The sequence below is a fragment of the Micromonospora sp. ATLC20 genome, from assembly GCF_057196585.1.
Genome location: NZ_JBXUOV010000007.1, coordinates 1 through 57232, shown reverse-complemented (window position 1 = coordinate 57232; position 57232 = coordinate 1). Strand labels below are relative to the sequence as shown.

At 72.3% G+C, this 57232-nt stretch carries 53 protein-coding genes and 1 tRNA gene (1 of these 54 cut by a window edge); 35 read left to right on the top strand and 19 right to left on the bottom strand.

Going from position 1 to position 57232, the window contains the following annotated elements:
• The 3 genes from AC2CHG_RS03420 to AC2CHG_RS03410 all read right to left on the bottom strand — a co-directional run.
• Window positions 1-1142, bottom strand: partial view of an MMPL family transporter gene (locus AC2CHG_RS03420; RefSeq protein WP_366622438.1) — the 5' portion only. The gene continues 1039 nt to the left of window position 1, outside the view; 1142 of the gene's 2181 nt are visible here — the first part of the coding sequence; the start codon lies at window positions 1140-1142; its stop codon lies beyond the left edge, outside the window.
• Window positions 1143-1170: 28 nt separating this feature from the next.
• Window positions 1171-1716, bottom strand: a complete 546-nt coding sequence (locus AC2CHG_RS03415; RefSeq protein WP_366622440.1) for a TetR/AcrR family transcriptional regulator — start codon at window positions 1714-1716, stop codon at window positions 1171-1173.
• 91 nt (window positions 1717-1807) lie between these two features.
• Entirely contained in the window at window positions 1808-2398 is a 591-nt protein-coding gene (locus AC2CHG_RS03410; protein ID WP_262013886.1) for a PadR family transcriptional regulator, read from the bottom strand.
• A 56-nt stretch (window positions 2399-2454) separates the two neighbouring features.
• Between AC2CHG_RS03410 and AC2CHG_RS03405 the strand changes: the two genes are divergently transcribed.
• A complete protein-coding gene (locus tag AC2CHG_RS03405; protein WP_484524129.1) occupies window positions 2455-3633 on the top strand; it encodes an FAD-dependent oxidoreductase in 1179 nt (392 codons plus the stop codon).
• Window position 3634: 1 nt separating this feature from the next.
• On the opposite strand, the gene AC2CHG_RS03400 is transcribed toward AC2CHG_RS03405, so the two are convergent.
• A complete protein-coding gene (locus AC2CHG_RS03400) occupies window positions 3635-4036 on the bottom strand; it encodes a winged helix-turn-helix transcriptional regulator (protein ID WP_262013884.1) in 402 nt (133 codons plus the stop codon).
• 89 nt (window positions 4037-4125) lie between these two features.
• Here AC2CHG_RS03400 and ligD point away from each other — a divergent pair, with 89 nt between their 5' ends.
• Entirely contained in the window at window positions 4126-5085 is a 960-nt protein-coding gene (ligD, locus tag AC2CHG_RS03395; protein WP_484524128.1) for a non-homologous end-joining DNA ligase, read from the top strand.
• 12 nt (window positions 5086-5097) lie between these two features.
• On the opposite strand, the gene AC2CHG_RS03390 is transcribed toward ligD, so the two are convergent.
• The 9 genes from AC2CHG_RS03390 to AC2CHG_RS03350 form a co-directional block, all read right to left on the bottom strand.
• On the bottom strand, window positions 5098-5532 hold the full coding sequence (locus AC2CHG_RS03390) for a DUF1275 family protein (RefSeq protein ID WP_484524127.1): 435 nt from the start codon (window positions 5530-5532) through the stop codon (window positions 5098-5100).
• The gene (locus AC2CHG_RS03385; RefSeq protein ID WP_484524126.1) at window positions 5459-5890 is read right to left on the bottom strand and encodes a hypothetical protein; all 432 of its coding nucleotides are present in this window, start codon (window positions 5888-5890) and stop codon (window positions 5459-5461) included. Before AC2CHG_RS03385 ends, AC2CHG_RS03390 begins: the two co-directional genes overlap by 74 nt.
• A 117-nt stretch (window positions 5891-6007) precedes the next feature.
• Entirely contained in the window at window positions 6008-6979 is a 972-nt protein-coding gene (locus AC2CHG_RS03380) for an ABC transporter permease subunit (protein ID WP_366622454.1), read from the bottom strand.
• Entirely contained in the window at window positions 6976-7875 is a 900-nt protein-coding gene (locus AC2CHG_RS03375) for an ABC transporter ATP-binding protein (protein WP_484524125.1), read from the bottom strand. The genes AC2CHG_RS03380 and AC2CHG_RS03375 overlap by 4 nt, the downstream gene beginning before the upstream one ends.
• On the bottom strand, window positions 7872-8267 hold the full coding sequence (locus AC2CHG_RS03370; RefSeq protein ID WP_366622517.1) for a GntR family transcriptional regulator: 396 nt from the start codon (window positions 8265-8267) through the stop codon (window positions 7872-7874). Before AC2CHG_RS03370 ends, AC2CHG_RS03375 begins: the two co-directional genes overlap by 4 nt.
• Before the next feature lie 146 nt (window positions 8268-8413).
• Window positions 8414-8485: transfer RNA gene (locus AC2CHG_RS03365), tRNA-Arg, on the bottom strand.
• A 76-nt stretch (window positions 8486-8561) separates the two neighbouring features.
• The gene (locus AC2CHG_RS03360; protein ID WP_135241822.1) at window positions 8562-9257 is read right to left on the bottom strand and encodes a winged helix-turn-helix domain-containing protein; all 696 of its coding nucleotides are present in this window, start codon (window positions 9255-9257) and stop codon (window positions 8562-8564) included.
• Between the two features lie 569 nt (window positions 9258-9826).
• Complete coding sequence (locus AC2CHG_RS03355) at window positions 9827-10501, bottom strand: DUF305 domain-containing protein (protein WP_402807288.1); 675 nt, start codon at window positions 10499-10501, stop codon at window positions 9827-9829.
• A gap of 10 nt (window positions 10502-10511) precedes the next feature.
• Window positions 10512-11348 carry a thioredoxin-like domain-containing protein gene (locus AC2CHG_RS03350; protein WP_402807285.1) on the bottom strand — a complete coding sequence of 279 codons (837 nt, stop codon included), beginning with the start codon at window positions 11346-11348 and terminating at the stop codon, window positions 10512-10514.
• Window positions 11349-11446: 98 nt separating this feature from the next.
• Here AC2CHG_RS03350 and argS point away from each other — a divergent pair, with 98 nt between their 5' ends.
• The 12 genes from argS to prfA all read left to right on the top strand — a co-directional run bounded on the left by argS (window position 11447) and on the right by prfA (window position 31251).
• A complete protein-coding gene (argS, locus tag AC2CHG_RS03345; protein ID WP_366622462.1) occupies window positions 11447-13114 on the top strand; it encodes an arginine--tRNA ligase in 1668 nt (555 codons plus the stop codon).
• Window positions 13115-13174: 60 nt separating this feature from the next.
• Window positions 13175-14560, top strand: a complete 1386-nt coding sequence (gene lysA / locus AC2CHG_RS03340) for a diaminopimelate decarboxylase (RefSeq protein ID WP_402807283.1) — start codon at window positions 13175-13177, stop codon at window positions 14558-14560.
• Window positions 14557-15861: a homoserine dehydrogenase gene (locus tag AC2CHG_RS03335; protein WP_402807280.1), complete on the top strand. Its 1305-nt coding sequence runs from the start codon at window positions 14557-14559 to the stop codon at window positions 15859-15861. Before lysA ends, AC2CHG_RS03335 begins: the two co-directional genes overlap by 4 nt.
• Window positions 15862-15973: 112 nt before the next feature.
• Window positions 15974-17023: a threonine synthase gene (gene thrC, locus AC2CHG_RS03330; RefSeq protein ID WP_262013873.1), complete on the top strand. Its 1050-nt coding sequence runs from the start codon at window positions 15974-15976 to the stop codon at window positions 17021-17023.
• A 116-nt stretch (window positions 17024-17139) separates the two neighbouring features.
• Window positions 17140-20382, top strand: coding sequence for an efflux RND transporter permease subunit (locus tag AC2CHG_RS03325; RefSeq protein WP_484524124.1), 3243 nt, complete (start codon window positions 17140-17142; stop codon window positions 20380-20382).
• 117 nt (window positions 20383-20499) lie between these two features.
• Window positions 20500-21321: a polysaccharide deacetylase family protein gene (locus AC2CHG_RS03320; protein ID WP_262013871.1), complete on the top strand. Its 822-nt coding sequence runs from the start codon at window positions 20500-20502 to the stop codon at window positions 21319-21321.
• Between the two features lie 9 nt (window positions 21322-21330).
• A complete protein-coding gene (locus AC2CHG_RS03315; protein WP_262013870.1) occupies window positions 21331-22575 on the top strand; it encodes an MFS transporter in 1245 nt (414 codons plus the stop codon).
• 64 nt (window positions 22576-22639) lie between these two features.
• Entirely contained in the window at window positions 22640-23542 is a 903-nt protein-coding gene (thrB, locus tag AC2CHG_RS03310) for a homoserine kinase (protein ID WP_355512460.1), read from the top strand.
• A 336-nt stretch (window positions 23543-23878) separates the two neighbouring features.
• Complete coding sequence (gene rho, locus AC2CHG_RS03305) at window positions 23879-25981, top strand: transcription termination factor Rho (protein ID WP_484524123.1); 2103 nt, start codon at window positions 23879-23881, stop codon at window positions 25979-25981.
• Window positions 25982-26120: 139 nt separating this feature from the next.
• On the top strand, window positions 26121-29549 hold the full coding sequence (locus AC2CHG_RS03300; protein WP_484524122.1) for a phosphodiester glycosidase family protein: 3429 nt from the start codon (window positions 26121-26123) through the stop codon (window positions 29547-29549).
• 300 nt (window positions 29550-29849) lie between these two features.
• Window positions 29850-30074 (top strand): 50S ribosomal protein L31, encoded by a 225-nt coding sequence (rpmE, locus tag AC2CHG_RS03295; protein WP_184688060.1) that lies wholly within the window; start codon window positions 29850-29852, stop codon window positions 30072-30074.
• 88 nt (window positions 30075-30162) lie between these two features.
• Window positions 30163-31251: a peptide chain release factor 1 gene (prfA, locus tag AC2CHG_RS03290; protein WP_366622476.1), complete on the top strand. Its 1089-nt coding sequence runs from the start codon at window positions 30163-30165 to the stop codon at window positions 31249-31251.
• A 68-nt stretch (window positions 31252-31319) separates the two neighbouring features.
• Here the strand turns inward: prfA and AC2CHG_RS03285 are convergent, their stop codons facing one another.
• Window positions 31320-32873 (bottom strand): GGDEF domain-containing protein, encoded by a 1554-nt coding sequence (locus tag AC2CHG_RS03285; protein WP_484524121.1) that lies wholly within the window; start codon window positions 32871-32873, stop codon window positions 31320-31322.
• Window positions 32874-33003: 130 nt separating this feature from the next.
• Here AC2CHG_RS03285 and prmC point away from each other — a divergent pair, with 130 nt between their 5' ends.
• The 4 genes from prmC to AC2CHG_RS03265 all read left to right on the top strand — a co-directional run bounded on the left by prmC (window position 33004) and on the right by AC2CHG_RS03265 (window position 37375).
• A complete protein-coding gene (gene prmC, locus AC2CHG_RS03280) occupies window positions 33004-33894 on the top strand; it encodes a peptide chain release factor N(5)-glutamine methyltransferase (RefSeq protein WP_410054928.1) in 891 nt (296 codons plus the stop codon).
• Entirely contained in the window at window positions 33894-34538 is a 645-nt protein-coding gene (locus AC2CHG_RS03275) for an L-threonylcarbamoyladenylate synthase (protein WP_262013863.1), read from the top strand. Before prmC ends, AC2CHG_RS03275 begins: the two co-directional genes overlap by 1 nt.
• Window positions 34539-35150, top strand: coding sequence for an arsenate reductase/protein-tyrosine-phosphatase family protein (locus tag AC2CHG_RS03270; RefSeq protein WP_366622480.1), 612 nt, complete (start codon window positions 34539-34541; stop codon window positions 35148-35150). It abuts the gene before it with no gap.
• A 116-nt stretch (window positions 35151-35266) separates the two neighbouring features.
• A complete protein-coding gene (locus tag AC2CHG_RS03265) occupies window positions 35267-37375 on the top strand; it encodes a transglycosylase domain-containing protein (RefSeq protein ID WP_484524120.1) in 2109 nt (702 codons plus the stop codon).
• A gap of 3 nt (window positions 37376-37378) precedes the next feature.
• On the opposite strand, the gene AC2CHG_RS03260 is transcribed toward AC2CHG_RS03265, so the two are convergent.
• Window positions 37379-38005 (bottom strand): TetR/AcrR family transcriptional regulator, encoded by a 627-nt coding sequence (locus AC2CHG_RS03260; protein WP_484524119.1) that lies wholly within the window; start codon window positions 38003-38005, stop codon window positions 37379-37381.
• Between the two features lie 61 nt (window positions 38006-38066).
• Here AC2CHG_RS03260 and AC2CHG_RS03255 point away from each other — a divergent pair, with 61 nt between their 5' ends.
• Window positions 38067-38909, top strand: coding sequence for an SDR family NAD(P)-dependent oxidoreductase (locus AC2CHG_RS03255; protein ID WP_484524118.1), 843 nt, complete (start codon window positions 38067-38069; stop codon window positions 38907-38909).
• Here the strand turns inward: AC2CHG_RS03255 and AC2CHG_RS03250 are convergent.
• On the bottom strand, window positions 38906-40372 hold the full coding sequence (locus tag AC2CHG_RS03250; RefSeq protein WP_484524117.1) for an SDR family oxidoreductase: 1467 nt from the start codon (window positions 40370-40372) through the stop codon (window positions 38906-38908). The genes AC2CHG_RS03255 and AC2CHG_RS03250 overlap by 4 nt on opposite strands.
• Before the next feature lie 35 nt (window positions 40373-40407).
• Between AC2CHG_RS03250 and AC2CHG_RS03245 the strand changes: the two genes are divergently transcribed.
• The 14 genes from AC2CHG_RS03245 to AC2CHG_RS03180 all read left to right on the top strand — a co-directional run bounded on the left by AC2CHG_RS03245 (window position 40408) and on the right by AC2CHG_RS03180 (window position 52844).
• A complete protein-coding gene (locus AC2CHG_RS03245; RefSeq protein ID WP_484524116.1) occupies window positions 40408-41697 on the top strand; it encodes a serine hydroxymethyltransferase in 1290 nt (429 codons plus the stop codon).
• Window positions 41690-42121 carry a hypothetical protein gene (locus tag AC2CHG_RS03240; protein WP_484524115.1) on the top strand — a complete coding sequence of 144 codons (432 nt, stop codon included), beginning with the start codon at window positions 41690-41692 and terminating at the stop codon, window positions 42119-42121. Before AC2CHG_RS03245 ends, AC2CHG_RS03240 begins: the two co-directional genes overlap by 8 nt.
• A 174-nt stretch (window positions 42122-42295) precedes the next feature.
• Window positions 42296-42532 (top strand): AtpZ/AtpI family protein, encoded by a 237-nt coding sequence (locus AC2CHG_RS03235; RefSeq protein ID WP_194800586.1) that lies wholly within the window; start codon window positions 42296-42298, stop codon window positions 42530-42532.
• Between the two features lie 11 nt (window positions 42533-42543).
• On the top strand, window positions 42544-43341 hold the full coding sequence (gene atpB / locus AC2CHG_RS03230) for a F0F1 ATP synthase subunit A (protein ID WP_091422597.1): 798 nt from the start codon (window positions 42544-42546) through the stop codon (window positions 43339-43341).
• A 70-nt stretch (window positions 43342-43411) separates the two neighbouring features.
• Complete coding sequence (locus AC2CHG_RS03225; protein ID WP_091422600.1) at window positions 43412-43639, top strand: ATP synthase F0 subunit C; 228 nt, start codon at window positions 43412-43414, stop codon at window positions 43637-43639.
• A 29-nt stretch (window positions 43640-43668) separates the two neighbouring features.
• Window positions 43669-44208 carry a F0F1 ATP synthase subunit B gene (locus AC2CHG_RS03220; protein WP_366622489.1) on the top strand — a complete coding sequence of 180 codons (540 nt, stop codon included), beginning with the start codon at window positions 43669-43671 and terminating at the stop codon, window positions 44206-44208.
• Window positions 44208-45029 carry a F0F1 ATP synthase subunit delta gene (locus AC2CHG_RS03215; RefSeq protein WP_484524114.1) on the top strand — a complete coding sequence of 274 codons (822 nt, stop codon included), beginning with the start codon at window positions 44208-44210 and terminating at the stop codon, window positions 45027-45029. Before AC2CHG_RS03220 ends, AC2CHG_RS03215 begins: the two co-directional genes overlap by 1 nt.
• Window positions 45030-45114: 85 nt before the next feature.
• Window positions 45115-46767 carry a F0F1 ATP synthase subunit alpha gene (gene atpA / locus AC2CHG_RS03210; protein ID WP_262013857.1) on the top strand — a complete coding sequence of 551 codons (1653 nt, stop codon included), beginning with the start codon at window positions 45115-45117 and terminating at the stop codon, window positions 46765-46767.
• 4 nt (window positions 46768-46771) lie between these two features.
• Window positions 46772-47701, top strand: coding sequence for a F0F1 ATP synthase subunit gamma (locus tag AC2CHG_RS03205; protein ID WP_366622495.1), 930 nt, complete (start codon window positions 46772-46774; stop codon window positions 47699-47701).
• Entirely contained in the window at window positions 47701-49146 is a 1446-nt protein-coding gene (gene atpD, locus AC2CHG_RS03200) for a F0F1 ATP synthase subunit beta (protein WP_013288253.1), read from the top strand. The genes AC2CHG_RS03205 and atpD overlap by 1 nt, the downstream gene beginning before the upstream one ends.
• A gap of 215 nt (window positions 49147-49361) precedes the next feature.
• Window positions 49362-50507 (top strand): LCP family protein, encoded by a 1146-nt coding sequence (locus AC2CHG_RS03195; protein ID WP_366622497.1) that lies wholly within the window; start codon window positions 49362-49364, stop codon window positions 50505-50507.
• 109 nt (window positions 50508-50616) lie between these two features.
• Window positions 50617-50895: a F0F1 ATP synthase subunit epsilon gene (locus AC2CHG_RS03190; protein ID WP_366622499.1), complete on the top strand. Its 279-nt coding sequence runs from the start codon at window positions 50617-50619 to the stop codon at window positions 50893-50895.
• Window positions 50896-50907: 12 nt separating this feature from the next.
• Entirely contained in the window at window positions 50908-51363 is a 456-nt protein-coding gene (locus tag AC2CHG_RS03185; protein ID WP_120573385.1) for a DUF2550 domain-containing protein, read from the top strand.
• Window positions 51364-52268: 905 nt separating this feature from the next.
• Window positions 52269-52844 (top strand): hypothetical protein, encoded by a 576-nt coding sequence (locus tag AC2CHG_RS03180; RefSeq protein WP_484524113.1) that lies wholly within the window; start codon window positions 52269-52271, stop codon window positions 52842-52844.
• Between the two features lie 63 nt (window positions 52845-52907).
• Here the strand turns inward: AC2CHG_RS03180 and AC2CHG_RS03175 are convergent, their stop codons facing one another.
• Together AC2CHG_RS03175 and AC2CHG_RS03170 are read right to left on the bottom strand one after the other, a co-directional pair.
• Window positions 52908-53324, bottom strand: coding sequence for a VOC family protein (locus AC2CHG_RS03175; protein WP_366623314.1), 417 nt, complete (start codon window positions 53322-53324; stop codon window positions 52908-52910).
• Window positions 53300-53872, bottom strand: coding sequence for a cob(I)yrinic acid a,c-diamide adenosyltransferase (locus AC2CHG_RS03170; RefSeq protein ID WP_013475364.1), 573 nt, complete (start codon window positions 53870-53872; stop codon window positions 53300-53302). The genes AC2CHG_RS03175 and AC2CHG_RS03170 overlap by 25 nt, the downstream gene beginning before the upstream one ends.
• Here AC2CHG_RS03170 and murA point away from each other — a divergent pair.
• Both murA and AC2CHG_RS03160 read left to right on the top strand, forming a co-directional pair.
• Window positions 53871-55292 carry a UDP-N-acetylglucosamine 1-carboxyvinyltransferase gene (murA, locus tag AC2CHG_RS03165; RefSeq protein WP_484524112.1) on the top strand — a complete coding sequence of 474 codons (1422 nt, stop codon included), beginning with the start codon at window positions 53871-53873 and terminating at the stop codon, window positions 55290-55292. The genes AC2CHG_RS03170 and murA overlap by 2 nt on opposite strands.
• A gap of 69 nt (window positions 55293-55361) precedes the next feature.
• The gene (locus AC2CHG_RS03160) at window positions 55362-56210 is read left to right on the top strand and encodes a 3-hydroxyacyl-CoA dehydrogenase family protein (protein WP_194800597.1); all 849 of its coding nucleotides are present in this window, start codon (window positions 55362-55364) and stop codon (window positions 56208-56210) included.
• 57 nt (window positions 56211-56267) lie between these two features.
• Here the strand turns inward: AC2CHG_RS03160 and AC2CHG_RS03155 are convergent, their stop codons facing one another.
• Window positions 56268-57077, bottom strand: coding sequence for an alpha/beta hydrolase (locus AC2CHG_RS03155; RefSeq protein WP_262014012.1), 810 nt, complete (start codon window positions 57075-57077; stop codon window positions 56268-56270).
• Window positions 57078-57232: the final 155 nt, after the last annotated feature.

The window sequence follows — 57232 nt, the reverse complement described above, 5'->3', positions numbered from 1 at the left end:
AGCAGGCCGAGGCCGAGCAGGCCGACCAGGATCACCGGGATGCGCAGCTTGGTCACCCACCGCGCCCAGCGGAAGCCGAAGCCGGAGCGGTCCTCCGAGCCGGTGGTCGGGTCCTCGACCGCCTTGCGGTCGCGCAGCTTGCGCGGCAGCACCTTGTGGCCGGCGAAGCCGAGCAGCGCCGGGGCCAGCGTGATCGCCACCAGCACGGCGACGGTGACGGTGCCGGCGGCGGCCAGACCCATCACGGTGAGGAACGGGATGCCCACCACGGCCAGGCCGGCGAGCGCCACCACGACGGTCGCGCCGGCGAAGACCACCGCCGAGCCGGCGGTGCCGACCGCGCGGCCGACCGCCTCCTCGGGGGAGAGCCCGTCGAGCAGGTTCTGCCGGTGCCGGGAGGTGATGAACAGCGAGTAGTCGATGCCGACCGCGAGGCCGAGCATCAGCGCCAGGATCGGCGCGGTGCTGGTCAGTTCGACCGCGCCGCTGAGCGCGAACAGACCGGCCATGCCGACGCCGACACCGATCAGCGCGTTCAGCATGGTCATCCCGGCTGCCACGAGCGAGCCGAACGTGATCACCAGGACGATCGCCGCGACCAGCACGCCGATCGCCTCGGTCGAGCCGACCTCCGGCTCACCGTTCAGCACCTCGCCGCCGGGGGCGATCTGCCAGCCCTGCGCCTCGGCCTGCGCGCCGACCTTCTCGTACGCGTCGCGCTGCTCGTCGGTGACCTCGTCCGCGCCGCCGGCGAACTGCACCTGGATCAGCGCGTACCGGCCGTCCGGGGTGAGCGCCTGCGCCTGGTACGGGTCGACCGCGCCGACCACGCCGGGCAGCGTGGCCGCCTCCTCGGTGACCTGCTTGACCACCGCCTGTCCGGCGGGTGAGGTCAGCGCGCCGTCCTGCGGCGCCTTGATCGCGATGGTGCCGGTCGCGCCGCTGGCCGCCGGGAAGCGGTCGGCGAGCAGGTCGATCGCCTTCTGCGACTCGGTGCCCGGCATGGTGAAGTTGCTCGCCGTCGGGCCCTTCAGCGTGGCCGCGGCCAGGCCGAGTCCGACGAGTACGACGAGCCAGACGACGGCGACGAGTCGCCGCCGGCGCAGGGATGCCCGGCCGAGCCGGTACAGCAGGGTCGCCATGGACCTTCCTTGTCCTCGCAGGAACGGATCAGGTGGTGACTTCGAGCGCGCGGTACGCCACGGCGAGCAGCGCGGGTCGCAGCTGTTCGTCGGGGATGTCCAGGAACTCGCCGCAGGTCTCGGCGATGCCGGCGAGCACGACGAGCGCCGCGACGCGTGCCTCCGGACGGTCGGAGAAGCCGGAGAACGCGGCGATGAGCTGCTCGGAGATCTGCTGGATGTGGGCGAACGCGGGCTGCTGGAGCAGGTCGGGGAACTCTCCCCGGAGCAGCGCGATCTCCCGGCGGAAGCGGACCGCCAGGTCGACGAAGCCGTCTGCGGCGACGCGCTGGGCCTCGGCGCCGGTGTGCGCGGCGATCCGGGCGTCCAGCTCCTCCAGCACCGTGATGGCCGGGGCCATCAGCTCGCAGAGCAGGGCGTCCTTGCTGGCGAAGTGGTAGAGCACCGTGGCCTTGGAGCAGCCCACGTCGCGGGCGATGTCCTGGAGAGAGGTGCCCTTGTACCCGGTGACGGCGAACCGGCGAGCGGCAGCGGCCAGCAGCTCGTCGTGGGTGGCGGTGGTGGGTCGCGCCATGTCCTCCAGCATGCCTGACCGATCGGTCAGGTGCTGACCGATCGGTCAGATCCGCCGCGTGGCGTTCGCCACAGCGGCCTGTTTTCGCAGCTCAGGCCGGTGTTCCGGTCCAGTCGGCCAGCCATTCGCCGGACCAGGTGAGCGCGCCGGAGCGCAGGTCGGCGACGAGTCCGCGTACCCAGTCCAGCTCGGCGCGGAGCACTGTCAGCTGGTACTCGTCCTCGACCAGGAAGAGGCGGGGCAACTCCACGGCGCTCAGCGCCGCCTCACGCTCGCGCAGCCGTGCCTCGATGGCGCCGGCCCGCTCGTCGAGCCGCCGGGCCGCCTCCTCGGGCGGCAGGATCGGCAGGAACGACAGGGCGGCGGGGAACTCCGGGAACTCCCGGGCGGGGGTGGCGAGCGCGTCGGCGAGCCACCCGTCGAGCGTGCGGCGGCCGGCCGGCGTGAGCGCGTACACGGTGCGCTCCGGCCGCCCCTCCTCGCGCCTGGTCTCGGCCACCCGGATCAGCTCGTCGCGGCGCAGCCGCTCGATGGTCTGGTAGATGCTGTTGCGCTGCGCGACGTTCACCACGTCCTGCTTCTCGCGCTCCCGGATGAGCTGCTGCATCCGGTACGCGTGCATCGGCTCCTCGACCAGGAGGGCCAGCACCATCATCGCCAGCGGCGAGCGACGAACCGTCATGGCCCCACCCTAGGTGCCCCCTGTCGCGCCATAGTCATTTTATGTATAGTCATGACATGACTAAAGCTCTCGTCGTCGGTGCCGGACTGGCCGGCCCGGTCGCCGCCATGGCCTTGCAGCGCGCCGGCATCGACGCTGCGGTGTACGAGGCGTACCCGCGGGACGCGGTCGGGGTGGGCGCCTTCCTGACGCTCTCCGCCAACGGGCTCGACGCGCTGCGCGCGATCGACCTCGACGACCTGGTGGCCGGGCTCGGACACCCGACACCCCGGATGCTTATGCACAACCACAGAGGGCGCCGGCTCGCCGAGTTCGGGGCCCCCGGCAGTCGTACCGTCGGTCGTTCCGACCTCTACCGGGCGCTGCGCGACGAGGCGCTGCGCCGGGGCGTCGAGTTCGTCCACGGCGCCCGGCTGGCCGGCGCCGACCCGACCGACGGCGGTGTGACCGCCCGGTTCGCCGACGGCCGCACCGCAGACGGCGACCTGCTGGTCGGCGCCGACGGGCTGCGCTCCCGGGTCCGCACGCTGATCGACCCGGCCGCCCCCGCGCCGCGCTACGTACCGCTGCTGAACGCCGGTGGCTTCGCCCGCGGGCTGCGCCTGCCCGACGAGCGCGGCGTGATGCAGATGATGTTCGGCCGGCGCTGCTTCTTCTGCTGGATCGTGGTGGGGGAGGACGAGGTCTGGTGGTTCGCCAACCCGCCGCAGCCGGTCGAGCCGAGCCGGGAACAGCTCGCCGCGATCGGCCCGGACGAGGCCCGGACCCGGCTGCGCGCTCTGCTCGCCGACGATCCGGGACCGGCGACGCGGATCCTCGACCACACCGCGCGGATCGAGTACGGCTGGCCCACGTACGACCTGCCCTCCGTGCCGGTCTGGCACCGCGACCGGATGATCGTGATCGGCGACGCGGCCCACACCGCCGCCCCCTCCTCCGGGCAGGGCGCGGCGATGGCCTTCGAGGACGCCGTCCAGCTCGCCCGCTGCCTGCGCGACCTGCCGGACGTACCGGCCGCGTTCCGGGCCTACGAGCGGCTGCGCCGCGACCGGGTGGAGCGGGTGGTGGCGCAGGGGCGGCGGACCAGCACCACGAAGGTCGCCGGCCCGGTCGGGCGGCTGGTCCGGGACCTGGGCATGCCACTCGCCGCCCGCTACCTGGCGCGCGACGGCGGCGCCGCCCAGGCCTGGCTGTTCGACCACCACATCGACTGGACCGAGCGGGTACGGGACTGAGTCAGGCCGGTGGGCCGCCGTGCCGGCGGTCGTACTCGGCCCGGGCCGCGCTGATCGCCTCGCGGTGCCGCTCGGCCCAGCTCGTCAGCGCCACCAGCGACTCGTACAGCTCCCGGGCCATCGGCGTGGCGGTGTACTCCACCTTCGGCGGCACCGTGGGATGCACGTGCCGGTGCAGCAGCCCGTCCCGCTCCAGGTTGCGCAGCGTCAGCGTGAGCATCCGGCGGCTGATCCCCTCCACCCGGCGCTCCAGCTCGGTGAAGCGGATCGGGCCGGCCGAGGCGGCGATCAGGATGCCGATGGCCCACTTGCCGCCGACCCGGTCCAGCGCCTCCCGCACGGTGCAGGCGCTCGCCTGCTCCGCCGCGTCCGGTCCGCACCGCTCCGACTCCGCCTCACCCACGCCCCGATCGTCGCAGGTGCGGGACGGCGAGGCGCGCCGGGCACCGTGTCGGGGTTGCCGAGCCGGGCCCGGCCCGGGATGGTGGTCCGATGGGCGCCGCCGACGAGACCCGGGCCGGAGTGTCGCTGACCAACCTCGACCAGCCGCTGTTCGACGGCGCCGGGGCGACCAAACGCGACCTGGTCGACTACCTCGACGCGATGAGTGACCGCATCCTGCCGGAACTGCGGGACCGGCCGCTGTCGGTGCTGCGGGTGCGGCCCGGCCAGGAACCGTTCATGCAGAAGAACCTGCCGAAGTACACGCCCGACTGGGTGCGCCGCACCGAGGTGTGGGCGGAGGCGTCGCACCGCCGGATCTCGTACGCGCTCTGCGACGACCGGCGGACGCTGCTCTGGTTCGCCAACCAGCGTGCGGTGGAGTACCACCCGACGCTGGCCCGCGCCCGTGCGCCCGAGCACCCGTCCCACCTCGTGCTCGACCTGGATCCGCCGGAGGGGGACGCGTTCGGCGCCGTGGTGCGGGTCGCGCTGCTGGTGCGGCAGGCGCTCGCCGACGCTGGGCTCGCAGGCGCGGTGAAGACGAGCGGCGCCAAGGGGCTGCACGTGATCGTGCCGGTGGATCCGGCCACCACGGCGGAGGAGGCCGCCGCCGCGACCCGGGCGCTCGCCGCCCGTACCGAACGGCTCGACCCGGCGGCCGCGACCACCGCGTTCATCGTCGCCGACCGCGGCGGCCGTGTCTTCGTCGACTCCACCCGGGCGTACGGCGCGACAGTGGTGGCCGCCTACAGCCCTCGGATCCGGCCCGGCGCCCCGGTGTCGTACCCGGTGGGCTGGACCGATCTGGAGAGCGCGAGCCCGGCCGACTTCACCGTGCTCACCGTGCCGGGCCTGCTGGGGGACCGGGATCCGTGGGCGGAGGCGCTGCCCGCGCCGCAGCGCCTGCCGGCGGACCTGGTCGAGCAGGGGCGGACCATCCCGGTGGCCCGGGTGCAGGCGATGCACGAGGGCAAGCGCCGCGCGAAGGCCCGCCGCGAGGCCGGGTGACTCCGCTCCGCGTCAGCGACGCCGGGTCGCCGTCGCCGGTGGGCGCTTGCCCCAGGAGAACGCGATGAGCACCACGGCCAGCGCCCAGGTGACGATCATCGTCGAGATGGGGCGGGTCTCGGTGGCCGCGCCGACGAACCCGCCGATCGCGTAGCTGACCAGGCAGAGCAGGCCGGTCGCGGCGAGGCGCCCGGCGGCGCTGCGGCCCTCCGGCTCGAACACCCAGTCGGCGATGCCCTTCGTGGTGCGCAGCACGGTGCCGGTCTGGTACGACGTGGCGGTCCGAACGCCGAACGTGCGGACGACGAGCCCGCCGAGGATGCCGACCGGGAACGCCAGCAGCGCGGTCAGGATCGTGCGCTCGGTCAGCGAGTCACGCCCCGAGTCGAGGGACCGGTCCACCAGCCCCCAGAGCACGAGCAGCGCCAGCATGGCGAGCAGTTCCATGCCCGGTGGCGTGAGCGGGCCGGCCGGCCGGCGAGCACCTCGGCTGCCGCTTCGCGCAGGCCTGACGCACCGAGGGCGGCGTGTCCCGCAGGACCTCGTCGCGCAGCGCGATCGAGGCCAGCCGCAGGCCGGCGGCGGTGTCGACGAGGAACCCGCGTGCGATCAGCTCCTCAACCGTCGCGTCGATGGGCTCGTCCGGCGTGCTGCCGGTGCGTTCGGCCACCGCTTCGAGGAACCACAGGCCGCAGGGGGCGTCCGCGACGGCGACGCCGCGCAGGACCCACCGCTGCGCGGTGGTGAGCGACGAGGGTACGCCGGTGTGCATCTTGGGGCGGTTGGTCAACGGCGTCTCGGGCAACTGGCTCACCTTCGCAGGTGCTGGGTTCGGACCCGTTCACCGCGAGGTTAGCCAGCTCGCGAACTGCCCATCCGTGAATCGGGGACAAAGGTGAAAGTGGTTCGCCCGGCGCCGGAGCTAGATCATCCGGCGCCGTACCCGCCAGACCACCACGCCGATCAGGATCGCCGCGACGGCGACGAACACCGCCGCCTCGATGAGCTGGAACGTCCAGAACCGGTCGGCCGGGTGGTAGACCCCGAACTGCTGGACGCCGCGCGCGTGCAGGAACCGGTTGAGGTTGGTGCCGGCCCGGTCGGCAGCGTCCGTCAGCTCGGCGTACTCGGCCCCACTGAGCCGGCGTCCGGTGGCGTCGGCGTAGCCGCGTTCGATCACCCAGTCGGCGACGCCGGGCAGGTGCTCCGCCCGGTCCGTCGAACCACCGGCGGGAACCGGAGTCATGGTGGTGAGCGGGGTGGCGTACGCGGGACGGGCCAGCAGCGCCACAGACATCCGGGCGGCGAGGAACGCCCCGAACGCGACGCCGAACGCGGGCAGGCTGCGCCGCAGGATCGCCCCCGCGGCGGTGGCGACGCCGAACGCGAACAGCGCGTACGCCACCGGGACGAGCCCTTCCAGGTCGAAGGCGTCGTACTGGAACCGCCCCTCCCACGCGTCGAACGGCTGACGGAACCAGGTGAGCACCGCGGTGAACATCCCGGTGAGCGCGACTGTGACGCCGGCCAACGCCACGAGCTTGGTCGCCAGCCAGCGCATCCGTGGCACGGCCTGCGTCCACGCGAGCTGCCAGGTGCCGTCCTCCAGTTCGCGCGCGAGCAGCGGCGCGCCGAGGAACGCACCGATGAGCACGGGGACCAGGTAGAAGGCCGCCAGGAGGTTCTCGACGTACCCGTACTCGTCGTCGAGTCGGCGGAAGGAGGCGGCGCAGGCATCGCCTACACCCGCTTCTCCCGCACAGCGGGCGGGACCGCCCGGGAACAGGTCGTGGGCCTGCGTCCCGAGCACGAGCAGGGCGATGCCGAACGCGCCGACGAGCAGACCCAGGACGCAGACCTCGGTCCGGTGCTGGCGCCAGATCAACCAGGTCATGCCGGCACCCCCGACGTGACCGCGGCGTCCGGCTCGGACGGGCGGCGCAGGTACGCCAGCACCAGGTCCTCCAGCGCGACCGGCTGGGCCTGCCATCCGGGCGCGGCCGGAAGCCCGCCGTCGCGTACCAGCAGGGTCGTGTGCCTGTCGCTGTGGACGGCCTCCACGACGGCGCCGGCCCGGTCGACGTCGTGTGCCGTACGCGGGCCGACGAGCAGCCGGTGCTCGGCGAGGAGGGTGTCGATGTCGCCGGTGAGCGTGACCCGGCCCTGGTTGAGCACGACCAGGTGGTCGCAGACGCGCTCCAGCTCGTGCACGACGTGGGAGGAGAACAGGACTGTCACCCCGCCCTCGGCCACCGCGCCCATGAGGACCTGGAGGAACTCGTGCCGGGCAAGCGGGTCGAGGCTGGCCACCGGCTCGTCGAGGACGAGCAGGTCCGGCCGCTTCGCCAGGGCCAGAGCCAATGCGACCTGGGCCTGCTGCCCGCCGGAGAGCGTGCCGGTCCTGCGGTCGAGCGGGATGCCCAGCTTCGCCAGCCGGCGCTCGGCCAGTGCCTGGTCGAACCGCCTGTTGCAGGCCCGGCCGAAGCGGAGCATCTCGGCGACGGTGAAGCGCTTGTACAGCGGGTGGTCCTGGGCCAGGAACCCGATCCGGGACAGCGTCTGCGGGGTGCTCGCAGTGACGTCCCGGCCGAGGACCTCCACCGTGCCGGTGCTCGGTGCCAGCAACCCGACGACCAGGCGCAGCAGCGTGGTCTTGCCCGCGCCGTTCGGCCCGACCAGGGCGATCACGCCGCCCGCCGGCAGGGCGAGGGTGCAGTCGCGCAACGCCCAGCCCTTCCGGTACCGCTTGCCCACACCGTCGGTGCGCAACGCGAACCCGGTAGCTGTCACGCCACGTCCTCGTTCCTCGTCTGCCGGCGGACGGAGGTGAAGAGCGCGTCGACCGCCTCCTCGTCGAGGCCGGCCGCGTAGGCGCGGCGTAACCAGGTCTCCAGGCCACGGCGCAGCGACGTGTACGTCGACGCCGACATCGCAGCCGACTGCTGTTCGTTGACGAACGTGCCCTGGCCGGGCCGGCCGGTGACCAGGTTCTCCTGCTCCATCTGCCGGTACGCCTTGGCGACGGTGTTCGGGTTGATCGCCAGATCCTCGACCACCTCGCGGATGAGCGGGAGACGGTCACCTGGCTGGAGGAAGCCCAGTAGCACCGCCTGGCGGACCTGCTGGACGAGTTGCAGGTACGGCGGCACGCCGGAGTGGGTGTCGAGCCGGAAGACGAACACGATGCTCCTCACTGCTTTACTAGTAACGTAGTAAAGCAGTGGATCGATGGTCAAGGGAGCCGGCTCGCCCGGAAACGAAACGAGCCCGGCAGCCAAGGTGGCTGTCGGGCTCGCGGAGGTCTTCTGGTGCGGTTTCTTAGCAAGTGTGCCCCCGGCAGGATTCGAACCTGCGCTCCCGCCTCCGGAGGGCGGTGCTCTATCCCCTGAGCTACGGGGGCTCAGCGACCCGAGAAGAGTAGCAAACCCCCTCCCGGATCACCGAATCGGTACCCCCGCGAGTCGATCTTCGTCGGATCAGGCCGCGGCGACGGCGCGACCGCAGCTCGGCAGCGGGTGCAGCACGACCCGGCGGGGCAGCCGGCGGGGCCACTCGTTGCGCGGCCACGAGCCGTCCACGATCAGATGCACGGTGCGCTCCTCGGCGCCGCTGAGCCGCAGCACGAAGTCCCGGGGCAGCGGCGGGTCCACCGACGGTGTGGTCACCATGAACCGCACCCGTCCCCGCGAGGAGACCGCCGACACCACGTCGGCAGCGGGCATGGTGCCGCGCAGGCGTACCCGGCCGATCCAGTAGACCTCCGCGGCGTGCTCCTGGGCCGCCCGCGTGATCGCCGGGTACTCGCTGCGTACCCAGCGCTCGACCGCGCCGACGCACAGGCCGCAGGCCCGCTCGCGCGGCTCGCGCGGCCCCAGACCCCAGGCCCGGAGGTACGCGCCGACGGTGCCGGCGTCCATCGCCAGCCCGAACCGGCGCTCGATGAGCGTGGTCAGGCTCTGCCGTGTCCAGAGCTCCTCGTCGAGGCCGAACTCGTCGGGGTGGACCCCCCGGAGCACGTCGATGAGTTCGAGTTCCTGTTCGCGGCTGAGCGTTCCCGGCTCGCCCTGCCGCAGTCCGCGACGGACGGCTGCCACCGCTCCGTCACCGCCGATGGTGTGGCGTCGGCACCAGCTGGTCACCGACCGCCCTGCGTCTCTGAGTGCAACCCCCACGTCTTGGGCAACGAGCCCGAATCGCAACTGGTCACGATATGTGGGCAGAAAACTCTCCAACCTCCACAATGACCCGTTAACCCCAAACCGTTACAAACGCCCAAACCGGGACATCTTACCCCGCATCACCCAACCCTCGGGTGGGCATGCCGCCCCACTCGACCGCCCCGGCCCGCCCGAACGCCTCACCTGTTGTTGATCGACTCCACTTCGCCGAAGTGGCTGCATCGCACCCACCCCGACCCCACCACCTCCCCGAGCTGGTGTCGATCAAGATCGGGGATACCCCCACCTCCCCGAGCTGGTGTCGAGCGAGCACGGAACCGGAAGCGCGCACGCGCGAGGCGGCGAGGATGCCCTGTCGGGCTGACCCCGGGCCGCCCTTGCCCCCTGCTCCCGCGATCTTGCACTTGCGGCCCTCCCATAACGGGGCGAATCCGGCAGCGCTGGGGCAGTAAGTGCAAGATCGCCGGGGCCGGGGCCGGGGCCGGGGCCGGGTGTGGGGACGGGGGAGGCCCGGTGCCCCTGGGAAGGGGACCGGGCCTCGGGATCGTGCGGGGCGGCGGGTGTTACGGGGTGCCGCCCAGGCGCTTCAAGGCGGCGTTCAGGTTGGTCAGGTCGTTCTGCTGGGTGTTCTTCATGATCTGGGCGACCGCCAGCACGTCGTCGTCGTGCCCCTCGTCGAGGATGCCGTCGATCATGTGCACCCCGCCGATGTGGTGGCGGATCATCATCTGGAGGAACAGCACGTCGAACTCGCGACCGCTCGCGCCGCGCAGCTTCGCCATCTCCTCCGGCGTCGCCATGCCCGGCATCAGGCCGTTCTTGACCAACCCGCCGCCGTCCTTCATCCACGCCATCGGCGCCTGCTCGCCGGTCGGGTCCAGCTTCCAGGACCGCAGCCAGGTCTGCATGGTGCCGATCTCGCCCTGCTGGCCGGTGGCGATGTCCACGCCGACCTGGCGTACCTCCGGGTCCTGACCCTGGCTGAACGCCAGCAGACCCATCGCCACGGCCTGGTTGTGGTGGGCGGTCATGTCCCGGGCGAACCCGGCCTCCGCCGAGTTCTCACCCGGACGGGTGAGCGTCGGGGTGAGCAGGCCGCCCGCGTACCCGAGGACCAGCCCGACCACGAGGGCGGCGACCACCGCCAGCAGGCCGTAGCGGCGCGCGGCGCTCCGGCCGCCCTGGTCGGCGGCCGGGGCCTCGTCCAGTTCGCTGTCGGTGGTCACCGGAGCGGTCATCGCGGCGTCCTCACTGGGTGGGCTGCTGGGGCATGGTGTTCTGCAGGTTGTCCCGCGGGGTGGTGCCGGTGGCGGTGACGCCCTGGTCGCAGAGCGCGTTCGGGCCCTCGATCGAGGCGTTCACCCGCAGGGTCTTGATGAAGTCGTCGATCCGGCCGTCGTCGGCGTTGTCGACCTTGAGCTGGTAGCCCCAGGCCTGGAGCGAGATCGGCTTGTCCAGCCCCTCGAACGGGCTGAGCATCGTCTTCTCCTTGCCCTGCACCTTGCTGCGGAGCTTCTCCACCTGGTCGGCGGGCAGGTCCGGGCGGTAGGTGATCCAGACGGTGCCGTGCTCCAGGCTGTGCACCGCGTGCTCGTTGGCGATCGGGGCGTCGTAGACGTCACCCATGCAGTTCTGCCACGCCTGGTTGTGCGGGCCGCCGACCGGCGGGAGGACGTCGTACTTGATCGCGCCGGGCTGGTGGTTGCCGCCCTTGACCAGGTCCTTGTCCTTCGCGCGGTAGTCGACGATGCCGTCGATCGCCTCGGCCCGCTTCTGCCAGGGCTGGCCGCCCTGGTAGACCGCCCAGGCGCCGACGCCGATGATGCCCACGGCCAGGACGCCGACCGCGACGAAGAGGGCGATCGGGCCCCACGAACGGCCCTGGCTCACCTTCACCGGGGCGACCGGCTTGCGGCCCTTGCCCCCGGCGCCCTGCCGTGGCGTGCCCTTGCCGCCCCCGGCCTTGCCCGAGCCGGCCTTCGCGGCGGGCTTGTCGGCAGCCGCGGGCCGGCCGGCGGCCGGCTTCTTGCCGGTGCTGACCACGGTGGGACGGCGCTCCGGGCCGCCCGGGGTGCTGATGCTCATCGTGCCTCGTCAGGTCGGTCGGTCAGGGGAGCGCGGGGCCGGTTCACATGCTGGGTCGCCTCCGCGGTGCCCGAGTCTACCCCCGATAACATGGATCAGTGACTCCCGCAGAACTCGCCGAGGTCGTCCTCGCCGCAGCCCACGCCGTCTTCGACGAGCGGGGACTGGACCGCGCCGCGCTGCCCGCGCAGACCACCGTCGAGCGACCCCGTAATCCCGATCACGGTGACTACGCCTCGACGCTGGCGCTCCAGCTCAGCAAGAAGGTGGGCGTACCGCCGCGGGAGCTGGCGACAGCGCTGGCCGACGAGCTGGCCAAGGCGCCGGGGATCAAGTCGGTGGAGATCGCCGGTCCCGGCTTCCTGAACGTCCGCCTGGACGCCGCCGCCGCCGGCCAGCTCGCCAAGGTCATCGTCGAGGCCGGTCCGGCGTACGGGCGCAGCGACACGCTCGCCGGTCAGCGGATCAACCTGGAGTTCGTCTCGGCGAACCCGACCGGCCCGGTGCACATCGGCGGGGTCCGCTGGGCGGCCGTCGGCGACGCGCTCAGCCGCCTGCTCCGCGCCACCGGCGCCGACGTGGGCACGGAGTACTACTTCAACGACGCCGGCTCCCAGATCGACCGGTTCGCCCGCTCGCTGCTGGCCGCCGCGAAGGGCGAGCCCGCGCCGGAGGACGGCTACGGCGGCGCGTACATCGCGGAGATCGCCGCCGAGGTGGTCCGGCGCCGGCCGGATGTGCTCGACCTCACCGAGGACGCCGCCCAGGAGGTGTTCCGCAACGAGGGCGTCCAGCTGATGTTCGCCGAGATCAAGTCCTCGCTGCGCGACTTCGGTGTGGAGTTCGACACCTACTTCAACGAGAAGGACCTGCACGACGGGGGCGCGCTGGACGCGGCGCTGGACCGGCTGCGGGAGCAGGGCCACGTCTTCGAGTCCGAGGGCGCGACCTGGCTGCGCACCACCGAGTTCGGCGACGACAAGGACCGGGTGCTGCGCAAGTCCAACGGCGAGTGGACGTACTTCGCCGCCGACTGCGCCTACTACCTGAACAAGCGGGAGCGCGGCTTCGACCGGGTCGTGATCATGCTGGGCGCCGACCACCACGGCTACATCGGCCGGATGAAGGCGATGTCCGCGTGCTTCGGCGACGACCCGGCGCGCAACCTGGAGATCCTCATCGGCCAGCTGGTCAACCTGGTCCGCGACGGCGCCCCGGTGCGGATGAGCAAGCGGGCCGGCACCGTGGTCACGCTGGAGGACCTGGTCGACGCGATCGGCGTGGACGCGGCCCGGTACGCGCTGGCCCGCTACTCGGCCGACTCGCCCATCGACATCGACGTGGAGCTGTGGACCCGGGCCAAGAACGACAACCCGGTCTACTACGTGCAGTACGTCGCGGCGCGTACCGCCGGGGTGGCCCGCAACGCGGCCGAGATCGGGCTGACCCGTGGCGACGCCGCCGCGTTCCAGCCGGAGCTGCTCGGCCACGACAAGGAGAACGAGCTGCTCAAGGCCCTCGCCGAGTTCCCGGCGGTGGTGGCGACCGCCGCCGAGCTGCGCGAGCCGCACCGGGTGGCCCGCTACCTGGAGGAGAGCGTCGCGCAGGCGTACCACCGGTTCTACGACAACTGCCGGATCGCCCCGCAGGGCGACGAGAAGATCACCGACACCCACCGGGCGCGGCTCTGGCTCAACGACGCCACCCGGGTGGTCATCGCCAACGGCCTGCACCTGCTCGGGGTGTCCGCGCCGGAGCGGATGTAGCGTGCGAGCGCGAGGAGTGAGCTTGCGAGCCCCGCAGTCGCGAAGCGGAGACGAGTAGACATGCGCGCTCACGAGGCAGGCGCACTGCACGGTGAGATCGGCACCCGGGGGCCGGCCTGGCTGCGTACCCCGGTCGACGTCAACGCCCTGGTGCCGCAACTGTGGCCGCGCAACGTGGCGCGCGGCCCCGGCGGCGCGCTCACCGTCGCGGGCCTGGACGTCCGCGACCTGGCCGCCGAGTACGGCACCCCGGCGTACGTGCTGGACGAGGACGACCTGCGTGAGCGCTGCCGCGAGTTCCGCGCGGCCTTCCCGGACGCGGACGTGTACTACGCCGGCAAGGCGTTCCTGTGCCGCGCCGTGGTCCGGATGATCGCCGAGGAGGGCATGTTCCTCGACGTCTGTACCGGCGGCGAGCTGGCCACCGCGCTCTCGGCCGGGATGCCTCCGGAGCGGATCGGCTTCCACGGCAACAACAAGTCGGTGGCGGAGCTGACCCGGGCGGTCGACGCCGGGGTGGGCCGGATCATCGTCGACTCGTTCACCGAGATCGACCGGCTGACCGAGCTGGCCCGTGCGCGCGGGGTCCGCCCGAAGGTGCTGGTCCGGGTCACCGTCGGCGTGGAGGCGCACACCCACGAGTTCATCGCCACCGCGCACGAGGACCAGAAGTTCGGCTTCTCCCTCGCCGGCGGGGCCGCCGCGGCGGCCGCGTTCAAGATCCTCGACGAGGACGTGCTGGAGCTGCGCGGGTTGCACTCGCACATCGGCTCGCAGATCTTCGACGCCAGCGGCTTCGAGGTGTCCGCCCGCCGGGTGCTCGCCCTCCAGTCGCAGATCCGCGACGCGCGGGGCGTGGAGCTGCCCGAGCTGGACCTGGGCGGTGGTTTCGGCATCGCGTACACCACGCAGGACGACCCGGCGTCGCCGCACGACCTGGCGAAGCGCCTGCGCAAGATCGTCGACGGGGAGTGCGCGGCGGAGAACCTCGCCGTGCCGCACCTGTCGGTCGAGCCGGGCCGCGCGATCGTCGGCCCGGCCGTGTTCACGCTCTACGCGGTCGGGACCGTCAAAGACGTGGATGGCCTGCGGACGTACGTGAGCGTTGACGGGGGGATGAGCGACAACATCCGGACCGCGCTCTACGACGCCTCGTACTCGGCCACGCTGGCGAACCGCACGTCAGCCGCACAGCCGATGCTCGCCCGCGTGGTGGGAAAGCATTGTGAGTCCGGGGACATCGTGGTGAAGGATGAATTCCTGCCCGCTGACGTGCAGCCCGGAGATCTTGTCGCGGTGCCCGGCACCGGAGCGTACTGCCGGAGCATGGCGAGCAACTACAACCATGTCCCGCGGCCCCCGGTCGTCGCCGTCCGCGAAGGTCGGGCGCGGCTGATCGTCCGCCGGGAGACCGAAGACGACCTGCTGGCATTGGATGTGGGATGACCTCACCGGTTCGCTTGGCGCTGCTCGGCTGCGGCACTGTCGGCAGCGACGTGGTCCGGCTGCTGCACGAGCAGTCGGAAGACCTCGCCGCCCGGATCGGCGCCCCGCTGGAGATCGCCGGGATCGCCGTACGCCGGATCGGCCGTGACCGCGGCGACCTGCCTGTCGACTCGGCGCTGTTCACCACCGACGCGCTCGGGCTGATCAAGCGCGACGACGTGGACGTAGTGGTCGAGGTGGTCGGCGGCATCGAGCCGGCCCGGGGCTGGCTGGTCGAGGCGCTGCGCGCGGGCAAGAGCGTGGTCACCGCCAACAAGGCGCTGCTCGCCGAGGACGGCGCCGCGCTGCACGACGCCGCCGCCGAGGGCGGTGCCGACCTCTACTACGAGGCGAGTGTCGCCGGGGCCATCCCGCTGCTGCGCCCGCTGCGCGAGTCGCTGCACGGCGACCGGATCACCCGGGTCACCGGCATCGTGAACGGCACCACGAACTTCATCCTCTCCGCCATGGACTCCACCGGCGCCGGGTTCGCCGAGGCGCTGGAGGAGGCCACCGAGCTGGGGTACGCCGAGGCCGACCCGACGGCCGACGTGGAGGGCTTCGACGCCGCCGCGAAGGCCGCCATCCTCGCCTCGCTGGCGTTCCACACCCGGGTGACCGCCGCCGACGTGCACCGCGAGGGCATCACCGAGGTGACCGCCGCCGACGTGGCCAGCGCCAAGGCCATGGGCTGCACGATCAAGCTGCTCTGCATCGCGGCCCGCGGCGTCGACGCGGAGGGCCGGGAGACCGTCAACGTGCGGGTGCACCCGGCGATGATTCCGCTGACGCACCCGCTCGCGAGCGTCGGTGACGCGTTCAACGCGGTCTTCGTCGAGGCCGACGCCGCCGGGCAGCTCATGTTCTACGGCCGGGGCGCCGGTGGCGCGCCCACCGCCAGCGCGGTGCTCGGCGACGTGGTGGCGGTGGCCCGCAACCGCCTCGCCGGGGTGCACGCGGCGAGCGAGTCGGCGTACGCGGACCTGCCGGTGCGGCCGATGGGCGAGGCGCTCACCCGCTACCACATCAGCCTCGACGTGGCCGACCGGCCGGGCGTGCTGGCCGGGGTGGCGGGCGTCTTCGCCCGGCACGAGGTGTCCATCGCCACCGTCCGTCAGGGCCCGGCCGGCGGTGACGCGGAACTCGTTATCGTCACCCACGTCGCGCCCGACGCCGCGCTCGCGGCCACCGTGCGTGAGCTGCGCGGACTCGACATCGTCAGGTCGGTGACGAGTGTGCTTCGGGTCGAGGGCGGCGCGTAACCCACGCGTCCCGCCTGATGGTTAGAGCAGGGTGTGCCGGTGGCCGGGCGGGCAGGCTGGTCCACGCTGTTGGCAGGCCCCGGAGCGGGGCGACAGAGGCGAGGAGCACGACATGTGGCGGGGACTGATCGAGGCGTACCGGGATCGGCTGCCGGTCACCGAGGCGACTCCCGTCGTCACCCTGCACGAGGGCAACACGCCGCTGCTGCCGGCGCCGGTGCTCTCCGCCCGGGTCGGCGCGGACGTGTGGCTCAAGGTCGAGGGCGCCAACCCGACCGGCTCGTTCAAGGACCGCGGCATGACCGTCGCGGTCTCCAAGGCCGTCGAGGCCGGTGACAAGGCGATCATCTGCGCCTCCACCGGCAACACCAGCGCCTCCGCCGCCGCGTACGCGGCCCGCGCCGGGATCACCTGCGCGGTGCTGGTGCCGCAGGGCAAGATCGCGCTGGGCAAGCTGGCCCAGGCGCTCGTGCACGGCGCGAAGCTGCTCCAGGTGCAGGGCAACTTCGACGACTGCCTCGGGCTCGCCGGCAAGCTCGCCCAGGACTACCCGGTCGCGCTGGTCAACTCCGTCAACATCGACCGGCTGCACGGCCAGAAGACCGCCGCCTTCGAGATCGTCGAGGCGCTCGGCGACGCGCCCGACATCCACTGCCTGCCGGTCGGCAACGCCGGCAACATCACCGCGTACTGGATGGGCTACTCCGAGGACCTGCGCGACGGCAACGCCACGAAGGCCCCCCGGATGTACGGCTTCCAGGCGGCCGGCGCCGCCCCGATCGTCACCGGTCAGGTGGTGCCGGAGCCGTCGACGATCGCCACCGCCATCCGGATCGGCAACCCGGCGAGCTGGACGAAGGCCATCGACGCGCGGGACGCCTCGGACGGCCTGATCTCGGCGGTCACCGACCGGGAGATCCTGTCGGCGTACCGGCTGCTGGCCCGCGAGGTGGGCGTCTTCGTCGAGCTGGGCAGCGCGGCGAGCGTCGCCGGTCTGCTCCAGCAGGCCGAGGCCGGCCGGGTGCCGGCCGGGTCGCGGGTGGTCTGCACGGTCACCGGGCACGGCCTGAAGGACCCGGAGTGGGCCATCTCCACCGCGCCGGCGCCGGTGACCATCGCCAACGACGCGCTGGCCGCCGCCCGCTCCCTCGACCTGGTCTGAGGTCGGGTACCAGCGGCCGAAGTGTCATCGGCTGGGGCGGATGCCGGGAGTGTCGGGGCGTGCGGCAGACTCAGACACCCCCCTGCCGGACACCTCTCCAGGAGTGAGTAACGCCGATGTCGCTGCTCGCCAGATTCAGCCTCGCCAACCGGGGGCTGATCGCCCTCGTCGCGTTGGTGACCACGGCCTTCGGCCTGTTCGCCGTGCCGTCGCTGAAGCAGCAGCTCCTGCCGTCGCTGGAGTTCCCCGCCGCGTTCATCGTGGCGACGTACCCGGGCGCCGCGCCGGAGATCGTGGAATCCCAGGTCGCCGAGCCGATCGAGAACAGCCTCAAGGGCATCCCGGGCCTCGACGAGGTCACCTCGACCTCGCGCGAGGGCGCGGCGACGGTCCAGGTGCAGTACGAGTTCGGCACCGACCTGGACGACGTCGTGAACAAGATGGAGACCGCGCTCAACCGGATCGATTCCCAGCTCCCCGAGGGCGTCGACCCGCAGGTCATCGCCGGCAGCACCGACGACCTGCCCGCAGTGGTGGTCGCCGCGACCGGTGACGGCGACGAGCGGGCGCTGGCGGAGAAGCTGCGCAACGCCGTCGTACCGGAGCTGGAGGCGCTGGACGGCGTCCGCTCGGTGGACGTCACCGGCGCGCGCAACCAGGTCGTGACGATCACGCCGGACCCGGCGAAGCTGGCCGCCGCCAAGGTGGCACCGACCGCCATCGCGTCGGCGCTCAAGAGCAACGGCGTGGCCGTGCCGGCGGGTGCGCTCGCCGACGGCGACCGGTCGCTGCCGGTGCAGGTGGGCACGCCGATCCGGACCGTCGACGACCTGCGCGGCATCGTGCTGACCACGGCTCCCGCCGCCCCGGTACGCCTCGGCGACGTGGCCGCCGTGGAGCAGCAGCTCGCCCCGGCCACCTCGTTCACCCGGACCAACGGCAAGCCCAGCCTCGGCATCGCGGTGACCGCCGCGCCGGACGGCAACGCGGTGGAGATCTCGCACGAGATCCGGGATCGGCTGGACGAGTTGTCGAAGACCTCCGGCGCCGAGCTGACAGTGGTCTTCGATCAGGCCCCGTTCGTCGAGAAGTCCATCGAGAGCCTGACCACCGAGGGCCTGCTGGGCCTGGTCATGGCCGTCGTGGTGATCCTGGTGTTCCTGCTGTCGGTGCGCTCCACCGTCGTCACCGCGGTGTCCATCCCGCTGTCGGTGCTGGTCGCGCTGATCGTGCTCTGGTCCGGCGACTACTCGCTGAACCTGCTCACCCTCGGCGCGCTGACCATCGCCGTCGGCCGGGTGGTGGACGACTCCATCGTGGTGCTGGAGAACATCAAACGCCATCTGGAGTACGGGGAACCGAAGCGGGACGCGATCCTCACCGCGGTCCGCGAGGTGGCCGGCGCGGTGACCGCGTCCACGCTCACCACTGTCGCCGTGTTCGCGCCGATCGCCCTGGTGGGCGGCTTCGTCGGGCAGCTGTTCGCACCGTTCGCGATCACCGTGACGGTGGCGCTGCTCGCCTCGCTGCTGGTGTCGCTCACAGTCATCCCGGTGCTGGCGTACTGGTTCCTGCGGCCGCGCGGCGGCGCCGACGACGCCGCCCGGCGGGCCGCCGAGGAGAAGGAGCTGCGCAACCCGTTGCAGCGGGCGTACCTGCCGGTGATCGACTTCGCCACCCGATCGCGCAAGACCCGCTGGGCCACTGTGGGCCTGGGGCTGCTCGTGCTGCTGGGCACGTTCGGCCTGGCGCAGAAGCTGGAGACGAACTTCCTGGACGACTCCGGCCAGGACACGCTCGCCATCCGGCAGGAGATGCCGGCCGGCACCTCGCTCGCCGGCACCGACCGGGCCGCCGCGCGGGTCGAGGAGGTGCTGCGGCGTACGCCGGGGGTGGAGACCTACCAGGTCAGCGCCGGTGGTGGGGACAACCCGTTCGCGGGCGGCGGCAGTGACCGGGCCACCTGGTCGCTGTCGCTGTCCGACGACACCGACGCCGCGGCGGTACGGCAGGACCTGCGCAAGGAGTTCGACGCGCTCGGCGCGGAGGTGGGCGAGCTGACGTTCGGCGGCGGGCAGAACGCCTCCGCCAACCAGGTCGAGGTGGTCGTGCAGGCCGCCGACCAGGAGACGCTGACCCGGGCGGCCGAGGCGGTACGGGGCGCGATGGCCGGCACGCCGGGCGTGGAGGACGTCACCAGCAGCCTGGCCACGCAGGTGCCGCGCGTCGAGGTGACTGTGGACCGGGTGGCGGCGGCCCGCGCGGGTCTCACCGAGGCGGCAGTCGGGCAGCTCGTCGCGCAGACGTACCGGGGTGCGCCGCTCGGGCAGGTGACGCTCGACGGTACGGCGCAGAGCGTGGTGCTGAGCAGCGGCGCCCGGCCGCCCCTGACCGTCGACGAGCTGCGGGCGCTGCGGGTCGGCGCGGTGCCGCTGGACGCGATCGCCGACGTCGAGCAGGTGGACGGTCCGCAGCAGGTGACCCGGATCGACGGGGAGCGCAGCGTCTCGGTCACCGGCACGGCGACCGGCTCGAACCTGGGCGCCACCACGCAGGAGCTGCAGAAGCGGCTGGACGCGCTGGACGTGCCGGGCGCCACGTACGTGATCGGCGGCGTCAGCGCCGACCAGGCGGACGCGTTCGCGGACCTCGGTCTCGCGGTGCTGGCCGCCATCGCGATCGTCTTCCTGATCATGGTGGCGACGTTCCGCAGCCTGACCCAGGCGCTGATCCTGCTGATCTCGGTGCCGTTCGCCGCGACCGGCGCGATCGGGCTGCTGCTCGTCACCGGCACGCCGTTGGGTGTGCCGGCGCTGATCGGCGTGCTCATGCTCGTCGGCATCGTGGTGACGAACGCGATCGTGCTGATGGACCTGATCAACCAGTACCGGGCCCAGGGCATGGACGTGACCGAGGCGGTGGTGGAGGGCGGCCGGCGCCGGCTGCGGCCGATCCTGATGACCGCCGTCGCCACCATCTTCGCGTTGCTGCCGATGGCGCTCGGCCTGACCGGCGAGGGCGGCTTCATCTCCAAGCCGCTGGCGGTCGTGGTGATCGGTGGCCTGCTCAGCTCGACGCTGCTGACGCTGGTGCTCGTGCCGACGCTCTACACGATGGTCGAGCACACGAAGGGCTCGTTCCGGAACCGGCGGCGGGGCGGCGCTCCCGAGCCGGTCGGGCCGCAGCCGGAGCCGGACCCGGTGCCGGTGACTGTCGGCGGCGGGGAGCGCGCCGAGGAGCGGGCCGTGGTGGCGCCGCCGCCGGCCCGCCCGTCGGGCGCGCTTGTCGACGGCACCGACCAGTTCGAGGTGCTCCGCCTGCCCAAGAGCCGCCAGTCTCCGCTGCCGCCCACCGAGTGACGGACCGGGAGGGGCCCCGCGCGGGCCCCTCTCGGCGCCTCGGCGCGCGGGACACACCGGAACCGCGTCGGACGGTACGCTCAGTGAACTGCTGCCTACTTTCGGTTCGGGGGTGCGATGGCGGGGGGTGCGGGCCGGTGGGACCGGCGTGCCGTGCTGCGCCGCTCCGCGCTGCTGCTCGGCGGGGCCGCGGTCGGCTCGTTCGCGACCGCTGAGAGCACCTGGGTGGCCGACCGGAGGCTCCCGATCGCGGGCGGGCCGGCGAGCGCCACGCTCGGCAACCGCCACCAGGAGGTCGGCACCGGCGGGCTGCAGGTCGTCTGGGGCGTCCGCACCGAGGAACCCCTGGTGGCGCTCACCTTCGACGACGGCCCCCGCCCACAGTGGACCCCGATGGTGCTCGACACGCTCGCCGAGCACCGGGTGCCGGCCACCTTCTTCCTGGTCGGTGAACGGGCCCGCGAGCACGCCGCGCTGGTCCGCGGCCGGATGGACGCCCACGAGGTCGGCAACCACAGCTGGGCGCACCGCGACCTGGCCCGGATGGACGCCGCGACGGTCTACGACGACCTGCGCCGCAGCCACGACGCGATCACGGCGGCCACCGGCTCGGCGCCCCGGCTGCTGCGCCCGCCGTGGGGGCACCTCGGCGGGTCGGTGCTGTACGCGTCGGCCCGGCTGGGCTACCGCCTGGTGCTCTGGACGCTCCAGATGGTCGAGAGCGAGTTCCCGCACGACCCGGCCGGCCACGCCCGGCGCATCGTCGCCGACGTACGCCCCGGCACGATCCTGCTCGGCCACGACGTCGGCACCGACACCCGGCTCGTCGCGCTCCGCGGCCTGCCCGACATGATCAACGGTCTGCGGGCCCGGGGATACACCTTCGTCACGGTCTCCGACCTGCTGCGCCGCGCTGCCGCGACAGGGGCGGCCCGGTAGGGTGCCCGCGTGTCACCCACCCTGTCGGTCCTCGTCCGCAACCGCGACTTCCGCCATCTGTTCCTCGCCGAGCTGGTCGTCTTCGGCGCGGACTGGTTCGTCATGGTGCCGCTGCTGGTGCTGCTGCCCGACCTGACCGGCAGCGGGGTCTGGGGCGCGCTGGTGCTGGCGGTGGACACCGGCACGACCGCGTTGCTGCTCCCGTACGCCGGAACGATCGCCGACCGGTTCGACCGCCGCAAGGTGATGATGGTGGCCAACGTGGGCGCGCTGGCCGGGGTGCTGCTGCTGCTCGGCGTGCGCAACGCCGGTACGGCCTGGCTGGCGCTGGCGGCGATCGCGCTGGTGGCCGTGGCGAAGGCGTTCTACTCGCCGGCCGCCCAGGCCGCGCTTCCGAACGTGGTCGACCCGGAGGACCTGGCCGCGGGCAACGCGGTGGCCGGTTCGGCGTGGGGCACGATGACAGTGGTCGGCGCCTCGCTCGGCGGGATCCTGAGCGCCGTCGCCGGCCCGTACGCCAGCTTCTGGGTCGCCGCCGTCGGCCTGGTCGCCGCCGCGGGCCTGGCCGCGCTGATCCGCCGGCCGTTGCAGGCGCCGCGCGACCCGGCGGCGACGGCGCCGCGCACGTGGGCGGCGATCCGGGAGGCGCTGCGCTACATCGCCCACCGCCCGCGCGTGCTGGCGCTGGTGACGGTCAAGTCGGCGGTCGGCCTGGGCAACGGCGTGCTGACCGTCTTCCCGCTGCTCGCCGGGGTGTACGGGGTCGGCGCGGTCGGCGCCGGTCTGCTCTTCGCCGCCCGCGGCGCCGGGGCGCTGGTCGGCCCGATCATGATGCGCCGGGTGCTGAGCAACCGGGCCTGGCTGCTCACCGGCCTGGCGATGTCCATGTCGTTGTACGGCCTGGCCTACCTGGGCGCGTCGGTGGTGACCTGGTTCCCGCTGGTGCTGGTCCTGGTGTTCCTGGCCCACCTGGGCGGCGGCAGCAACTGGGTGCTGTCCAACTACGCGTTGCAGGGCGAGGTGCCGGATCGGCTCCGGGGCCGGGTCTTCGCCACCGACATGATGCTGGCGACGCTCGCCATCGCGGTGAGCCAGCTGGTGGTGGCGCTCGTGGTGGACCGGGTGGACGAGCGCACCGTGCTGGCCGGCTGCGGCCTGGTCACCGTCGTGTACGCGATCGGCTGGCGGTTCGCCACCCGGCGGCTCTCGCTCACCGACCCGGTCGACACGCCGACCCCCGAGCGCACCGGCTGACACGCCGGTCCCACGCTCCGGGCGGTCCGGCCGGGCTGTCGGGGTGACGTCCTAGCATGAGCCGGTGCCGACCACATTCACCACCGGCCCGGTGCGGGTCCGGGTGCCCGCGACCAGCGCCAACCTGGGCCCCGGCTTCGACGCGCTCGGGCTGGCCCTGGGCCGCCACGACGACGTCACGGCCGAGGTGACAGACGGCGGCGTACGGGTGTCGGTCACCGGCGAGGGCGCCGGCGAGCTTCCGTCGGACGAGCGGCATCTGATCGTCACCGCGATGCGGGCCACCTTCGACGCGCTCGGCGCGCAGCCGGCCGGCCTGGCGCTGGAGTGCGTCAACCGCATCCCGCAGGCCCGCGGTCTCGGCTCGTCGTCGGCGGCGATCGTGGCCGGGGTGCTGGCGGCCCGCGCGCTGGTTGCAGGCGGCGAGCGGCGGGTGGACGACGACGCCGCGCTGCGCCTGGCGGCCGAGCTGGAGGGGCATCCGGACAACGTCGCGCCCTGCCTGCTCGGCGGCTTCACCATCGCCTGGACCGAACCGGGTGGCGCGCGGGCGGTCTCGTTGCCGGTGGCGCCGGCCGTGCGCCCGACCGTCTTCGTGCCCGCGGAGCGGGGTCTGACCTCGGTGGCCCGGGCGGCGCTGCCGGCCACCGTGCCGCACGCCGACGCGGCGTCGAACGCGGGCCGGGCGGCCCTGCTGGTGCACGCGCTGACCGCCGATCCCGCGCTGCTGCTGCCGGCCACCGTCGACCGGCTGCACCAGGAGCAGCGGGCGCCGGGGATGCCCGCCACGGCGGCGCTCGTCGCTGAGCTGCGTGCGGCGGGTGTGGCGGCTGTGGTCAGTGGGGCGGGGCCGACCGTGTTGGCGCTCTCCGAGGTCCCGGCGGGATTCCGGATGGGAACAGACTGGCGCCGGTGGGAGTTGCCGATAGATGTCAGCGGTGCCCGGGTCATCCGGGGTAGACTTTGACACGCCGAGCGGGGCCCTGTTGCCGCAGGTCGGACGAGGCGATTACGCTCTAGACCTAGCACAGCCGCGAAGCATGCGATCTTCCTGCGGTTCGGCGCACCCCCGAAGCTCTCGGCGGTAGCCCGTCACCCCTGCTCAAGGCCCACGCCGCACCGCAGTTTCCACAGGTCGCCGCAGACGGCGAGACCTGCTCACCGATGGTGGTGAGTCGGGAAACCACCGGCTGCTGTGTCACAGACTCCCGCGACGCGTCCATGCGAGGCGGGTGCACCGAGGCCGCCCGGCCACCTGGTTCCACGACTCCGGGCAGCCCGGCCTATCGAGGGAAGGAATCCATTGAGCGACACCACCGACGTGACGTCGGATGTTTCCAACGTCGCTGGCGATGCCACCACCGCCGCCCCCACGCGCCGCCGGCGGAGCGGCACCGGTCTGTCGGCGATGCTGCTGCCGGAGCTGCAGAGCCTGGCCGCGTCGCTCGGCATCTCTGGTACCGCTCGCATGCGCAAGGGCGAGCTGATCAGTGCCATCACCGAGCGGCAGCAGGGCGGCGCGGCCGGAACCCCTCGACCACGAGCCGAGGTGGCGGCGGCTGCTGCTCCCGCCCGTGAGGAGGTGCACGCGGAGGTCCGTGAGGAGCGGGCCGAGGCACGCCCCGCCGAGCAGGCGCCGGCCGCCGAGGTGACCGAGGGTCGTACCCGCGGTCGCCGCAGCCGGGCCGCCGCCGCGACCACCGAGGCCCGACCGGCCGAGGCGCCGGCGACCGAGGCGCGGCCGGCCGAGACGACGCGCGCCGAGGAGGTGCCCGCCGAGACCGGCGAGCGCGCCGAGCGTGGCGGTGACCGGGCCGAGCGCGGTGAGCGCAACGAGGGCCGGGGCCGTGAGCGCGGCGGCGACCGGGCCGAGCGTGGCGGTGACCGGGCCGAGCGTGGCGGCGAGCGGGCCGAGCGTGGCGGTGACCGGGCCGAGCGCGGTGAGCGCAACGACCGGGGTGACCGCAACGACCGTGGTGACCGGGCCGAGCGCGGCGAGCGGGCCGAGCGTGGTGACCGCAACGAGCGGGGCGACCGGGGCGAGCGCGCCGAGCGCAACGACCGGAACGAGCGCGGCGACCGCAACGACCGCAACGACCGGGGTGACCGTAACGACCGTGGTCAGCGCGCCGAGCGGGACAACGACGGCGACGACGACGGCGAGGGCGGCGGCCGGCGGGGCCGGCGCAGCCGGTTCCGGGACCGTCGTCGCGGCCGCGGCGAGCGGGGCGAGGGCGACAGCGGTGGCGGCCGCGAGCCGCAGGTCGGCGAGGACGACGTGCTCGTCCCGGTCGCCGGCATCATCGACGTGCTCGACAACTACGCCTTCGTCCGGACCACCGGCTACCTGGCCGGCCCGAACGACGTGTACGTCTCGATGTCCCAGATCAAGAAGTACGGCCTGCGCCGCGGTGACGCGATCACCGGCGCCGTGCGGGCCGCGCGGGACGGTGAGCAGCGGCGCGACAAGTACAACCCGCTGGTCCGGCTGGACACCATCAACGGGATGGAGCCGGACGAGGCGAAGCGCCGGCCGGAGTTCTACAAGCTCACGCCGCTCTACCCGCAGGAGCGCCTGCGGCTGGAGACCGAGCCGCACATCCTCACCACCCGGGTGATCGACCTGGTCATGCCGATCGGCAAGGGCCAGCGGGCGCTCATCGTGTCGCCGCCGAAGGCCGGTAAGACGATGGTGCTGCAGGCGATCGCGAACGCGATCACCCGCAACAACCCGGAGTGCCACCTGATGGTGGTGCTCGTCGACGAGCGGCCCGAAGAGGTCACCGACATGCAGCGGTCGGTGAAGGGCGAGGTCATCGCGGCCACGTTCGACCGTCCGCCGCAGGACCACACCACCGTGGCGGAGCTGGCGATCGAGCGGGCGAAGCGTCTGGTCGAGCTGGGCCACGACGTGGTCGTGCTGCTCGACTCGGTGACCCGGCTCGGGCGGTCGTACAACCTGGCGGCGCCGGCCAGCGGCCGGATCATGTCGGGTGGTATCGACTCCACCGCGCTCTACCCGCCCAAGCGCTTCCTCGGCGCGGCGCGCAACATCGAGAACGGCGGTTCGCTGACCATTCTCGCCACCGCGCTTGTGGAGACCGGGTCCATGGCGGACACGGTCATCTTCGAGGAGTTCAAGGGCACGGGTAACGCCGAGCTGAAGCTGGACCGGAAGATCGCCGACAAGCGGGTCTTCCCGGCGATCGACATCAACCCCTCCGGCACCCGCAAGGAGGAGGTCCTGCTCGCGCCGGAGGAGCTGGCGATCATCCACAAGCTCCGCAAGGTGCTGCACTCGCTGGACTCGCAGGCGGCGCTCGACCTCCTGCTGGACCGGCTCAAGCAGTCCCGCACCAACATCGAGTTCCTGATGCAGATCGCGAAGTCCACTCCGGGCGAGTGAGCTGACGGTTCCGACGAACGAGGGGCACGGCCGCATCGGCCGTGCCCCTCGTCGCGTACCGGTGCAGGTCGTGAAGTTTTTCTACGGTTAAGCCGCTAGGTATTGAAACTTCTGTTCACCGTCGGGTTGACTGTCGTCCATGCGAACCCGCAGTCGACCCGCCCGCCTCGCCGGCGTCCTGCTGCTGACGCCGTTGCTGACCCTCACCGCGCCGCCACCGTCCGCCGCGACTGCCGCGCCGTCGGCCGTCGCGCCGCCGGGCGCCACCGCCGCCGAGGACGCGCCACGCGCCTCCTCCCGCCCAGACTCCGCCGTCGCGCTCGCCGGTGTGGAACCGGCCGGCGGCCTGGAGACCGCCAAGACCACCCGGCCGGTCGCGCCCGGCCTCGACCTGACCTCCTTCGACAGGTACGACGCGGCCGGCTGGCTGCGCGCCGACGCCCTCACCGCGGACCTGGCCGGCGGGCTCACCGTCGACTACGTGAACTCCGGTGAGGTCACCAAGGACGAGCCGCTGCGCGCCGCGGTGGATCGCTCCCGTGCCGTCGCGGCCGTGAACGGCGACTTCTTCGACATCAACAACTCCGGTGCCGCCCAGGGCGTCGGCGTCCGCTCCGGCGAACTGGTGCAGTCCCCAGTCGCCGGGCACCCCAACGCCGTCGGGATCAGCGCCCAGGGCATCGGCCGGGTCGTCGAGGTCGGCTTCGAGGGCACCGCGACGCTGCCCGCCGGGCCGGTGCCGCTCACCCAGTTCAACAACATGGTGCAGCGCGACGGCGTGGGCGTGTTCACGCCGCTCTGGGGGTCGTACACCCGCAAGCGGGCCGTGGAGGGCGCGACCCGGACGGTCGAGGTGACGGTGACCGGCGGCCGGGTGGCGAGCGTCGCCACCACGGCGGGCGAGGGGCCGATCCCGGCCGGCACCACCGTGCTGCTCGGCCGCGAGGCCGGCGCCGACGCGCTCGCCGTGCTGCGTCCCGGCGACGCGGTGGACCTGACCTGGCGGCCGCGGGCCTCCGACGGCGGTGACCTGCGCGCCGCCGTGGGTGGCGGCAACGTGCTGGTCCGCGACGGCGTGGTGCAGAGCATCGCCGACGCGTCGCTGGCCCCGCGCACCGCCGTCGGCTTCTCCGCCGACGGCCGCAAGATGATCATGCTGACGGTGGACGGCCGCCAGGTGGACAGCCGCGGCGTCACCCAGACCGAGATGGGCCGCATGATGGCCGAGCTGGGCGCCGCGAACGCGCTCAACCTCGACGGCGGCGGCTCCTCCACGCTGCTCGCCCGGGAGCCGGGCGCGGCCACGGTCCAGGTGGAGAACAGCCCGTCCGACGGCAGCGAGCGGCCGGTACCGAACGGGCTGGCCGTCTACGCGCCGAAGGGCAGCGGCCGGCTCACCGGCTACTGGCTGGAGACCGCCAGCGACCCGACCGCCGCACCCGGCGTCGCGCCGGTGCGCGGCGGCCGGCCGGACCGGGTCTTCCCCGGCCTCACCCGCCGGCTCACCGCCGCCGGATACGACGAGACGTACGGCCCGGCCGCCGGCGAGCCACGCTGGCACGCCACCCACGGACGAGTCGACGGCGACGGCGTGTTCCGGGCCGCCGTCCCCGGCCACAGCACCGTCACGGCCGCCCGCGGCCGGGCCCGGGGCACCATCGAGCTGACGGTGCTCGGCCCGCTGCAGCGGATCGACGGCACCGTCGACCGGGTCGGCCTGGACCGGGCCGGCGACAGCGGCCTGTTCGGCGTCGTCGGCTACGACGCCGAGGGCAACACCGCGCCGATCGAGCCGGCCGACCTGACGCTGGAGTACGACAGCGACCTGCTCTCCGTCACCCCCACCGCCGACGGCAACCTGGCCGTCAAGGCGCTCGCCGCGACCGGCTCGGCGCTGGTCACCGCGCGGGTCGGCAACCGCACCACGGTCCTGCCGGTGACCGTCGGGCTGACCGACGTGCCGGTGGCCGGGTTCGACGACGCGGCGTCCTGGAAGTTCAGCCAGGCCCGCGCCTCCGGGTCGGTCGCACCGGCCGAGGGGCACACCGGGGGCGGGCTGCGGATGTCGTACGACTTCAGCCAGTCCACCGGCACCCGGGCCGCGTACGCCGACCCGCCCGCCTGGATCGACGTACCCGGCCAGCCGCAGGCGTTCGGCATGTGGATCAAGGCGAACGGCACCGGCGAGTGGCCCAGCCTGCACCTGCACGACGCGCAGGACACCCAGTTCGTGCTGCGCGGCCCGTACCTGGACTGGACCGGCTGGAAGTACGTCGAGTTCGCCGTACCGCCGGGCGTGCAGTACCCGGTGCGGGTACGCCGGTTCTACGTGGCCGAGACCGACCCGGCCAAGCAGTACCGCAGTGAGGTGGTGATCGACGATCTGGTGGCCCGGGTGCCGCCGGACGTGCAGGCGCCGCCGGAGCCGAACCGCACCGACCGGGTGGTGCTGCGCGACGGCACTGTGGACGGGGCGCCCTGGCGCTTCGCGGTGCTCTCCGACGCCCAGTTCGTCGCCGCGAACCCGGACAGCGACCTGGTCGCCCAGGCCCGCCGTACGCTGCGCGAGGTCCGCGCCGCGCGGCCCGACTTCCTCATCATCAACGGCGACTTCGTGGACACCGCCTACCCGGCCGACTTCACGCTGGCCAAGCGCATCCTGGACGAGGAACTGGGCGGCGAGGTGCCGTACCACTACGTGCCCGGCAACCACGAGATCATGGGCGCGCCGATCGACAACTTCCGCAGCGCTTTCGGGGACACCTCGCGCGTCTTCGACCACCGGGGCACCCGGTTCCTCACGCTGAGCACCGCCACCGGGTCGCTGCGCGGCGGCGGGTTCGACCAGGTGGAGCTGCTGCGCCGGACGCTCGACCAGGCCGCCGCCGACCGCTCGGTGGGCTCGGTGGCGGTGTTCTTCCACCACCCGCCGCGCGACCCGAGCCCGGCCAAGGCCAGCCAGCTCGGCGACCGCAAGGAGGCGGCACTGGTCGAGCAGTGGCTGGCCGACTTCCAGCACCGCACCGGCAAGGGCGCGGTCATGGTCAACGGCCACGTCGGCACGTTCCACGCCGACCGGGTGGACGGCGTGCCGTACGTGATCAACGGCAACTCGGGCAAGGATCCGTCCACCCCTGCCGCGCTCGGCGGGTTCACCGGCTGGACCGAGTTCGGGGTGGACCCGGTGACGCCGGGGGAGGCCGAGCGGGCCCGCCGTGACCCGCTGGCCGAGGGCCCGGAGTGGGTGAGCGCGGAGATGCACGCGCACGTCGACCGGCTCGCGCTGGCCGCACCCGCGCAGGTGTCCCGGCATACGCCGGCCGACGTCACGGCCACGCTCACCCAGCCCAGCAGCCGGCAGGTGCCGGTGGCCGCGCCGGTCAGCGCCGACTGGTCCGGTTCGCCGAACCTGCACATCGGCGGCGCGGCGGGCGTACGCCCCTGGCACGCCGCCCGCTTCGACCCAGTGACCGGCAAGCTGACCGCCCTGCGCCCCGGTGCCCAGGTCCAGCTGACGGTCACGGTGAACGGAGTGAAGGCCGAGACCCAGGTGACCACGACCCGGTAGCCAACGCCCCGACCTCCGCCCCGGTGATCATGAAGTTGGCCCGGACAAAAGCGACAGGAAACGCCGCTAACTTCATGATCGCCGGGGTCGGGCCGGGGTCAGTGGGGAGTGGGTGGGGTGGGGGTGGGAATGCTGACGGGTGGGCCGGCGTTGGAGGTGGCGGACCTCCTGTGCCGGGTGGAAGACGCCCGTGGCAGACTGGTCAATCGGCCACCGGTTCCGGTTCACGCCCGAGCCCGTCGTGACGACGGGGAGCACCGACGGCGACCCGGCGACCACCGACGAAAGGACCGAGGCGACATGAAGCCCAACATCCACCCGGAGTACGCGACCACCGAGGTCCGCTGCTCCTGCGGCAACTCCTTCACGACCCGCAGCACCGCCAAGGGCGGCGCCATCAGCGTCGAGACCTGCAGCGCCTGCCACCCGTTCTACACCGGTAAGCAGCGCGTGCTGGACACCGCCGGCCGGGTCGCGAAGTTCCAGCAGAAGTACGCCAAGGTTCAGGCCAAGAAGGCCAAGTAGCTCCGTCGACGACGCCCGTGTCCGGCTCCTGCCGGGCACGGGCGTTCGTCCGTTTCCGCCGGTTCTTGCGTGAAGGAGCACCCGCAGCATGAGCAGTGAGCGCCTGGCCGCCCTCCTCGACGAGTACGCCGAGCTGGAGAAGCGGCTGGCCGACCCGGCCATCCACGCCGACCAGGGCACCGCCCGGCGGGTCGGCCGTCGGTACGCCGAACTGGTTCCGCTGCACAAGGCGGCCGGCGAGCTGGAGCAGGCCCGCGCCGACCTGGCCGCCGCCCGCGAGCTGGCTGCCGAGGACCCGACGTTCACCGGCGAGGCGGACACCATCGCCGCCTCCCTGCCGGCGCTCGAGGAACGGCTCGCCGAACTGCTCATCCCGCGCGACCCGCACGACGCCAAGGACGTGATCGTCGAGATCAAGGCCGGCGAGGGCGGCGAGGAGTCCGCGCTGTTCGCCGGTGACCTGCTGCGGATGTACACCAGGTACGCCGAGCGGCACGGCTGGGTCACCGAGGTTATCGACGCGCAGGACTCCGACCTGGGCGGAGTCAAGGACGTCTCGCTGGCGATCAAGAGCAAGGGCGTGCCGGAGGGCGGCAACGGCGTCTGGTCCCGGCTCAAGTGGGAGGGCGGCGTGCACCGGGTGCAGCGCGTGCCGGTCACCGAGTCGCAGGGCCGCATCCACACCAGCGCCGCCGGCGTGCTGGTGCTGCCCGAGGCGGAGGATGTCGACGTCACCATCGACCCGAACGAGCTGCGCATCGACGTGTTCCGCTCCTCCGGGCCGGGTGGGCAGTCGGTGAACACCACCGACTCGGCGGTCCGGATCACCCACGTGCCGACCGGCATCGTGGTCTCCTGCCAGAACGAGAAGTCGCAGCTGCAGAACCGGGAGCAGGCCATGCGCATCCTGCGCGCCCGGCTGCTCGCCGCGGCCCAGGAGCAGGCGGACGCGGCGGCGTCGGACGCCCGCAAGGCGCAGGTCCGCACCGTGGACCGGTCCGAGCGGATCCGCACCTACAACTTCCCGCAGAACCGGATCACCGACCACCGCATCGGCTACACCGCGTACAACCTCGACCTGGCGCTGGCCGGCGAGCTGGACGGGGTGCTCGACGCGCTGGCCGAGGCGGACCGCGCGGCCCGGCTGGCCGGCGAGACCGAGCTGTCCCGCCGCTGACCGCTTGGGGTGTTAAGCGGGGGCCCCTCCTCTACCGGAGGCGTTAACAGGGGGGCCTTCCTTACCGCTCAGCTCGCCCGCAACCGCGCCTTGGCGCGCAGCATCTCCCGGTCGGCCAGCTCGAACGCGGTGCCGAGCGCCTCCCGCACGCTCACCGTGGTGCTGCCGTCCACCTCGGCGAAGCCGATCGTCACCCCGACCGGCGTGCCCGGCACCAGGGACTCCCAGTCCTCGGTGCGGACCGCCGCCTCGATCCGGCGGGCCACCTCGACCGCCTCCGGCATGCCGGTGTCGGGCAGCACCACGACGAACTCGTCGCCGCCGTAGCGGGCCACGAAGTCGCCCCGCCGCATCACCCGGTTGATCACCCCGGCGACCCGTTGCAGCACCAGGTCGCCGGAGTGGTGGCCGTGGCGGGTGTTCACCGCCTTGAACCCGTCGAGGTCGCAGACGCCGATCACCACCCGCTCGCCCCGGGACACCACGGCGCCCAGGTAGCGCTCCAGCCGGCGCCGGTTGGGCAGGCCGGTGAGCGGGTCGGTGAGCGCCTCGCCCTCGTACCGGGCCGCCTCGCGGCGCATCTCCTCGTGGTCGATCCGGGCGGCGATGCCGTCGATGTAGACGTCCCGTAGCCGGTCGCTGCGCCGCGCCGCCAGCCGGAACGCGTGCCGGTCGGCCCGGTGCGCGCCCGCGTGGTCGCCGGCCCGGGCGAGCGCGATGCTGCGCAGCCGGGGCGGCTCGGCCGCGCCGAGCGTCTCGTCGGAGACCCGCAGCGCGTCCAGCCTTGTGACCGCCTCGATCGGGCGTCCGGCCGCCACCGCCAGGCAGACCTGGCCGAGCTGGCGCAGGTCGCGGGCGCGTGCGCTGTCCCCGCCGTGGCCGAGCAGCCGGTTCGGGTCGGCGTCCCCGGCGGACTCCACCCGGTCGCCGAGCGCGGCCCGGCGGGCGGCGGCGTAGCCGTACGCGGCCAGGCTGCTCGGGCGCAGGTTGCCGGCCCGTCCGCCGCGCAGGAACCGGGCCAGGTCACCGGCGACGTCGCGCAATACGCGCAGGCAGCCGTCGCTGTCGCCGTTGTGGTCGAGCGCTACCGCGTTGCGCAGCCGGATGCCGGGCGCGGCGAACGTCTCCTCGGGGATGCCGACGCTGAGCCCGACCTCCCGGGCCCGCTCGATCGCGCCGAGCGCGTGACCGTGGAAGCTCAGGTACGAGTACGCCATCGCGAGGTCGTGCCAGCCCCAGGCGGTGTCCCGGTCGGGGGTGTCGTCGGCGCCGAGCGCGCGGGCGGCCCGGACCAGGTGCATCACGCACCTGTCCAGCGCGCCCTGGTGGTGGGCGGCGAGTGCGGCCAGCGCGTTGAGGTGCCCGTGCAGGTAGGGCTCGGCCAGGTCCCGTACGGCGGCGGAGGCGTCCTCGACGGCCCGGGTGAACTCGGCGGTCCGGCCGAGGTTGATCAGCGCGGACAGGCGTTGCACGAGCGCGTCGGCGCGGGCGTACGGGTCGTCCGTGGTGTGGATGACGCGGTCGAGCAGGGCGCACGCCTCCGCGGACCGGCTGGCCTCCTGGAGTGACCGAGCGCGTCGGAGAGCGTCAACCTGGTCCTCGACCTGGTCGAGCCAGCCCACTCGCGACCTCCCTGCGGTGTGCGCCCGGACGCACCCGCTCGTGAGGTGAGCCGCGACGCCTCATGATTATTGCGTGACCGCACTCCCGCAACACCCGTCCGAAGGGACAGAACGCGAACGCCCCTCGCTGGTGATCAACCGGGTGGCGCGCGCGCTCGCCGCGGCGGGCGTCGAGGCGCCCCGCGCCGAGGCCGAGCAGCTCGCCGCGTACGTCCTTGACGTGCCGCGCGGCCGGCTGGCGCTCGCCGACGGTTTCACCCCGGCGCAGCGCGACCGCCTCGACGAGCTGGTCGGGCGGCGGGTGACCCGCGAGCCGTTGCAGCACCTGCTCGGCTCGGCCGGTTTCCGCCATCTGGAACTGGCGGTCGGGCCGGGCGTATTCGTGCCCCGGCCGGAGACCGAACTGCTGGCCGGCTGGGGGATCGAGCGGGCCCGGGAGCACGCCGCGCCGCTCGTGGTGGACCTGTGCAGTGGTTCCGGCGCGATCGCCCTCGCGGTCGCGCATGAGGTGCCCGCGGCGCGGGTGGTGGCGGTGGAGCGGTCCCCGGCCGCGCTGGCGTGGCTGCGGCGCAACGCGGCGGACCGGGCGGCCGCCGGGGACCGGCCGGTCGAGGTGGTGGCCGCCGACGTGACCGATCCGGACCTGCTGGCCGGCCTGGCCGGGCGGGTCGACGTGCTGCTGTGCAACCCGCCGTACGTGCCGAGGTCGGTGGCGGTGCCCCCGGAGGTGGCCGGGCACGATCCGGACGAGGCGGTGTTCGGCGGCGCGGACGGGCTGGACGTGATCCGGCCGGTGGTCGGCCGGGCCGCCGCGTTGCTGCGCCCGGGCGGCGCGATCGGCATCGAGCACGACGACACGCACGCGGCGGCGGTGCCCGCGCTGCTGCGCGGCGACGGCCGCTACGACCGGGTCGAGGAGCACCGGGACCTCGCCGGGCGGCCGCGCTGGGCGAGCGCGTCCCGGCGGGCGGACGGCACCCACGCCGAGCCCGCCCGGGCGTGGCAGACTGACTCCTCGTGATGCTCTACGACTGTCGGTCGCCCGCCGACCGGGACCGCGGCATCGCCGCTGCCATCGAGGCGGTCAAGAACGGGGAACTCGTCGTCCTGCCGACCGACACGGTCTACGGCATCGGGGCGGACGCCTTCACCCCGTACGCGGTGAAGGCCCTGGCGGACACGAAGGGTGCCGCCCGGCAGGCGCCCCCGGTGCTCATCGGTTCCCGGCACACGCTCGACGGCCTGGTCTTCTCGCTGCCCGGCGCGGCCCGCGACCTGGTCGAGGCGTTCTGGCCCGGTGCGCTGACCATCGTGGTGGAGCACTCGCCGAGCCTGGCCTGGGACCTGGGCGACTCCAGCGGCACGGTGGCGGTGCGGATGCCGCTGCACCCGGTCGCGCTGGAGGTGCTGCGGGAGACCGGGCCGATGGCGGTCGCGTCGGCCAACAAGATCGGCCAGCCCGCCGCGCTCACCGCCGAGGAGGCGCGTGACCAGCTCGGCTACGGCGTCCGGGCGTACCTGGAGGCCGGGCCGGCGGTGGACCCGGTGCCGAGCACCATCGTCGACCTGACCGGCGACGTGCCGCGGGTGCTGCGCGAGGGCGCGGTGACGCTGGCGAAGCTGCGCGAGGTCGTGCCGGACATCCTCGACGAGCGGGGGGTCTGAGTGCCGCCCTTCACCGTCCTGCACGTCTGCATGGGCAACATCTGCCGGTCGCCGATGGCCGAGCGGCTGCTGCTGCTCGCGGTCCGGGAGCGGCTGGCCCGCCTCGACGTCGACCCGGCCGGGTCGGACGCGCTCGTGCACAGCCACAGCGCCGGCACCGGCGGCTGGCACGCGGGGGAGGAGATGAACCCGCCCGCCGCCCGGCAGGTGATCTCGCGCGGCGGTGACACCGAGGGGTTCGCCGCCCGTCGGCTGCGCTCCGACCTGATCGACGCCGCCGACCTGGTGCTCACCGCCACCGCCGACCAGCAGGAGTACGTGGTGGCGCTGCGGCCGGACGCCGCCGCGCGCACGTTCGTCCTCGGTGAGTTCGGCCGCCTGCTCGGCGCGCTGGACCGGTCCGCCCTGCCGCCGACCGAGCCGACGCCGGACGCCGTGTACGCGCGCGGCACCGCGCTCGTCGCGGCCGTCGACGCGGCGCGGCAGAACGCCTCCGCGCTGCCCACCGACGACCTGGACGATCCGTGGGGCCGGGGCGACCAGTGCTTCAGCCGGGTCGCGGACGAGATCGAGGAGACCGTGCAGCCGCTGGCTGCCGTCCTGCTCCCCTGATCGCGGTTCATCCTTCCTCGCGAACTTCCTGCGCATTTCGCGGAAGATGGCGGCGAAAGCGGCCATTCCGGTCATTCTGAACGGGTCCGTACGGCCGGCTCCTGCGGGGAGAGCTGATGAACCGGGCCTATCTCGACAAGCTGTTCACCGTTGTGCTCGCCGGCGTGCTCGCCGGACTGGCCCTGGCCGCAGCCGCGCTGCCGGCCGCGCTGGTCTTCGGGCTGGGCGTGAAGAACCTGATGCCGTACACCGCGTTGCCGGAGGCGCTCAAGACGCCGCAGCCGGCACAGCGGTCCAACCTGTACGCGAACGACGGGCGGACGCTCATCACCTCGTTCTACGTCGAGGACCGGGTGGATGTGCCGGTCGGCGAGGTGGCGCCGGTGATGCGCGACGCCATCGTGGCCGCCGAGGACGTGCGCTTCTACGAGCACCACGGCGTCGACGTGCGCGGCGTGGCGCGGGCGTTCACGGCCAACCGCCGCGAGGGCACCCGCCAGGGTGCCTCCACGCTGACCATGCAGTACGTGCGCAACGCGCTCGCCGGTGACACCCGCCTGACCGAGGAGCAGCGCGCCGCCGCCACCGAGATCACCGTCGGGCGCAAGATCCGCGAGATGCGGTACGCGCTGACGCTGGAACGGCAGGTCGGCAAGGACGAGATCCTCGGGCGCTACCTGAACATCGCGTACTTCGGCGCCGGTGCGTACGGCATCGCCGCCGCCAGCAAGCGTTACTTCTCCACCACCCCGGAGCGGCTCACGCTGGCCCAGGCCGCGCTGCTCGCCGGGCTGGTCCGGTCCCCGGCCGACGACCCGATCAACGGGGAGGCCGACTCGGCGCTGCAACGCCGGGCGTACGTGCTGGACCGGATGGTGGAGACCGGCCGGGTGAGCGCGGCCGACGCCGAGGCGGCGAAGGCCACCGAGCTGGCCCTCAAACCCAACACCACGCCGAACGACTGCGCGGCGGTGCCCGCCGACCACAACGACTGGGGCTTCTTCTGCGACTGGTTCACCCAGTGGTGGAACGCCCAGCCGGCGTTCGGCGAGAACGTGGACGAGCGGCAGCGGACGCTGCGCCGGGGCGGCTGGAAGATCGTGTCCTCGCTCGACCCGGACGTGCAGGCCAAGGCCAGCGAGCAGGTGCGGGCGATCTACCCGGAGACGATCGCGCGGGCGGCGCCGACCGCCGTGGTGCAGCCGGGCACCGGCCGGGTGCTGGCGATGGCGGTGAACCGCACCTACGGCACGGCCGCGAACCCGGACGGGCAGCAGAACTACCCGAACACGGTCAACCAGCTGGTGGCCGGCGGTGGCGGCATCACCGGCTACCAGGCGGGCTCGACGTTCAAGCTGTTCGCGCTGCTGGCCGCGCTGGAGTCGGGTCTGCCGCTGGACACCGAGTTCGACGCGCCGCGCGTCTACGTGACGCAGTACCCGGTCGGCGCCGGCCCGGCGAGCTGCGGCGGCCGGTGGTGCCCGGCGAACGCCAACACGTACTGGATGGACGGCGACCGGGACATGTGGGACGCGTTCGGCCGGTCGGTGAACACGTACTTCGCGTGGCTGACCGAGCGGGTCGGCGCGGACCGGGTGGTCGAGATGGCCCAGCGGCTGGGCATCGTGTTCCGCGCCCCGGCCGACGCCAAGATGGCCCGGGAGGGTGCCAAGAGCTGGGGACCGTTCACGCTCGGCGTCTCCGCCACCACGCCGCTGGACCTGGCCGGCGCGTACGCCGCGGTGGCCGCCGAGGGCACCTGGTGCCGGCCCACGCCGGTCACCTCGATCAGCGACCCGGCCGGCCGCAAGGTGGCCGCCGGGAACACCGACTGCCGGCAGGTGCTCGACACCGAGGTGGCCCGCGCGGCGGCGGATGCCAGCCGCTGCCCGGTCGGCGACCAGTCGATGTACCGGCGCTGTGACGGTGGCACCGCCGAGGAGCTGGCCCCTGGTCTGCGCCGGCCGGTGGCGGGCAAGACCGGCAGCTCGGAGCGGAACGCCACCGAGACGGTCGTCGCGTTCACCCCGCAGTTGTCGGTGGCGACGATCGCCGCGAACCCGGACGACCCCCGGGACGCGGTCGGCGGCGGCGTGCAGAAGCGGCAGATCGCCGCCGTGGGCCGCATTCTCGCGTGGTCGCTGCGCGACGAGCCGGTACGCGACTTCGTCCCGCCCGGCCAGGCGGTGGCCTTCCAGCACACCAGCCCGCGCACCGGCAACTGAGAGTCAGCTCGTCGACCTGCCGTACCGCGCGACAGCGGTCCGGACGGCTTCGTCCACCACCGCTGTCGTGCGGTCAGGAGTGACCGTCCAGCCCGGGAGGACCAGGCGCGGCCAGAACAGGTAGTTGGAGATCATCCCGAGGAACTGCGTAGCGGCCATCTCCGGGTCGTCGACGTCCGCGGCTCCCGCCTCGTGCTCGGCCACGAGGTAGGTCCGGACGGACTCGAAGTACGGCAGTTTGCCCTGGGAGAAGTGCGCTCGGGCCAGTTCGGGAAAGCGTGGCAGTTCGGCGATCACGATGCGGAACAGGTCGGTCATCTCGGGCCGGCCCAACAGCGTCGCGTAGTGCCGCCCGAGAACCGTCAGGCCGGCCGTCAGGTCACCGGAGGGCGGCACGTCGGCGACGTCGTTGCGGGCCCACGAGTCGATGACGATGGCATCGAACAACGCCGCCTTCGTCGGGAACTGCTTGAACAGCGTCGCCTTCGACACGCCGGCACTCTCGGCGATGCGCGCCAGTGACGCCCGGTCGTAGCCCGACTCCAGGAAGAGCTCGGTGGCGGCCCGCACGATCAGCGCGCGCTTCTCCTCCGCCACGCGCTGGTGATAGGCCGACGGCGCTGGGGTCATGCGCCGATCATAGCGAGGTGAGTGGGTTGACTCACCATTGGCGGGGGCGTAGCTTCGGGTGGTGAGTCGCTCGACTCACCACCTGTCCCGGGTGGTCGTCTCGTACGTACCGGAGGATCCGATGTCCCGCTTCGCCGATCAGACAGTCCTCGTCACCGGAGGCAGCGGTGGGCAGGGGGCCAGCCACGTCCGCGCCCTGCACGCCGAAGGCGCCAATGTCGTCATCGGTGGCATCGACGCCGAGCGTGGCGCCGGCCTCGCCGCCGAGCTGGGGCACCGGGCCCTCTCCATCCGCCTGGACGTCACCCGGGAGGAGTCGTGGGCGGCCGCCGTCGCGGAGACCGAGAGGGCATTCGGTGCGCTCACGATCCTGGTCAACAACGCCGGGGTGCAGAACCCGCCGGCCCCCATCGAGTCCACCGACCGGGCCACGTGGGCCCGCATCCTCGACGTCAACCTCACCGGCACGTTCCTCGGCATCAAGGCAGCCGCCCCGGCGCTGCGGCGCGCGGGGGGAGGAACGATCGTCAACATCGGCTCCACCATGGGCATCGGCGGTACCGCCCTGTACGCGCCCTACGTCGCCGGCAAGTGGGCGGTTCGAGGGCTCACCCGGACCGCCGCCCTCGAACTGGGTCGCGACAACATCCGCGTCAACGCGATCCACCCCGGCGTGGTCGCCACCCCGTTCATCACTGAGCCGGCGGCCGGCAGCGACGCCCCGATCGCCGACTTCTACTCGCCCGAGCCGTTCGCCGTCCCGCGACTCGGGCAGCCCGCCGACATCACCGCGCTGCTGATGTTCCTCGTGTCGCCGGACGCGGCCTTCATCACCGGGGCCGAGTACGTCATCGACGGAGGGCTGCTCCTCGGCCCCGCACTGAAGAACGGCTCTCCGTCCTAACCGGCGGGGTGTTCGGCGCCCCGGGCGATGTTGCGGGCCATGCCGCCGAAGACGACGGCGTGGAACGGGGCCACCGAGGCCCAGTAGAGGTGGCCGGGCAGGCCGCGCGGGAGGAACACGGCACGCTGGACGTACCTGCTGCGGCCGTCCCCGTCCGGCTCGGCGCGCATCTCCAGCCAGGCCCGCCCGGGTAGCCGCATCTCGGCGCGCAGCCGCAGCAGCTCACCCGGGACGATCTCCTCGACCCGCCAGAAGTCCAGCGCCTCGCCGACCTGCAGCCGGTGCGGGTCGCGCCGGCCGCGGCGCAGCCCCACGCCGCCGACCAGCCGGTCCATCCAGCCGCGCACCGACCAGGCCAGCGGGAACGAGTACCAGCCGTGCTCGCCGCCGACGCCCTCGATGACCCGCCACAGCGCCGACGGCGGCGCGTCCACCGTCCGCTCCCGCAGATCGGTGTACGCGGTGCCGCCGGACCAGTGCGGGTCCGACGGCAACGGCTCGGCGGGCGCGTCCGGCCCGCTCGCGTTCGACCAGCGCGTCTCCACCTCCGCGTCCCGCACCTTCGTCAGCGCCAGCGCGACCGCCTGGTCGAAGCCGATCAGCCCGTCCGGCGGGTCCGGCACGTACCGGGCGATGTCGTGCTCGTGCGCCACCGCCTCGTGCACCAGGCTCTCCACGAGCGGCCGGGCGATCGCGTTCGGCACCGGCGTGATCAGGCCGACCCAGTGCGAGGAGAGCGACGGGGTGAGCGGGCGGACCGGCAGGATGACCCGGCGCCGCAGCCCGGCGACCCGGGCGTACCGCTGCATCATCTCGGCGAACGTCAGCACGTCCGGGCCGCCGATGTCGAAGGCCCGGTTCACGTCGGCCGGCAGGTGCGCGCAGCCGGCCAGGTAGCGCAGCACGTCCCGGACCGCGATCGGCTGGATCCGGTTGCGCACCCAGCGCGGGGTGACCATCGCCGGGAGCCGCTCGGTCAGGTAGCGCAGCATCTCGAACGACGCCGAGCCGGACCCGATGATCACCGCGGCGCGCAGCACCGCCGTGGGCACGCCGCTGTCCAGCAGGATCCGCGCGACCTCCGCCCGGGACCGCAGGTGCGCCGAGGGCAGCCCCTCGCGCTCCGCCGGCTCCGGCCCGCCGAGATACACGATCCGGCGTACGCCCGCGGCGCGCGCCGCCTCGGCGAAGTTCGTCGCCGCCTCCCGGTCGGCCGCCTCGAACCCGCGCTGGCCCAGCGAGTGGACCAGGTAGTACGCCACCTCCACGCCCTCGAACGCGGCCGGCAGCGTCTCCGGCCGGCGCAGGTCACCCTCGACGATCTCCGCCTCGGCCGCCCACGGCACGTCCCGCAGCCGCCCGGCGGTCCGGGCCAGGCAGCGTACGGTGTGCCCCTCGGCCAGCAGCCGGGGCGCGAGGCGTCCGCCGATGTAGCCGGTAGCACCGGTGACGAGGCATCTCACGGCCTCCAGTGTGCGGCTCCGTAGACTCCTTCGCTGTGGAGAACGCGAGGGACACCTTCTGGGGACCGGACTTCCAGCAGCTCAGCACCGTCGACCCGGAGATCGCCGAGGTGGTGCTGGGTGAGCTGGACCGGCTGCGCGGCGGCCTGCAGCTGATCGCCAGCGAGAACCTGACGTCGCCCGCGGTGCTGGCCGCGCTGGGCTCCACGCTCACCAACAAGTACGCCGAGGGCTACCCGGGGCGGCGCTACTACGGTGGCTGCGCCGAGGTGGACCGGGCCGAGGAGCTGGCCGTCTCCCGGGCGAAGGAGTTGTTCGGCGCCGAGCACGCGAACGTGCAGCCGCACTCCGGGGCGAGCGCCAACCTGGCCGCGTACGCCGCCCTGGTGCAGCCGGGTGACACGGTGCTGGCGATGGACCTGCCGCACGGCGGGCACCTGACCCACGGCAGCCGGGTGAACTTCTCCGGCAAGTGGTTCCACCCGGTCGGCTACACGGTCCGGCGGGACACCGGGAGGATCGACTACGACGAGGTACGCGACCTGGCCCGCGCGCACCGGCCGAAGATGATCATCTGCGGCGCGACCGCGTACCCGCGCCTGATCGACTTCGCCCGCTTCCGGGAGATCGCCGACGAGGTCGACGCGTATCTGATGGTGGACGCCGCCCACTTCATCGGCCTGGTGGCCGGCGGCGCGATCCCGTCCCCGGTGCCGTACGCCGACGTGGTCACCGCGACCACCCACAAGGTGCTGCGCGGCCCGCGCGGCGGCATGATCCTCTCCCGCGAGCCGCTCGCGGCCCGGGTCGACAAGGCGGTCTTCCCCTTCACCCAGGGCGGCCCGCTGATGCACGCCGTCGCCGCCAAGGCGGTCGCGCTGCGCGAGGCCGCGCAGCCCGAGTTCCGCACGTACGCCGCCCAGGTGGTCGCCAACGCCCGCGCGCTCGCCGACGGGCTGGCCGCGGAGGGGCTGCCGCCGGTCTCCGGCGGCACCGACACCCACCTGGCCCTGCTCGACCTGCGCGAGACCGGCGTGACCGGCGCCCAGGCCGAGGCCCGCTGCGACGCCGCCGGCATCACGCTCAACAAGAACGCGATCCCGTACGACCCGCAGCCGCCCTCGGTCGCCTCCGGCATCCGGGTGGGCTCGCCGAGCGTCACCACCCAGGGCATGCGCGAGGGGGAGATGCGCCGGATCGCCACGCTGATCGGGCGGGCGGTGCGGACCGATCCGGAGTCCGCCGGTGGCGGCGACGAGCTGACCCGGATCGCCGCCGACGTGACCGAGCTGGTCACCGAGTTCCCGGCGTACCCCCGTGGCTGAGCCCGGGACGCACGCGGCGGAGGCGGCCGCGGACCGCGGCTGGCGACTGCGCCACCTGCCGGTGCTGCTGGCGGCGGTCGCGGTGCTCGCTGCTGCCGCGGCGGTGGCCGGCGGGGTGTGGCGTGGCGCGGACGGCGCGCTCGGCGCGGCGGCCGGGGTGGCCGTCACGGCTGCCAGCTACACGCTCACCACAGTGGTCCTGGCCTGGGCGGACTCCAAGGACCCGCAGCTCGTGCTGCCGTTCGGCCTGGGCCTGTACGTCGCCAAGATCACCGCGCTCGGCGGCGTGATGGTGCTGGTGGCGTCGACCGGCTGGCCGGGACTGGTCCCGTTCGCGCTCGGCATCGCCGCGGGTGTCGTGGTGTGGACCGGTGTGCACGTCTGGTGGCTCACGACCGTCCATGCCCGACGGATGCCGCGCTGAGGCGTCCCACCCTTCGGGCGACGCGCGGTTCTGTCCGCGATCGGTCATTCTCTCAGTGGCGGGGGAGGAGTACCGTGCCTCCAGACGACTTCGCCCGCCCGTGTCCCACACAACCAGGTTGTGCGGGGGGTGAGGCACAGCCTCTTCTGCTCGACTGATATCGTTCGCCCCGTCATGGCCGGTGACCAGAAACCCCCCAGCACTGGCGGCCCGGGCGACGTTCCGTCCGGTGCCGGTCAGGGTTGGACCGCGCTCTCATACCTCATCGGGGGCATGCTCGTCTGGGGTTTCATCGGCTGGCTGGTCGACCGTTGGCTCGACACCGGCGGCGTCGCCACCGGTATCGGGGTCGTGCTCGGCATGGCCGGGGGGATCATCCTGGTCGTCCGCCGACTGGGCACGCCTACTTAGGAAGGGACGCGGTGTTCGGACAGGCGAACGTCCTGGCTCAGGGCCAGGCGGAATTCCCACCCAGTGTGGGGGACTTCTACCTGCCCAGCATCCTGCCCTGGGGTGCGGAGAACTCGTACTGGTTCACCAAGATCACGGCGATGGTGTGGATCGCCGTCGGTATCTTGATCATCTTCTTCCTGGCCACGTACCGGAAGCCGCAGCTCGTCCCCACCAAGAAGCAGTGGTTCGCCGAGTCGATCTACGGCTTCGTGCGCAACAACATCGCAGTGGACATGATCGGGCACGCGGGAGTGCGGTTCGCGCCGTACTTCACCACGCTCTTCTGCTTCATCCTGCTGACGAACTTCTTCGCGATCGTGCCGTTCTTCCAGATCTCGCCGAACTCGCACATCGCGTTCCCGGCCATCCTCGCCGTGATCAGCTACGTGATGTTCATCTGGGTCGGCATCCGGCACCACGGCTTCGTGAAGTACGTCAAGGCCTCTCTGGTCCCGCCGGCGCCCTGGTACATCCTGCCGCTGCTGGTCCCGATCGAGTTCTTCTCGACGTTCCTGGTCCGGCCGTTCTCGCTGGCCGTCCGTCTCTTCGCGAACATGTTCGCCGGCCACATGCTCCTGCTGGTCTTCACGCTCGGCGGGTTCGCCATGCTCAGCGCCAACGTCTGGCTAGCACCGGTGTCGGTGCTGTCCTGGGTGATGACGATCGCGCTGACCTTCCTCGAGTTCCTGGTGATCTGTCTGCAGGCGTACGTCTTCACGGTGCTGACCGCCAGCTACGTGCAGGGCGCCCTCGCCGACGAGCACTGATCCGATCTTTCGCACCAACCGTTGTCGTCCCGCGTGACCGTCACGCGTGATAACCAGGAGGAACCAACCAATGGACATCTACGCCGCGGTAGAGGGCAGCACCGCCGCCATCGGCTACGGTCTCGCGGCCATCGGCCCGGGCATCGGCGTGGGCCTGGTCTTCTCGGCCTACATCCAGTCGACCGCCCGCCAGCCGGAGTCGTCCCGGATGACCCTTCCGTACGTCTGGATCGGCTTCGCCGTCATCGAGGCGCTGGCGCTGCTGGGCATCGCCTTCGGCTTCATCTGGGCCGGCTGAACCAGCCCCTTTGACCGGGAGGTTTTCCCATGTACTTCCTCGCCGCTGAGGGTGGTGAGACGACCCACAACCCGATCATCCCTGTCTGGCAGGAGATCGTGGTCGGGCTGGTCGCCTTCGGTGTCCTCTGCTTCGTGCTGATGAAGTTCGTCTTCCCGCGCATGGAGCAGACGTTCCAGGCCCGGGTGGACGCGATCGAGGGCGGCATCAAGCGAGCCGAGGCCGCCCAGGCCGAGGCGAACCAGCTGCTCGAGCAGTACCGGGCCCAGCTCGCGGAGGCGCGTACCGACGCCGCCAAGATCCGTGACGACGCCCGTGCCGACGCCGAGGGCATCCGCCAGGACATCCTCGCCAAGGCGCGCGAGGAGTCCGACCGGATCATCGCCGCCGGCAAGGAACAGCTCGCCGCGGAGCGGGCCACCATCGTGCGCGAGCTGCGCACCGAGGTCGGCACCATCGCGGTGGACCTGGCCAGCAAGATCGTCGGTGAGTCGCTGGCCGACGAGGCGCGTCGCACGGGCACCGTCGACCGGTTCCTGAGCGGTCTCGAGAGCACGGGGGCCCGCTGATGCAGGCCGCCAGCCGGGAGTCGTACTCCGCCGGGGCCGAGCGCCTCGACGCGTACGCCCGCGGCGCGGAGCCGTCGGCGGTGGCCTCCACCGCCGACGACATCCTCTCCGTCGCCGACCTGCTGCGGCGCGAGCCGCGGCTGCGCCGGGCGCTGTCCGACCCGGCACGCCCGGGCGAGGACCGCTCCGCTCTGCTCACCGGGATCCTGGGCGGCAAGGTCGGCGCGGACGCGCTCGACCTGCTCACCGCGCTGGTCTCCGGCCGCTGGTCGGCCCCGTCGGAGCTGCTCGACGGCGTCGAGCGGGTCGGCGTGGAGGCGCTCCTGGCGAGCGCCGACTCGACCGGCGAGCTGGGCGAGGTCGAGGACGAGCTGTTCCGCTTCGGGCAGGTCGTCTCCGGCTCCGGCGAGCTGTCCAACGCGCTCTCCGACCCGATGGCCACTGTCGAGCGGCGGGCCGAACTGGCCCGGCAGCTGCTCGCCGGCAAGGCCCGGCCGGTCACCGTCCGCCTCGTCGAGGCCGCGCTCGCCGGCTTCGGGGGACGCTCCTTCACCGGTGCGCTCACCCGGCTGGTCGAGCTGGCCGCCGACCGGCGTGACCGTCAGGTCGCGTACGTGACCGTGGCGGCTCCGCTGAACGACGAGGAGGAGCGACGCCTCGGCGCCCGCCTCTCCCAGATGTACGGTCGGGAGGTGTCCGTCAAGCAGACGGTCGACCCCGACGTGCTCGGCGGAGTGCGCGTACAAGTCGGATCCGACCTGTACGACGGGACCGTCCTGCGCCGCCTCAACGAGACCCGCAACGCGCTCGCGAAGCGCTGACCAGCGTCTTAGCAGCCCTGATTCGACGCCATCGGACCGGTCGGTACTAGGTATCCCGGGCCCCTGATACTTAAGGAAGCAGAGGATGGCCGAGCTGACCATCTCGACGGAGGAGATCCGCGGCGCCCTGGAGCGCTACGTCTCCTCCTACACGGCCGACGTCTCCCGCGAGGAGGTCGGCACCGTCGCCGACGCCGGTGACGGCATCGCCCACGTCGAGGGTCTCCCCTCGACCATGACCAACGAGCTCCTGGAGTTCGAGGACGGCACGCTCGGCGTGGCGCTGAACCTCGACGTCCGGGAGATCGGTGTCGTCGTCCTCGGTGACTTCGGCGGGATCGAAGAGGGTCAGCGCGTCAAGCGCACCGGCCGCGTGCTCTCCGTGCCGGTCGGCGACGCCTTCCTCGGGCGCGTGGTGAACGCGCTCGGCGAGCCGATCGACGGCCTCGGCGACATCGCCAACGAGGGCTTCCGCGAGCTGGAGCTCCAGGCTCCGAACGTGATGTCCCGCAAGTCGGTCGACGAGCCGCTCCAGACGGGTATCAAGGCCGTCGACGCGATGACCCCGATCGGCCGCGGCCAGCGCCAGCTGATCATCGGTGACCGCAAGACCGGCAAGACCACCGTCGCGCTGGACACCATCCTGAACCAGCGTGAGAACTGGCGCTCCGGCGACCCGAAGAAGCAGGTCCGCTGCATCTACGTCGCGATCGGCCAGAAGGCCTCCACCATCGCCTCCATCAAGGGGACGCTGGAGGAGGCGGGCGCGATGGAGTACACCACCATCGTCGCCTCCCCGGCCTCCGACCCGGCCGGCTTCAAGTACCTCGCCCCCTACACCGGCTCGTCCATCGGGCAGCACTGGATGTACGGCGGCAAGCACGTCCTGATCGTCTTCGACGACCTGAGCAAGCAGGCCGAGGCGTACCGCGCCGTGTCGCTGCTGCTGCGCCGCCCGCCGGGCCGCGAGGCCTACCCGGGTGACGTCTTCTACCTGCACTCGCGTCTGCTGGAGCGCTGCGCCAAGCTCTCCGACGAGCTGGGTGGCGGCTCGATGACCGGTCTGCCGATCATCGAGACCAAGGCGAACGACATCTCGGCGTTCATCCCGACCAACGTCATCTCCATCACCGACGGCCAGATCTTCCTCGAGACCGACCTGTTCAACCAGGGCGTCCGGCCGGCCATCAACGTCGGCACCTCGGTCTCCCGGGTCGGTGGCGCCGCGCAGGTGAAGCCGATGAAGAAGGTCGCCGGCTCGCTGCGGCTGAACCTGGCCCAGTTCCGCGAGCTGGAGGCGTTCGCCGCCTTCGCCTCCGACCTGGACCGGGCCTCCCGGGCCCAGCTGGACCGCGGTTCCCGCCTGGTCGAGCTGCTCAAGCAGCCGAACTACTCGCCGTACCCGGTGCAGGAGCAGGTCGTCTCCGTCTGGGCCGGCACCGAGGGCAAGCTGGACGACGTCCCGGTCGGCGAGGTCCGCCGCTTCGAGTCGGAGTTCCTCCAGTACCTCCGGCACAAGCACGAGGGCGTCCTGGCCGGGATCGCGGACAACAAGTGGGACGACGACATCATCTCCTCGCTCGACTCGGCGATCGCCGAGTTCAAGCAGGTCTTCCTGGGCAAGGAGGACGAGGTCCGGGTCAACGACGCGCCGGCGAAGCCGCTGGAGGGCGACCAGACCCGCGAGACGGTGACCCGCTTCCGCGACGGCACCACCGACCGCCCGGCCGAGAGCTGATCCGATGGCCGCCCAGGTACGCGTTCTCCGGCAGCGGATCCGTTCCGCCAAGGGGATGAAGAAGATCACCAAGGCGATGGAGCTCGTCGCGACGAGCCGCATCGCCAAGGCCCAGGCCAAGGTGGCGGCGTCGCTGCCGTACGCCGAGGCGATCACCGGCGTGCTGACGGCGCTGGCCTCGAACGCGCGGATCGACCACCCGCTGCTCACCCCGCGCGAGCGGGTGCGGCGGGCGGGCGTCCTGCTGGTCACCGCCGACCGGGGCCTGGCCGGTGGCTACAGCTCGAACGCGATCCGGACCGCCGAGTCGCTGATCGCCCGCCTGCGTGCCGACGGCAAGGAGCCCGTGCTCTACGTCATCGGCCGCAAGGGCGTGGCGTTCTACCGGTTCCGCAACCGGCAGATCGCCGCCAGCTGGACGGGCTTCTCCGAGCAGCCGTCGTTCGAGGACGCCCGCGAGGTCGGTGAGACGCTGATCAAGGCGTTCACCGCCGGCGCGGACGACACCGACAACGACGCCGGCGCCGACGGGATCCTCGGCGTGGACGAACTGCACATCGTCTACACCGAGTTCAAGTCCCTGATGACGCAGAACCCGGTGACCCGGATCGTCGGCCCGATGCAGGTCGAGGACCGGCCCCGGTCCGAGGGCCTGCTGCCGGCGTACGAGTTCGAGCCGGAGCCGGAGTCGCTGCTCGACGCTCTGCTGCCGAAGTACATCAACACGCGGATCTTCGCGGCGTTGCTGGAGTCGGCGGCCAGTGAGTCGGCCGCCCGTCGGCGGGCGATGAAGAGCGCCACCGACAACGCCGAAGAGATGATCGAGAAGTACACGCGTGAGATGAACTCGGCCCGTCAGGCCGGCATCACCCAGGAGATCAGTGAGATCGTCGGCGGCGCGAACGCGCTGGCCGCGTCGGGAAGTGAAGTGTGATGACTGTATCCGCAGTTGAGACCAAGACGGCCACGGGTCGCGTGGTCCGGGTCATCGGCCCGGTCGTCGACGCCGAGTTCCCGCGCGACGCCATGCCGGGCCTGTTCAACGCCCTGCACGTCGACGTGACCCTCTCCGGCGGTGAGAAGACGCTGACCCTGGAGGTCGCCCAGCACCTGGGTGACAACCTGATCCGCGCCATCTCTATGCAGCCGACCGACGGCCTGGTGCGCGGCACCGAGGTGCGCGACACCGGCGCGCCGATCAGCGTGCCGGTGGGCGACGCGGTCAAGGGCCACGTGTTCAACGCGATCGGCGAGTGCCTCAACCTCACCGAGGGCGAGACCATCCAGGCCGATGACCGGTGGGGCATCCACCGCAAGGCCCCGGCCTTCGCCGACCTGGAGCCGAAGACCGAGATGCTGGAGACCGGCATCAAGGTCATCGACCTGCTCGCCCCGTACGTCAAGGGCGGCAAGATCGGCCTGTTCGGCGGCGCGGGCGTGGGCAAGACGGTGCTCATCCAGGAGATGATCACCCGTGTGGCCCGGAACTTCGGTGGTACCTCGGTCTTCGCCGGCGTGGGTGAGCGCACCCGCGAGGGCAACGACCTCATCGCCGAGATGACCGAGTCGGGCGTCATCGACAAGACCGCGCTGGTCTACGGCCAGATGGACGAGCCGCCGGGCACCCGCCTGCGGGTCGCGCTGTCCGCGCTGACCATGGCGGAGTACTTCCGTGACGTGAAGAAGCAGGAGGTGCTGCTCTTCATCGACAACATCTTCCGCTTCACCCAGGCCGGTTCTGAGGTGTCCACGCTGCTCGGCCGTATGCCGAGCGCCGTGGGTTACCAGCCGACCCTGGCCGACGAGATGGGCGAGCTCCAGGAGCGGATCACCTCCGTCCGGGGCCAGGCCATCACCTCGATGCAGGCGATCTACGTGCCCGCCGACGACTACACCGACCCGGCGCCGGCCACCACGTTCGCCCACCTCGACGCGACCACCAACCTGGAGCGGTCGATCTCCGACAAGGGCATCTACCCGGCCGTGGACCCGCTGGCGTCCTCGTCCCGGATCCTCGCCCCGGAGTTCGTCGGCGAGGAGCACTTCGCCGTCGCCACCGAGGTGAAGCGGATCCTGCAGCGCTACAAGGACCTGCAGGACATCATCGCCATCCTCGGTATCGAGGAGCTCTCCGAGGAGGACAAGCTCACCGTCGGCCGCGCCCGCCGGATCGAGCGGTTCCTCTCGCAGAACACGTACGCGGCGGAGCAGTTCACCGGCGTGCCCGGCTCGACGGTCCCGATCGCCGAGACCATCGACGCCTTCCGCCGGATCAGCGAGGGGGAGTTCGACCACTTCCCGGAGCAGGCGTTCTTCATGTGCGGCGGCCTGGACGACCTTCGGGCCAAGGCCAAGGAGCTGATGGGCGAGGAGGGCTGAGAGCCCGCTCACAACCCACGAGGGCCGTCCCGGCGAAAGCCGGGGCGGCCTTCGCCTTTTCGGGCCCCTGCACTACCAGATGCCCGGTTCTCCAGCAAGCAGTTCGCCGGATCGCGCGGTACCGTTCCTGACACGACTTCACATCCGGCCGTTGATCTCTGCAACCAAACGGACCCCCGCGCCCGTCTTCCTACCCGTGGGCGCGACGATTGGAGATGCTCGTGGGTGGTAAGGGCGGCGCCGATCGCGGCAAGCGATCCATGTGGCGCGGCGTGCCCCGGTGGGCCCGCGTCTGCACGATCCTGGGCATCGTCATGGTGGTGCTCAGCGGCTCCGTGCTGATCGGCTCCCGCGCCCTCGTCGCCCGCTACGAGGGATCTGTCGGCAAGGCCGACCTCTTCGGTGACCAGGCCGCCGGCGCCAACGAGAAGAAGAGCGACATCAAGGGCCCACTCAACATCCTGCTCGTCGGTGTGGACCCCCGCACGTCGACCGCCCGCCCGCTCGCCGACTCGATCATGGTCCTGCACGTGCCCGCCACCATGGACCGCGGCTACCTCTTCTCGCTCCCACGTGACCTGCGGGTGGACATCCCGGCCTTTCCCAAGGCCGACTACGCGGGCGCCAACGACCGGCTCAACGCGGCCATGTCGCACGGCAGCAACGTGCCCGGGCAGAACCCCAGCACCGCACAGGGCTTCGAGCTGCTCGCCAAGACCGTGCAGGACGTCACCGGCATCAAGCGCTTCGACGCCGGGGCGATCATCAACTTCAGCGGCTTCAAGAAGATCGTCGACGCCATGGGCGGCGTCGACATGTACATCGAGCGGGAGGTGCGCTCCGAGCACCTCCAGCCGGACGGCACGCCGCGCCAGCTCAAGCCCGGCGGCGGTGGCTACCTGGGCCCGCAGGCCGTGTACAAGAAGGGCAACGCCCACCTCGAGGGCTGGCAGGCGCTTGACTACGTCCGGCAGCGCTACCCGAAGAACGGTGTGCCGGACGCCGACTACGGCCGGCAGCGGCACCAGCAGCAGTTCGTCAAGGCGATGGTGAGCCAGGCGTTCAGCGCCGACGTGGTGGCCAACCCGGTCAAGCTGGACCGGGTGCTGCGCGCGGCCGGGAAGTCCCTGGTGTTCAACGGCCGGGGCAACAGCGTCGTCGACTTCGGCCTGGCGCTGAAGGACATCCGGCCCGAGGCGATCGAGACGATCAAACTGCCGGGCGGCCCGATCGGCAGCGGCAGCAACTACCGGGGCGAGCAACTGCTCGAGCCGGCGGAGGACTTCTTCACCGCTCTGCGTACCGAACAGCTCGACGCGTTCCTGCTGGAGCACCCCGACTTCAAGCAGAAGACCAAGTAGCCTGAGCGGGTGCGGGGCCGTGGTGGTCCGGCTCTCACCACCCGCGTTGGGTGGGCTGCGGGGTCGCGACTAGACTTTCGGCAATCCGCCGCCGCAGCAAGGAGACAGCGTGGCACAGCAGCTTCACGTCGAGCTCGTAGCCGTCGAGGAGAAGGTCTGGACCGGCGAGGCCGAGATGGTCGTCGCCCGGACGACCGAGGGTGAGCTCGGTGTGCTGCCAGGGCACGCACCGCTGCTCGGCCAGCTCGCCGAACCCAGCCAGGTACGCATCAAGCAGGCCGATGGTCAGCAGGTCGCGTACGACGTAGCCGGCGGCTTCCTGTCGGTGACCGGTGAGGGCGTCACGGTCCTCGCCGAGAGCGCAACCCCCGCCACCCCGGCCCGCTGAGCCGACCCGCCGATGGAGATCGTCGAAGGGATCGGAATCGGCGTCGCGATCGTCGTCGTCGCGCTTCTGATCCTCTTCATCCGGCGGGCCCTGTTCACGCGTAGCGGTGGCATCATCCGGCTGAGCGTCCGGGTCAACACGATCCTCGACGGTCGTGGCTGGTCACCCGGGTTCGGTCGCTTCGTGGGCGACGAACTCCGCTGGTACCGCATGTTCAGCTTCGCGCTGCGCCCCAAGCGGGTGCTCTCCCGCAAGGGGCTGGCGGTCGAGCGCCGTCGGCTGCCCGAGGGGCAGGAGCGCATGTCCATGCCCGCCGAGTGGGTGATCCTGCGCTGTACCAGCCACCACGCGCCGATCGAGATCGCCATGGCGCGATCCACTGTCACCGGATTCCTGTCCTGGCTCGAGGCCGCCCCACCCGGGGCGGTCTCGCCGCGTCTGGCCTCCCAGGACTGGCCCGCCGCCTGACCCCCCGCCCTCCCCGGGTCACGCGGGGCGTGCCGGGGCGCCGCCGCTGACGCCGATCTTGGAGTTGTGGCGCCACAAGATGCCCGTTTCGCACCGTTAGCGAGGCACCACAACTCCAAGATCGCCGCACCCCCCCCCCGGGCCCCCCGCGATCTTGCACTTGAGGCCCCGGCAAACCTCGCGAACGGGACGCCTGGAGGGCTCGAACTGCAAGATCGCGCGGGCGATCCTTCGGGCGAGTGCTGGCGTCGCGCTCCCGCCCGGCCAGCCCTGCCCGGGCCAGCCCTGCCTGGGTCGGGTCGATCATGAACTTGGCGGCGCTTGGTGTCCGGTTTGTCGCCGCTAACCTCATGATCGACGGCCCGGGGGCGGGTGGCTGTGGTGCCGCCCGTGCACGCGAGCCCGCCCCACGCGCCCTCCGCCGCCTGGCGACCCGAGCCATCCGTAGATCTTGGTACGAAACGGCCCCTCTGAGGGCACTTTCGTACCAAGATCTACGGCTGTTCCTGAAATGCGGACATGTGTCTCGGTGGTGCCGGGTCCGGGGGCGTGTGGGTGGGGGTGTTCGGTTCGGGGGTGGTGGGCGGCACTCTGAGGGCGGAATCGTGGGCGGGTGGGTGGCGTTGTAACCGGGTGAACGACCGAGCACCGGCCGCGCCCCTGAGAGGCCGGCAGGCCTGTGGGAACAGACCCGGCGGGCTGGTCGTTGAACACGGTTCCGACGACGTGAGCCGGCCCGGGAATGATGCCGGGTGGTGGGTCGTTGGACATGCTTCCGGCGCCGCGTAGAGGCACCCCCTTGCCCCGCGAGCAGCCGGGATCCCCTCGAAGACTTTTTGAGCGCCTGACGGTGCCACGTATCCCGTCCCCCGCGGGTGCGTCGACCCCCGAATGGAGCACTTGTGATGAACACGATTCTGCGGAAGAGCGTTCTGGGTATTGCTGGTCTGGCTTTCACCGGTGGCGTGTTCGCCGGTCCGGTCGCCGCCCACGCGGCCGACACCACCGCGCACACCAAGCCGGTTGCGGTGACGGTGCAGGGTGACAAGCTGATCCCGCACGGTGTGCAGGGTGAGCAGTCGCGGATCGAGTTGAACGACGAGCAGACCACCAACGTGAAGGCGATCATCGCCGCGACGAAGAAGGCCGGCATGGACGAACGCGCCGCGGTCGTGTCGATCGCGACCGCGCTGCAGGAGTCGAAGCTGGAGAACCTCGGCCACCTCGGTGACCGTAACGACCACGACTCGCAGGGCCTGTTCCAGCAGCGTCCCTCCTCCGGTTGGGGCACGGTGGAGCAGATCACCGACCCCGAGTACTCGACGACGGCGTTCCTGAAGGGTCTGAAGCAGGTCGACGGCTGGCAGGACATGCCGCTGACCAAGGCCGCCCAGACCGTCCAGGTGTCGGCCTACCCCGACCACTACGCCCAGTGGGAGCAGCAGGCCGCCGACCTCGTCGCCCAGCACTGGAACAGCTAAGACGAACAAGCAACAGACACAAGCTGAAGGCCGGCACCCCGAACCAACGGGGTGCCGGCCTTCTCACGTCTGCGCGACCAGCTCGACCTCGTACCCCTGCCCGTCGCTGAGGTACGCGGCGTAGCTGTCCGGGCCGCCCGCGTGCGGGTGTCGGTCCGGGAACAGCAGCGTCCAGCCGTACTCTCCGGCGGCAGTGACCAGCCGCTCGACGGCGGCCGGCGGGCCGGCGTGGAAGGCCAGGTGGTTCAGGCCGGGCGCACGCCTGTCGTGGGTGCGGCCGGTGAGCGCGGGTGACTCCTCCAGCACGATGTAGGTCACGCCGAGCCGCCAGGAGCGGCCGGCGGGCCAGTCCTGGTAGAGAGTCCAGCCCAGCTCGCCGAGAAGCCAGCCCCAGGAACGACTGGCCGCCGCGATGTCGGGTACCCACACCTCCACGTGATGGAGGCCGCCGATGGTCAGCGCTTCCCGCCCGGCACCCATAGCACGTCGCCGTCCGGATTTGCCGTTCTTGACAGGATAAAGAGCAAATCGGAGAGCCGGTTGAGATACTTTGCCGGGAGGGGACTGGTCCGATCGGGGTCGTGTGCGACCAGCGCCCATGCCGCACGCTCGGCGCGCCGGGCGGTCGTCCGTGCCACGTGCAGCAGTGCCGCACCAGCGGTGCCGCCGGGGAGGATGAAGGAGTCGAGCTTGCTCAGGCGCGCGTTGTACTCGTCGCACCAGCCCTCGAGGCGCTCGACGTACTCCTCGGTCACCCGCAGCGGCGGGTACTTCGGATCCGGTTCGACAGGCGTCGCCAGGTCCGCGCCGACGTCGAACATGTCGTTCTGCACGGACTCCAGCACGGCCCGCAGCTCGTCCGAGAGCTGCCCCAGGGCGAGCGCGACGCCGATCGAGGCGTTGCACTCGTCCACGTCCGCGTACGCGGCGATACGCGGATCGGTCTTCGGCACCTGCTCGTTGTTGCTCAGCCTGGTCATGCCGGCGTCGCCGGCCTTGGTGTAGATGCGCGTGAGGTGGACGGCCATGACGCACAGCCTACGGATACCGGACCTGACCATCCCGGCCCGGCCGAGCCCGGTGGGGCCGGGGGACGCGGGAGATCCGGCGGTCAGCGACGTCGACGTCATCCGGGTACGCGGTGACGCCCGGCTCGCCGGCACCGTGCACGTGGTGGGTGCGAAGAACTCCGCGCTGAAACTGATGGCCGCCGCGCTCCTCGCACCCGGCCGCAGCATGATCACCAACGTCCCCCGGATCACCGACATCGCGATCATGGGCGAGGTGCTGCGGCGGCTCGGCTGCGGCGTACGTTTCGGGCCGGACGATCCGGTCGACCCGATGGTGGCCCACGGCGGTGTGGCGCGGTCCCGCTCGGTGCTCATCGACGTGCCGGAGCAGCCGGGCGCGGAGGCCGACTACGACCTGGTCCGGCGGCTGCGCGCGTCGATCTGCGTGCTGGGCCCGCTGCTGGCCCGCCGGGGGTACGTCCGGGTGGCGCACCCGGGCGGCGACGCCATCGGCTCGCGCGGCCTGGACATGCACATCGCCGGGCTGGCCCGGATGGGCGCGGAGATCTCCGGTGAGCACGGCTTCGTCATCGCCGAGGCGCCGGGCGGGCTGCACGGCGCCGACATCGTGCTGGACTTCCCGAGCGTGGGCGCGACCGAGAACCTGGTGATGGCGGCGGTGCTGGCCCGGGGCGCCACGACTATCGACAACGCGGCCCGGGAGCCGGAGATCGTCGACATCTGCACGATGCTGAACCGGATGGGCGCCCGGATCGAGGGGGCCGGCACGTCGACGCTGCACATCGTCGGCGTACCCGAGCTGCGCCCGGTCCGGCACGCCACGGTGGGGGACCGGATCGTGGCCGGCACCTGGGCGTTCGCCGCCGCGATGACCCGTGGGGACGTGACGGTGACGGGCCTGGACCCGGCGTACCTGGAGGTCGCGCTGGACAAGCTGGTCGCGGCCGGCGGCCTGGTGGAGACCCGGGGCGACGCCTTCCGGGTACGCATGGACGACCGCCCGAGGGCGGTCGACGTGGTCACGCTGCCCTATCCGGGCTTCGCCACCGACCTGCTGCCGATGGCGATCGGGCTGGCGGCGGTGAGCGAGGGCGGCTCGCTGATCACCGAGAACATCTTCGACGGCCGGTTCATGTTCGCCAACGAGATGATGCGGCTGGGTGCGGAGATCCGTACCGACGGCCACCACGCGCTGGTGTGCGGCCGGGAGCGGCTGTCCGGCGCCCCGGTCCGGGCCACCGACATCCGGGCCGGCGCCGGCCTGATCATCGCCGGGCTCTGCGCGGGCGGGCTGACCGAGGTCTCGCACGTGCACCACGTCGACAGGGGCTACCCGGACTTCGTGGCGGACCTGCGGGCGCTCGGCGTCGAGGTGGAGCGCGGCACCGCGCCGGAGGAGCCGGACCTGGCCATCTGACGGCCGACGCTTATCCCTCGTTAAGTAGGGTTCTGGCAGACGTTGCAGAACACGGCGAGGGAGAAGCAGATGGCGGGTCGACTCGCGGTCGTCGGTGCCGGGCTGATGGGCTCGGGCATCGCCCAGGTGGCGGCGCAGGCGGGCTGGCAGGTGACGCTGCGCGACATCGACGACGCGGCCACGAAGCGCGGTGTGGACGGCATCCGGAAGTCGCTGACGAAGTTCGCCGAGAAGGGCAAGATCGAGGCGTCCGACGTCGAGGCGACGCTGGGCCGGATCACCCCGACGACCGAGCTGGAGGCCGCCGCCGACGCGGACATCGTGGTCGAGGCGGTCTTCGAGAAGATCGAGATCAAGCACGAGGTGTTCCGCGCGCTCGACAAGATCTGCAAGGCGGACGCGGTGCTCGCCACCAACACGTCGGCCATCCCGGTGACCCAGATCGCCACCGCCACCGAGCGCCCGGAGTCGGTAGTCGGCACGCACTTCTTCTCGCCGGTGCCGATGATGAAGCTCTGCGAGCTGGTACGTGGCTACAAGACCAGCGACGCGACCATGGACACCGTCAAGTCGTTCGCCGAGGGGATCGGCAAGACCGTGGTGGTGGTCAACCGGGACATCGCCGGTTTCGTCACCACCCGGCTGATCTGCGCGCTGGCGATGGAGGCGGTCAAGCTCGTCGAGTCCGGCGTGATCTCCGCCGAGGACCTGGACACCGCCTGCAAGCTGGGCTTCGGCCACGCCATGGGCCCGCTCGCCACTGTCGACCTGACCGGCGTGGACGTGCTGCTCAACGCCACCCGCAACATCTACACCGACACCGCCGACGAGAAGTTCTTCCCGCCGGAGCTGCTCCAGCGCATGGCCACCGCCGGTGACCTGGGCCGCAAGACCGGCCAGGGCTTCTACTCGTACTGACCGCCCCGTCCCGCCCCCGGCCCGCGCGGCCGGGGGCGGTTCACGTCCGGTGCCGGTTCACGTCCGGGGCGGGCTGAGCGCGGCGCCGATCAGCGCGAACGCGTCCGGGATCACGGTGCCCCAGTAGCCGAAGTTGTGCCGCCCGTCGGCCCAGGCGGCGCGTACCGGCTCCTCGGGCAGCACCCGGGCCAGCGCACGGACGTCGGAGAGGAAGTTGTCCTGCCGCCCGCACCAGAGCCCGACCGGGGTGCCGCGCAGCTTCTCCACGTCGGTGAAGACCGCGTCGCCGGGGCTCACCGCGGGGGAGAAGGCCGCCGCCATCCGCAGCCACTTCGGGTACGTCTCGGCGAGCAGCAAGGCGCCGAAGCCCCCCATCGACCAGCCCCACACGGCCAGCCGGCTGCTGTCGAACCCGCGCCGGGCGCACCAGGTGGGCACCTCCTCGCGCACCATCCGCTGCGGGTCGTCGTCACCGGCGGCGCGCCAGGACAGCCGCCCGCCGGTGGCGCCCGCGAGCGCGAACGGCGGGGCGCCCCGGCGTACCGCGTCGGTGAGGAAGCGGGCCAGCCCGAACCGTCCGTAGTCGCGCGGGGTGGCCGACGCGCCGTGCAGCACCAGGCAGACGGGCAGGCCGCGGCCGTCGCCGTACCCCTCGGGGACCGCCGTCCAGAAGTCCACCTCGCGGCCGCGCGCGCCGGACGCGATGCGGATCAGCCGCTCGTCGCCGGGCGGGGCGTCCGGCAGGGCAGGCGCCGGTCCCGGGCGGGGGCCGGAGAGCTGCCTGGCGGCGAGGCCGCCGACCATCACGGCGCCGGCCACGCCGGCGGCGGCGCCGAGCAGGGTACGCCGGGTCAGCGTCGATGCCATGCGGGCGAGTGTGCCACCGCCAGGCGCGCGTTAAGAAGGGGCCCTTCCTCTACCGCAGGCGTTAAGTGAGTGTTTGAGAAACCGGTTCAGGTGTTGGTTGCCTGGGCCGGTTTCGTGTTGCGGGTCAGGCGGGTGAGCATGACGTGGATCATGGC

Coding starts and splice junctions, on each gene's coding strand:
- AC2CHG_RS03185 (WP_120573385.1), top strand. CDS start 50,908: ATGGAGATCGTCGAAGGGATCGGAATCGGCGTCGCGATCGTCGTCGTC.
- AC2CHG_RS03390 (WP_484524127.1), bottom strand. CDS start 5,532: ATGGAACTGCTCGCCATGCTGGCGCTGCTCGTGCTCTGGGGGCTGGTG.
- AC2CHG_RS03415 (WP_366622440.1), bottom strand. CDS start 1,716: ATGGCGCGACCCACCACCGCCACCCACGACGAGCTGCTGGCCGCTGCC.
- atpD (WP_013288253.1), top strand. CDS start 47,701: ATGACTGTATCCGCAGTTGAGACCAAGACGGCCACGGGTCGCGTGGTC.
- thrC (WP_262013873.1), top strand. CDS start 15,974: ATGTGGCGGGGACTGATCGAGGCGTACCGGGATCGGCTGCCGGTCACC.
- rpmE (WP_184688060.1), top strand. CDS start 29,850: ATGAAGCCCAACATCCACCCGGAGTACGCGACCACCGAGGTCCGCTGC.
- atpA (WP_262013857.1), top strand. CDS start 45,115: ATGGCCGAGCTGACCATCTCGACGGAGGAGATCCGCGGCGCCCTGGAG.
- AC2CHG_RS03350 (WP_402807285.1), bottom strand. CDS start 11,348: ATGAGCATCAGCACCCCGGGCGGCCCGGAGCGCCGTCCCACCGTGGTC.
- AC2CHG_RS03355 (WP_402807288.1), bottom strand. CDS start 10,501: ATGACCGCTCCGGTGACCACCGACAGCGAACTGGACGAGGCCCCGGCC.
- AC2CHG_RS03410 (WP_262013886.1), bottom strand. CDS start 2,398: ATGACGGTTCGTCGCTCGCCGCTGGCGATGATGGTGCTGGCCCTCCTG.
- AC2CHG_RS03265 (WP_484524120.1), top strand. CDS start 35,267: ATGAACCGGGCCTATCTCGACAAGCTGTTCACCGTTGTGCTCGCCGGC.
- AC2CHG_RS03205 (WP_366622495.1), top strand. CDS start 46,772: ATGGCCGCCCAGGTACGCGTTCTCCGGCAGCGGATCCGTTCCGCCAAG.
- AC2CHG_RS03195 (WP_366622497.1), top strand. CDS start 49,362: ATGCTCGTGGGTGGTAAGGGCGGCGCCGATCGCGGCAAGCGATCCATG.
- AC2CHG_RS03225 (WP_091422600.1), top strand. CDS start 43,412: ATGGACATCTACGCCGCGGTAGAGGGCAGCACCGCCGCCATCGGCTAC.
- AC2CHG_RS03180 (WP_484524113.1), top strand. CDS start 52,269: ATGAACACGATTCTGCGGAAGAGCGTTCTGGGTATTGCTGGTCTGGCT.
- lysA (WP_402807283.1), top strand. CDS start 13,175: ATGCGCGCTCACGAGGCAGGCGCACTGCACGGTGAGATCGGCACCCGG.
- murA (WP_484524112.1), top strand. CDS start 53,871: ATGACGCACAGCCTACGGATACCGGACCTGACCATCCCGGCCCGGCCG.
- AC2CHG_RS03175 (WP_366623314.1), bottom strand. CDS start 53,324: ATGGGTGCCGGGCGGGAAGCGCTGACCATCGGCGGCCTCCATCACGTG.
- AC2CHG_RS03325 (WP_484524124.1), top strand. CDS start 17,140: ATGTCGCTGCTCGCCAGATTCAGCCTCGCCAACCGGGGGCTGATCGCC.
- AC2CHG_RS03300 (WP_484524122.1), top strand. CDS start 26,121: ATGCGAACCCGCAGTCGACCCGCCCGCCTCGCCGGCGTCCTGCTGCTG.
- AC2CHG_RS03155 (WP_262014012.1), bottom strand. CDS start 57,077: ATGGCATCGACGCTGACCCGGCGTACCCTGCTCGGCGCCGCCGCCGGC.
- AC2CHG_RS03275 (WP_262013863.1), top strand. CDS start 33,894: ATGCTCTACGACTGTCGGTCGCCCGCCGACCGGGACCGCGGCATCGCC.
- AC2CHG_RS03320 (WP_262013871.1), top strand. CDS start 20,500: ATGGCGGGGGGTGCGGGCCGGTGGGACCGGCGTGCCGTGCTGCGCCGC.
- AC2CHG_RS03220 (WP_366622489.1), top strand. CDS start 43,669: ATGTACTTCCTCGCCGCTGAGGGTGGTGAGACGACCCACAACCCGATC.
- AC2CHG_RS03405 (WP_484524129.1), top strand. CDS start 2,455: ATGACTAAAGCTCTCGTCGTCGGTGCCGGACTGGCCGGCCCGGTCGCC.
- AC2CHG_RS03160 (WP_194800597.1), top strand. CDS start 55,362: ATGGCGGGTCGACTCGCGGTCGTCGGTGCCGGGCTGATGGGCTCGGGC.
- ligD (WP_484524128.1), top strand. CDS start 4,126: ATGGGCGCCGCCGACGAGACCCGGGCCGGAGTGTCGCTGACCAACCTC.
- AC2CHG_RS03380 (WP_366622454.1), bottom strand. CDS start 6,979: ATGACCTGGTTGATCTGGCGCCAGCACCGGACCGAGGTCTGCGTCCTG.
- AC2CHG_RS03170 (WP_013475364.1), bottom strand. CDS start 53,872: ATGGCCGTCCACCTCACGCGCATCTACACCAAGGCCGGCGACGCCGGC.
- AC2CHG_RS03235 (WP_194800586.1), top strand. CDS start 42,296: ATGGCCGGTGACCAGAAACCCCCCAGCACTGGCGGCCCGGGCGACGTT.
- prfA (WP_366622476.1), top strand. CDS start 30,163: ATGAGCAGTGAGCGCCTGGCCGCCCTCCTCGACGAGTACGCCGAGCTG.
- AC2CHG_RS03215 (WP_484524114.1), top strand. CDS start 44,208: ATGCAGGCCGCCAGCCGGGAGTCGTACTCCGCCGGGGCCGAGCGCCTC.
- AC2CHG_RS03260 (WP_484524119.1), bottom strand. CDS start 38,005: ATGACCCCAGCGCCGTCGGCCTATCACCAGCGCGTGGCGGAGGAGAAG.
- AC2CHG_RS03335 (WP_402807280.1), top strand. CDS start 14,557: ATGACCTCACCGGTTCGCTTGGCGCTGCTCGGCTGCGGCACTGTCGGC.